Source organism: Pannonibacter carbonis, from assembly GCF_003012935.1.
Taxonomy (GTDB): Bacteria; Pseudomonadota; Alphaproteobacteria; order Rhizobiales; family Stappiaceae; genus Pannonibacter; species Pannonibacter carbonis.
The window spans coordinates 1-57,671 of the sequence record NZ_PUDR01000018.1 but is presented as its reverse complement, the minus strand read 5'-3'; the positions used below and the strand labels follow the sequence as shown (position 1 = coordinate 57,671).

The following is a 57,671-nucleotide window of genomic DNA, read 5'->3' as shown; positions in this document are numbered from 1 at the left end:
AGCAGGAATTCGCCGGCGTGAAGACGGAAGGAAATGCCGCTGAAGGCGTGCAGGTCCTGGTCGAGGTGATACATGTGGAAGCGCTTCGACAGGCCTTCCACGTCGAGAACCGGGGTCATACGAGCGTGATCCTTAGCTGTCAAAGTTTCGCGTGGACGAGCTGCTGGGTGTATTCGTGCTGCGGGTCCTGGAAGACCTGGTCGACCAGCCCCTGCTCGACCACCCGGCCGCGGCGCATGACCATGACCCGGTCGGCCATGGTGTGAATGACGCCAAGGTCATGCGAGACGATGACCATGGTGATGGAGCGGTCGCGCTGCAGCCGCTTCAGCGTGTCGAGGACGAGGGCCTGGACAGAGACGTCGAGCCCGGTGGTCGGCTCGTCGAGCAGCAGGAGCGCCGGTTCGAGCGCGATGGCCTTGGCGAGCTGCACGCGCTGCTGCATGCCGCCCGACAGCTCGATGGGCCGGGCATCCATGCGCTCCAGCGGGAACTCGGACGCGTCCAGCGCCTCGCGGGCCTTGTCGCGCAGCACCTTGAAGCTGCGCTCGCCGGCGATGAGCAGGCGTTCGGCCACGTTGCCGGAGGAGGAATGGCGCATCAGCAGGCCGAGATGCGGGTTCTGGTAGACGATGCCGATGTTGCGGGCGCAGAGCATGCGCCGCTCGAAACGGTCGAGGCCGAACAGGTTGCCGCCAAGGCCCGGCAGGTCCAGCTCGTAGGTGCCGGTGTCGGGCGTGTCCTCGAGGTTCATCATGCGCAGGAGCGTCGACTTGCCGGAGCCGCTCTCGCCGACGATGCCGAGCACCTCGCCCGGATAGACGGTGGCATCCACGTCCTCAAGCGCGGTGACCTTGCCGAAGCGGCGGGTGATGCCGCGCATGGTGAGAATCGGCGGCGTCGTCATCAACTGCGGCAGCTGGCGCGGAGCGGCCTCGCCGCGCGGCGCGGGGCTTTGGGCGGTCATGGCTGGAGCTCTCCGTTCTTGTACCAGGTGTCGATGGGGGCCAGGGCCTCGCCCTCGCTGCGGCGGATGGCCTTGATGCCGAAGTGGCTGTCGGAGACCTCGAAGCTGGACGAGCCGTCGTTCTGCGGGATCTCGTTCATGAAATAGCCGGTGAGGCCGGAGCGGTGGCAGGTGAGGTCGTGGTGTTCCTCGACCTTGTAGGGCACGTCGGAGAAGACCAGCGGCTCGACCCGGGTGTAGGGCGGCACGGCATAGAGGCGCTTCTCGCGGCCGGCCGAGAGGAAGGTGAGGTGCCTTGCCATATGCAGCTTCGGCACGTCCCAGCGCGGGATCGGCGAGGGCGTCATGACATGGCGGCCGTTGACGAGGCTCGGATAGGCCGCGCCCTGCATGATGCGGCCGGAGCGGACCATCTGCTCGTAGAGCGTCAGCCAGAGCCGGCCGTAGTCAGCATCGGCGTGCATCTGGCGGGCGACCGACATGTTGGGCTCGACAGGACGCAACGGTTCCGGGTTGGGCACCTGCAGCACGAGGATCTGATCCTCGCGCAGGACTTCCTCCGGCACCCGGTGGCGCGACTGCAGGATCGTCGCCTCGCCCGTGTCCCAGGTCTTGCCGGCGCCGGAGACGCGGGAGAGGAACTTGCGGATCGAGGCGGCGTTGACGCTGTCATCGGCGCCCTGGTCGATGACCTTGACCACGGAGGTGGGCTTCAGCAGCGTCAGGGTCACCTGCAGGCCGCCTGTGCCCCAGCCGCGCGCAATCGGCACCTCGCGGCTGGCATAGGGCATCTGGCAGCCGGGCACGGCGACCGCCTTCAGCATCTTGCGGCGCAGCTCGCGCTTGGCCGAGGCATCGAGGAAACCGTAGGAGAAGGCCTCCCAGGGCTTTGTCAGACTGGCAAGGCTGGTCATGCGGGAACCTCTTCGGTCACGGCCGGCTGGCGGGCAGGGGCGGACGCTGTGGACGCCGCGTCCGAGGCTGCGGCCTTCGCCTTGGCGTCGCGCAGGGCATCCAGCGCCGACTGGAAGGTGACATAGTGGGGGAGCTTGAAGTGGATGCAGAAGCCCGAGGCCTCGACCGGCTCGGTGTGGTAGAGGAAGAACTCCTCGTTGACCGGCGAGTTCTGCGGCGCATCCGGCGCGTTGAGATCGAGCGTGGCGCCGGCGATGACCTTGATCTCGTTCCAGCCGAAGGTGGCGCAGAAGCCGAGATCCAGCTGGCCGGAGCGGCCCTTGGACGTCACTTCTGCCTGCGAGACCTTGACCCGGCCGGCGCTGAACATGGTGCCGCGCGGATGGCGGACGACCACTTCGGCCTCAGCGAGGCGCAGCTCGTTGACGGTCGGATGGGCGTTGCCATAGCCGCGCATGGCGGAATAGCCGAGCGCCAGCACGCCGCCGGTGTCGGCGCGGGCGAGGCTCTGCAGCGTGTGGGCGCGCTTGGCCGGGAACAGCAGCGGCTCGCGCGTCAGGTCGGGAATGTCGTCGAGGGCGACATCCTCGCGCGCCGGATCGGCGACGAGGCCTTGCGCCTTCTGCCAGGCGGCCAGCGAGGGCTGCTCAGCCGGGGCGGGCGTGGTGGCCGGTTCGACCGCCGCGGGCACGAAGGGACGGCCCTCGAGCACGCCGGTGGCGAGCAGCCGGTGCGAATAGTCGAGCGTGGGCCCGAGGATCTGGCCGCCGGGGATGTCCTTGAAGGCGGCGGAGATGCGGCGGTGGGTGAAGAGCTTGTCCTGCGTCACCGGCTCCGCGATGGTGAGGCGCGGCTGGGTGGTGCGCCAGGCGCGCAGCAGCAGCACCGCCTCGTAGAGGTCGCCACCGGACTGGGCCAGCGCCAGCGCCGCCAGATCGGCCTCGTAGAGCGAGGCCTCGCCCATCACCCGGTCGATCAGCCAGGGCAGGGCGCGGCGGATTTCCGCAATACGCCCGGCATCGATGGTGCCCATGTCGGCGCGGTAGAGGCGCTCGGACTGGTCAATGGCTTTTTCCCCGCCACGGGTTGCGACATAGGCCATCAGAGCACCTCGATCAGGGTCGAGCGGGGCAGGCCGATGACATCGCTGCCATCGACGATGAAAAGGTCAAAGCCGAGCGGGTAGCGGCAGAGCCGGTCGCGCAGGGCGAAGAAACCCGCCGGCAGGCCGGCGACGGCGATCTCGCGGGTGGTCTCGATGCCCGGACCTGACAGGCTGAGGCGCTGGCCGTCGCCCTCGGCACGGCCAAGCCGGGCCTCGACGACCACGGTGGCCCCATCATCGGGATAGAGCGCGGAGCCGACCTTCAGAGTGTTGAGGCGGGCGATGTCGGCGCCCGGCTCCAGCGACAGGAAGACGTGGTCGGCGCCCGCCAGCGGCGTCAGGGTCGCGCCGGTCCAGGCGGCCAGCTCGCCGATGACCGCATCATCCGCATGGACGCGGCATTCGCGGTCGACGAGCGCGAGCAGGATCGTGCGGGGACCGGGTTCGGGCAGATGACGGATCTCACCAGGACGGCTCAGCGCCCAGAGGATCGCCTCGAAGGCCGTGTTGTCGCGGATCTCGTCCGCGCCGCGCAAGGGGGCGGTGATGAGGGCGTGGGAACTGGGGGGCAGGGCACCCATGAGCGGGTCTCCGTGACGAGGATGAGGATCAGAAGGTTTCCATGTCGACGCGGGTGGCCTCGACGGCGCACAGGCGCGCCCGGTCGCGGTCGGCATTGGCCGCCTCCAGCCCGGTCACGAAGGCGTCGATGGCCGCAGGCGCGAGGTCGGCCGTCGCGGCGGCATCAATCAGTGCCATGGCCATCGCCCATTCCAGATCGCGGCCCGTGACCATGCCGTAGCCGGTGGCGTCGTGGTCGGTGAGGCGGACCTCGGCTTCGGCGACGAGCACCTCGCCGAGGTGGAAATCGGTGCCTTTCACCGTGTCTCGGAACGGCAGCATGACTAGGCCGGTGCGGCTGCGCAGGACCTCGATGGCTCCCAGCTGCGGCAGCAGGCCTTCGGCGAAGCGCTTCACGCTTTCTGCATCGGCGTGGGAGAGGGCGGTGAGAAAGTCGCCGTGGTTGGCGACAGTCGTTGCGGCGTGAGCGGCGTCAGTCATCCTGGTCGGGGCTCCGGATTTCGTTTGCTTCAGGAAGATCGAAGGTGAACTGGACGCGGTCAGCCGCCCAGATGGCCTGGGAGTAGCCGATGGGGCGGCCGGACATGTCGACGTCCGTCTTGGTGACGACAAGGACCGGCTGGTCCGGGTGCTGTTTCAGCAGCCTGGCTTCCTCGACCGTCGGTCGGCGGGCATAGATGGTCGTGCTCTTGCGCAGATAGTCGGTAATGCCGTGGCTGCGGTAGATGTCGGTGACCGACCGACCCGACCGGCGCAGTTCCGCCATATCAGGGAACAGGGCGAAGGGATGGTAGGCAACGCCGAGGCTGACAGGGACGCCATCGGCCAGGCCCCGGCGCATGAGCCGGTGAACGCTCGTGCCCTCGGGAAGACTGAGGGCTTCTGCGACACGGCGCGGCGCCGCGATCACGTCATCGGTCACCTGTTCGCCCGCAGGCGTTACGCCCTGGCTCAAAAGGTTCTGGCGAAACCTCGTGCGCCGGCTGATCTGGTAGTTGATGAGAGGTGCGCTTTCGACAAAGGTGCCGCGGCCCTGCTCCACGCGCAGCTTGCCCTCGACCGCAAGGGCGGAGATGGCGCGGCGGACGGAATGACGGCCGGCGCCGAAACGGGTGCAGAGATCCGGCTCTGTCGGCAGCTGTGCGCCAGGGGCCAGCGCGCCAGACAGGATTTCAGCGGCCAGACGGTCGCGGATCGTCTGCCATGTTTCGCGCACCATATATTGCCTCCAATTCATTCGAATGACTTTGGAGGTCTTACCGGCTTTGCGTGACAGGCCCGTGACGTGACGGGGACTGTTGTTGCTGTGACGGCTCTGCGGTGCAGGATTTTGGAGGCTCAGATTGTCGGGCCGCGCTGTCCGGAGCAGACGGCGCGACCATGCTTCATTTCCAAAGAAATCAGTTGATGGACAGGACTATGCGTCCGTCGATGGCGCCCTGGCGCATCCGGTCGAAGATCGCGTTGATGTTCTCCAGCCGGTCCAGCGCGTAATGGGCACTTACCTTGCCCTCGGCGGCGAAAGCCAGGCTTTCCACCAGATCATTGCGCGTGCCGACGATGGAGCCGCGAATGGTCTTGGCGTTGAGCACCGTGTCGAAGATCGGCAGCGGGAAGTCTCCGGGCGGCAGGCCGACGAGGCTCATGGTGCCGCGCCGGGCCAGCATGCCGAAGCCCTGTGCAAAGGACTTGGTGGAAACGGCCGTAACCAGCACGCCCTCGGCCCCGCCCAGTTTCTGCATCTCGGCAATCGGGTCCGTGGTCAGGGCGTTGATGGTGTGGTCGGCACCCAGATTGCGGGCAAGGGTGAGCTTGTCGTCATGGATGTCGACGGCGACCACATGCAGGCCCATGGCCTTGGCATATTGCACGGCCATGTGGCCAAGCCCGCCGATGCCGATGATGGCAACGGTCTCGCCGGGGCGGGCTTCTGTTTCCTTCAGGCCTTTGTAGACGGTGACACCGGCGCAGAGCACGGGTGCAGCGGGCGCGAAATCGAGCCCGGCCGGCAGATGCCCGACATAGCCGGGGTCAGCCAGCACATACTCGGCAAAGCCGCCGTTGACGCTGTAGCCGGTGTTCTGCTGCTCGTTGCAGAGGGTTTCCCAGCCGCCGACGCAGTGCTTGCAATGGCCGCAGGCGGAGTGCAGCCACGGCATGCCGACCCGGTCGCCTTCCTTGATGCCCTTCACGCCGGCTCCGACCTCGCAGACGATGCCGACGCCTTCATGGCCGGGAATGAAGGGAGGATTGGGTTTCACCGGCCAGTCCCCATCGGCGGCGTGAAGGTCGGTGTGGCAGACGCCGCTGGCCATCACCTTGACGACGATCTTGCCGGGGAGGGCGACGGGACGGGCGACCTCGCAAACGTCGAGCGGCGCGCCGAAGGCGCGGACCACCGCAGCTTTCATGGTCGCAGTTTTGGGTGTCGCTGACATTTTGTCTTTCTTCCTTGGATTGAGGAAAGAGCGATGTCCTTTGGCCCTGGTGTTGCGCGCAAGGCTGGACAACCGGAACGCTAGCTTGAGCGACCGGCTGCAGCCTTGCGCCAGATCAACCCCTTTCACGATCTGCATGTCATGGTCGTGCCGATCCGGCCGGGCGGAGCTGGCGGCGGGCTGAACGACCGGCCCGTCGCGGCTCATCATTCCGCAGCAACGGTCTGGGGGGTATCATTGGCCCAGCGGCGCGCATGCTGCTGACGCATCTGGTTGAAGATGTTGATCCGCTGAATGTCGCTGGTTCCCCCGGCAATGCGCATGCCGACAGCATCGCGCAGGTGACGGCTGAGGTCATTGTTCATGTAGCCGAGATGGCCATGCAGCTGCACAAGGTGCTCGGCTGCTTCAAGCAGTTTCTCGCCAGCCAGGAACTTGCCGACCGAACAGACGATGGAGGCATCTTCGCTGCCGGCTGAGAGCTTCTCAAGGCCCGCATAGGTCAGCAGGCGGCAGACGACCGAAGCGATCTTCATGTCGGAAATCCGCCCTTGCACATACTGGTAGTCCGCCAGTGGCCGGTTGAAGGCCATGCGTGCCTCAACGCGCGCCATGGCCTTGGCAATCATGTTCTCGATCAGACCGGCTGCCATGATGCCATAGAGCGCCCGTTCGAAGGCGATGATGCGATAGAGGGCACTCAGGCCATCACCGGGCTTGCCGACGATGTTGATCGGGTCAAGCCTTGCCCCGTCGAAGCGGATGTTGGCGGTGGGGCTGGTCCTGATCCCGAGATTGTCCTCGGTCTCGCCGATCGTGATGCCCTCCTGGTCCAGATCAACGAAGAACAGCGTGATATCCCGCTTGGCGCCGAGGGAGGGGATGCGGCCGGCAATCATGCCGAGGGCCGCAATCGGCGCGTTGGTGATATGAACTTTTTCGCCATCAAGCCGCCAGCTTGATCCATCCGGCGTCGCGGCGACCCGCATGCGGGCGAGGTCCGAGCCGCCGGTCGCCTCCGTCATGGCGGTGACCCCGACATCGCCGCGCATGATCGGTTCGAGCCAGCGGGCCTGCTGGGCCGGAGTGCCGTCCTCTAGAATGATGCGAAGGGACCCGATGTGCCCAAGCATCGTGACCAGAAACCCGAGGTCTTCGGCCGTTGTGGCAACGCCCTCCATGGCCGTAGCACAGTCGGCCCAGGTGCCGCCCAGTCCGCCAAGTGCCACGGGAACTGGGATGCGCCAGAGCCCGGCGTCGGCGAGACGCTGCCAGGTGCCGCGGTCAAAACTGCCGGCGGCGTCGTGCTGACCGGCGCTGGCGGCTGCTTGGCGACCAAGTTCCGCGAACCGGTCGAACATCATCTGCTGCTGCGTGCTGAACTCGAACTGCATGGCCTGTCCCTTCCTTTGCGGAGTTGCGGCGGGGGCCGGCTGAAAGGCTCCCGATCCGATGGCCATGACGGTGTCCCAATCTTATCGGAGATAGAAATGAGTTCTCCTTCGCCTCTGCATAAGCCGCGTCAATGCCGGTTGGGCGCGGCTTGTCCCGGCCGGGGCATCGGCACATGGGCGATCTCGCCCGTGGTCAGTTCGACCTCGAACGCGCGCAACAGGTGCGACGCCAGCCTCAGCACCGTTGGCGTTGCCTGTGAGCTGACCTGGACAAGCAATTCCGAGTTCCGCAGCTCCGGCAGGCCGTCGTCTGGCCCGAGGGGGATCATAGTGTCCGGAATTGCGCGTGTCGGCAGCACGCCAATGGCCTGTTCGGCGAGGATTGCCGTCTTCAGCGTCGAGAAATTTGCCGAACAGTAGGCGATATGCCATCGCTTGCCGACCGCATCGAGCGCATCAAGCGCGTTGCGCCGCACGCCGCACCCTTCGGGAAACAGGGCCAGGGGAAGCGGATTGTCGGCGGCCAGCCGTGCCTGTGGTGCGCAGACCCAACTGAGCCGCTCCTCGAGCAGGCTGAGCCCGGCAATGCCGGCGTCCCGGGTCATGAAGGCAAGATCGAGGTGGCCGGTGTCAACAAGCGACCCGAGCCTTGTCGAGAGGTCGGTGATGATCTGCATCTCGATCTTTTCGTTTCGCCGCGCCAGTTCGGCGATCACCTTCGGCAGAAGCACATCCGCGTAATCATCCGGCATGCCGATCCGCATGACCGTCGGCTGGGAACCTGACTGGATCTCCTGGACCAGGGCGTCGTTCAGCCTGAGGATCTCGGCAGCGTATGACCGCACAAGCTCGCCGGTCTTGGTGAGGCGGATGTCCTTGCCACTGCCCCGGTCGAAAATCCGCTCTCCGACGATCTGCTCGAGGCGTTTGATCTGAAGGCTGATCGCGGATTGTGTCCGGTGCAGTTTCTCACCGGCTGACGTGAAGTTCCTCAAGTCCGCAACGACGAGCAGCGTGCGCAGAAGGTCTACGTCGACATTTACCAGGCCCATTTTCGATCCCCGATGACGGCCGCTCATCGCAGCGATGAATCGAACTCATTTCCGTTCCCCCGAACGAGGGCGCAACAATAATGCAACCTCAAGGGGGTAATTGATCGAATGGTACAATTCAGGATGGCTTGATGCAAGCCGTTGCCGCTACGGAACCGCGTTGCAGGGAGATGCGAGATGAAACCGAGCTTTCGAGTGTTGTCGACCGGGATCTGCCTTCCAGATCTAATCGTTTCCAATGAAGACATCCAGCAAAGGTACAATCCGGCCATTGATCCGGACTGGGTGGCCGACACCCTTGGGATCCGGCACCGCCATGTCGCCCGCGAGGGGATCCAGACCTCTGACCTGGCTGCCGCAGCTGTTGCATCGTCGCTTGATAAGGCGGGTGTCGATGCGGGAAGTGTCGATCTTCTCATCCTTGCCACGGCAAGTCCGGATCGCCGGGCACCGGCGACGGCCTGCTTTGCCCAGCAGAAGTCGGGTCTTGCCAATGCCGTGGCATTTGATGTCTCCGCCGTCTGTTCCGGGTTCCTGTTCGGGCTCACGGCCGCGGCCGCAATGCTGGCAACGGGGCCGTTCAAACGGGCGATGGTGGTCGGTGCCGACGTGTTTTCGCGTGCCACTGACTGGCAGCGCCGGGACTGAGTCTTCTTCGGAGATGGCGCGGGAGCCGTGCTGATCGAGGCGGCACCAGCCGGGCGGAATGCGGGGTTCGATGCCGAGCTGTTCACAGACGGACGGGATCGGGAGGCATTCACGATCAAGGGCCAGACCGACCGGTTCGAGATGGACGGCCCCGGCGTCTACAGGGCTGCCTCCGAAGCGGTACCGGCCTGCATCGGGCGTGTGCTCAGCCGGAACGGTCTTGAGCCGGGGGATGTCGACGTGGTCGTTCCGCACCAGCCCTCGCGCAGCCTGCTGGCGGATATCGCGAAACGGTCCGGGATCCCCTTCGACCGCTTCCAGCTGACCATGGACCGCTATGCCAACACCGTTGGCGCGACCATCCCGATCGCCCTGCACGAGGCGATCCGCCAGAACCGGCTGTCACGCGGGGACCGTGTGCTTTTTGCCGCTGCCGGGGCCGGATTTACCGCCGGTGCTGCCATCCACCATTGGAACTGAGGGAGGAAGTCATGACGCTATTGATGCCCATGGTCGGAGCAACCTATCCGGTTGCCCAGACTGCCAGCGGTCCCTTCATCCGGGATGCGCATGGCCGTGAATGGATTGACGGATCATCCGGTGCAATTGCCTGTTCGATCGGACACGGTCACCCGCATGTGATCGATGCGGTCCGGCGGCAAATGGAAACGGCGAGCTTCCTGTACCGCACCCAGTTCGCCAATGCGCCCGCCCTGCAGCTGGCGGACCGGCTTTGCGCAAAGCTTGGCTATGCGGCAGCGTTCTTCGTCAACAGCGGTTCGGAAGCTGTCGAGACGGCCATTCGCCTGGCACAGCAGTTCTGGCGGGAGGCCGGCCAGCCGTCCAAGACGCGCATTCTGAGCCGCAAGATTTCCTACCACGGGTCCACGACGGGTGCCCTGGCGCTGTCCGGCCATTGGCCGCGCCGCCGGGCCGGGGGCGCCTTGCCTGGCGAGCCGACCCTGCCGACGCCGTATCCGCTGCGGGCCGGTCCCGGTCAGGACGCAGAAGGGCATGGTCTTGCCTGCGCGCAGGCTGTCGAGGACGAGATTCTCCGCCTTGGGGCAAGCAATGTCGCAGCGGTCATCCTTGAACCCATCGTGGGCGCATCGGGCGGCGCAATCGTTCCTCCGGCCGGCTATTTTGCGGCCATGCGTGCCATCTGTGACCGGCACGATGTCCTTCTGATTGGCGATGAGGTCCTGACCGGCCTCGGACGGACAGGGCGCTGGCTTGGCATGGACCATGGCAGCGTGAAAGCGGACATCGTGTGCCTGGGAAAGGGCCTCAATGCCGGGTACCTGCCCATTTCAGGCATTCTTGCCAATGCGCGCATTGCAGGTGTCCTGACCTCGAAGCGGGCAAGCTTCGCCCTCGGACAGACCCACTCGAACCATCCGGTTGCCGCGGCCGCAGCCAATGCCGTCCTCGACGTGCTGGAGGACGAGGGGCTGGTGCCGAGGGCGGCAACGATGGGGGCTTATCTCGGCGAGCGGTTGCGCGAAATGGCCGAGGACTTGCCCTACGTCGCAGAGGTGCGGGGCCAAGGCATGCTGTGGGGGCTGGAACTGGTGCGTGATGACATTAGTTTTGATCCCTGGCCGGCCGAGACCCGGCTGGCGGATGCCGTCGTGCGCAGCGCCTTCGCCGAGGATCTCATCGTCTATCCGGTGTCCGGCTTCATCGCGGGCTCGCGGGGGGATGCCATCCTTGTTGCCCCCCCGTTCAACACGCCGAAGGCGGTGCTCGACGCGCTGGTCGAGCGACTTGCGCGCGCACTTGCGAACGCGATGTCCGGCTTGCAGCAGACCCATTCCGCAGAGGAGACGTACCATGTCGTTCGTGCCGCTTAAGTCGCGCAACAAAGGCGTTCTCGTCCATCAGGTGCAAGACAGCGATCTGGCAACGAACTGGCGCAACGATGTCCCGGTCCTGGCAACCCCCGTGCTGTTGTGGCTCGGGGAACTGGCCGCGATGCGTGCGATCGAGGGCACGTTGCAGGCCGGCCAGATGACGCTTGGCTACGGCCATGACATGCGCCACCTCGCCCCGACGCCAAAGGGCTGGAACGTGACGCTCGAAGCGGAGCTGATCCGCATCGAGGACAAGATCCTCACGTTCTCAATCGAGGCGAGGGACGGCGAGGGGGTCATTGCATCGGGAACACACACCCGGGCCATCGTTGACAAGGGGCGTTTTCTGGCCCGCTTCGAAGCCAAGCGAGACCGCCATGACCCCTTTGCCTAGACCCTGGACCGTGACCGCCGGCGTTTCCGGCGGCCCCACCTTGAGCGTGCCGCAAGCCTATGTGGTGCTTGCCGCAGGCGGGATCTGCCTGGGTCTGGCGCCTGTTGTGGTCAAAGCCCTGCCGCTTCCGGCCGATGTCTCGGCGTTCTATCGGGTGGCGATGGCTGCTCCGATCTTCACCGCCCTGATGCTGGCGACGGAGGCGGGTGGGGCGGCTGCCTCTCGGGTGCACGGCCAGCCGCGGCAAACGGCTGGCCGGCCGGCCCTGTGGCTTTACGCGCTGGCGGCTGGCTTCTTTGCGGCCGATCTGTTGGCGATGCATGCCGCCATCCGTCTGACCAACGCGTCTGTTGCGACGCTTTTCACGAACTGCGCGCCGTTCTTTATCGGTGTGTTCGGATTGCTTGGGCTGTCTGACCGCCCTGGAGCCAATTTCTGGTGGTCGCTGCCGGTTGCCCTGTCGGGAACTGTGCTTCTGGTCGGGCTATCGGTGATCTCGGAAGGGGGCAGCGTTGCCGGTGATGCGATCGCCTTGCTCGCAGGCCTTCTCTACGGCGCGTATCTGGTCACCGTCCGCCGCCTCAAGCAGGCGGGCGCATCGACCTTGCAGATCATGGTGGCCGTTACGGCCGGAAGCACGCTCTGCCTCGCGCCGACACTGCTGTGGCAGGCGCAGATCGTGCCACCCGATGCCCGCAGCATCGGCTTGCTTGTGGTGCTGGTGCTGGTCGGGCAGGTGCTGGGGCAGGGGCTGGTGACGGTTGCGCTGAAGACGCTGCCTGTGACCTCAAGCTCGATTGTCCTTCTGATCCAGCCGATTGTGGCCGCGCCGCTTGCCTATCTGCTGCTCGGGGAAGCGCTCTCGCCGGCACAGATCCTCGGCATCGCCCTTGTCCTTGCGTCCATCTGGATTGCCACGCGCCCGCCCCGCCCGGAGCGTCTGAGCGACGCCTGCCTGTGACCTCATGTCCTTATCAACCTGCACCGAAGGAGCTTTCCCATGCCGAAGCTGATTTTTGCCAATGTTGACAGCGAGCATCAGGTCGCTGACGTGTCCGGTTACTCCCGTCATGAGCAATCGGAGATCATTCTGTGCAACCAGCGGATGATGTGGTTGGCAGATCCTGGTGACGTGCTGGTTCTGCCATCCGCGCCGACGGAACAGCTCAAGGCCTACTGGGCCGAACTGAATGGCTGCCGCGCGGATGATCTCACGGTGCTGACGCCGAAAACGGGCGCTCCCCTTGCTTTCCTGCGGCAGGATATCCTGTTCGCGCCGGAGTTCATTGCAGCCTGCCGGGAGGTTGTTGCCGCACTGCCGGAAGGCCGCAAGCCAAGCAGTGTCCTCGCCTATTTTCCCGACAACTATGTCGCCGAGTTCGCTGAGGCCATCGGCGTCGAGGTCGAGGACGCTTTCTTGCAGGAGGGCGGCGCGACCCTGCTGAACGAGAAGACCACCTTCCGGAAGCTCGCAGCCGGACTTGGTGTGTCGCTGCCGGAGGGACGGGTCTGCGAAAACGAGACTGATCTCAAACGGGCAATGCGGCACTTTGTGTCCCAGGGAGCCGACTTCATCGTCAAGCTCAACCGTCACTCCGGCGGTTTTGGGAACCTGATCGTTCATGGACCTCGCAGCGGTGGAAAGAGGCTGGGTTCATCGACCGTGCTGCGCTATTCCACTGCACAGGATGCAGAGGCGATCCTTCAGACCGTCGCCAGCCGCATCCATGAGCCCGCTGTCGTCGAACGGTATGTCGACACAGACCATGTGCTTTACAGCGAGTATCTGATCGACGCGCAAGGGCGGTGTTTTCTGCTCAATGATGGCACCATGAACATGGAGCCGCTCTGGGTTGGATTTGAGATCCCCGGAGACTACGAAACCCATCACCGCATCCGGTTTCTTGACGAAAGTGCCCGCCTGGTGCGGCTCGCTGCCCAGATGGGGCATCGCGGGCGCATGAATGTCGATGGCCTCGTCGCAGAGGGGCAGATATTCGTCAATGAATTCAACGGTCGCTGCGGGGGATGCAGCCATGTCTTCGAGATCGCCAAGCGACTCTTCGGGAGCAGGTTTTGCATTCGAAGCACATCAAGACCTACAATCGGGGCAAGCTCGAGGAGGGCTGTGATCTGTTCGCGGTCCTGTCGGACGCAGGACTTCTGCTCCGGCCGGGGATGGCAACCGGCGCTATCCCGCTGACCATCGAGCCGGCGCTGGACCAGGCTTTCGAGTACATGGTGATTGCCGACTGTCTGGCGGAGGCGCGGCGCATCAGCGACGCGGTCCTGTCCCTGACCGCCCCCAAGAGGCTTGCTGCCTGACTGGAGCGTTTGGCCTGCCTGAAGGACACGTGGAGGCACAGTGGAATGGGAAAAGAACCATCTGACCTGTCAGCCCTGACGCCAGCGCTCTGGCGGCTGATCGGACTGCAGGGGCTAATGAACGCCTCGCATTTCATGGCCATGCCTCTGCTTGCCCTGCATTGCGCAACGACACTAGGCATGTCACCGACGGATGTCGGCGCGGTGCTCGCGCTGTACTTCCTTGCAGCCCGCGTCACGCCGGTGGTGGTCGCGCCACTGGCGGACCGGTTCGGCCTGTGGCCGGCTGTGGTTGGCGGACTGGTGCTTCGCGGTCTTGGGTTTCTCGGCCTTGCCTTTGCACCAAGCGCAACCGGGGCAATGGTTTTCTCGGCCGCGCTCGGGCTCGGGACCTCAGTCTACGAGGCCGGCGCCTACGGCATCATCGGCGCGCAGCCGGCTGCGCGGCGCGACCGGCTGATTGTCGTGAATGCACAGGCGCTTAACCTGGGGTGTGTCGCCGGTCCGCTCGCCGGGGCCGGGCTTGCGGTGCTTGATCTGTCGCTGCCGCTGGTGCTCAGTGGTCTGCTGTTCGTCGCGCTTGCGGGCGCGGCAGCGCTGGAGCGGGCTGAGGAGCTGCGCAATCATGCAAGGCAGGATGTGGCCGGGAGCTACCGGGCGGTCTTTGGTGATCGCGCCTTCCTCGTCCTGTGCCTGGCGCTCATGCCCTGGTGGGCACTGTTTGCGCAGCTGTTCGCCGCCTTTCCGCTTGAGGCGACCCTGCGCGGCGGTTCTGCGGGTTGGGCCGGGTCCGTGCTGGTGGTCAATGGCGCGCTTGGATTTCTGATCCTGTTCGCAGTCCCGCCCCTGATGCGCATTACGGGAGCGCTCGGACTGCTGGTGTTGTCGCTGGCCGTTGGCGGGGCTGCCATGGCACTGGTGGGGGTAATCCCGGGGCTGATTGCGTTGCTGGTACTTGTCGGCTTGTTCACCTGCGCGGAAATTGCCGTTCTGGCCGGGTCGGAAATCCTGGTCGGCCGTCACGCGGACGGGCGGGCGGTTGCGACCTATTTCGCGCTGTTCAACATGTCCTGGGGGTTTGGCGGGGCGTTGGGAGGGGCGATGGGGCCGCTGGTCGCCTCCGAAGCCAACTCCGGTACCGGATGGATGTTGCTTGGCGCGGGATGCGGGGCGGCAAGTCTGCTCGGGCTTGCCTTTTATGGTCATCTCATCCGGCGAGCCCCGCCCGCCGCCGCCGAGGCGCCGGCAGGTTAAGAGCTTGACAGTCCGGGACTGGTCGGAAACCTTACCCGATCATTTTGACCATCGTGCCCGAGACTGGAGCCTGTTGCCGTGACCCATGCCGCCGCCGAGAACCGCACGAAATCCTGGGCCGAAGTTGCCCCCCAACTTGTGGCGGTTGCGGCGGGCCGGGCGGCGGCGGATCTGGTGATCCGGGGAGGACGGCTCGTCAATGTGCAGAGCCGCGAGATCCTCGACGGCTGGCAGGTGGCGATTGCCGAGGGGCGCTTTGCCTATGTCGGGCCGGACGCCTCGCATTGCATCGGCGAGGGGACCAAGATTGTCGAGGCCGAGGGGCGCTACCTGATCCCCGGCCTGTGCGATGGCCACATGCACATCGAGAGCGGCATGCTGACACCGGCAGAATTCGCCGCCGCCGTCGCCCCGCATGGCACGACGACGATTTTCCATGACCCGCACGAGATTGCCAACGTGCTGGGGCTGGCGGGCGTGCGCATGATGCATGACGAGGCCCTGCTACAGCCGATCAACATCTACACCCAGATGCCCTCCTGCGCGCCGTCGGCTCCGGGGCTCGAGACGACCGGCTTTGCCGTGTCGGCTGCGGATGTGGCCGAAGCGATGGCCTGGCCCGGCATCATCGGCCTTGGCGAGATGATGAATTATCCGGGTGTCATCCACGGCGATCCCCAGATGCTGGCCGAGATGGCCGCGACGATGGCGGCGGGCAAGACGGTCGGCGGCCACTACGCCAGCCCTGACCGGGGCATCCCGTTCCACGCCTATGTTGCCGGCGGCCCGGCCGATGACCACGAGGGCACGGCGGAGAGCGATGCGGTGGCGCGCGTGCGCCAGGGCATGCGCTCGATGATGCGGCTGGGGTCGGCCTGGTATGACGTGGAAAGCCAGATCACGGCGGTGACGCAGAAGGGGCTCGATCCGCGCAACTTCATCCTGTGCACCGACGACTGCCATTCCGGCACGCTGGTGCAGGAGGGCCACATGAACCGGGTGGTCCGCCATGCCATTGCTTGTGGTTGCGACCCGGTGATCGCACTGCAGATGGCGACGATCAACACGGCAACGCATTTCGGGCTGGAGCGGGAACTGGGCTCCATCGCGCCGGGCCGCCGCGCCGACGTGATCCTGACCTCGAGCCTCACCGAGCTGCCGATCGAGGCGGTCTATGCGCGGGGGCAACTGGTGGCCGAACACGGCGAGATGCGCGTTGCCTGCCCGCATTATGACTGGCCGCAGTCCGCACGCGAGACAGTGCGCCTTGGCAAGGTACTGGCCGCGTCCGACTTTGCCATTGCCGCGCCGAAGGGCGCCAATGCGGTGAAGGCCAAGGTGATCGGCGTGGTCGAGAACCAGGCGCCGACCAAGGCGCTGACGGCGGAGCTGCCCGTGATCGGTGGGCTGGTGGAAGGCGAGAACGGTGTCTGCCAGATCGCGCTGGTCGAGCGGCACCAGGCGACCGGCAAGGTGGTGAACGGCTTCGTCTCCGGCTTCGGCTACCAGGGCGAGATGGCCATTGCCTCGACCGTTGCCCATGACAGCCACCACATGATCGTCGTCGGCACCAGCCGCGAGATGATGGCGAGGGCGGCCAATCGCCTCGGCGAGGTCGGCGGCGGCGTGACGGTGTGGAAGGACGGCAAGGAGCTGGCGCTGGTGGAGCTGCCGATTGCCGGACTGATGTCCGACCGGCCGGCCGCCGAGGTGGCGGCGAAGGCGGCGGCGATGGTGGAGGCGATGGCGGCCTGCGGCTGCAAGCTCAACAACGCCTACATGCAGCATTCGCTGCTGGCGCTGGTGGTGATCCCGGAGCTCAGGATTTCCGATCTGGGCCTGGTCGATGTAACCCGTTTTGAACTGACGGAGCTGTTCGAGCCGACGGCCTGAGCGGTTGGCAAGGGGAAAGCGGAGGTCAGAACAGGCTCTGGAGGCGCCGGATCACGAATTTCAGGTTCGAGAAGGCGATGGCCGTGACGAACTGGAGCCAGCTGATCCGGCCGTCCCGGTAGAGCCCGCGAAAGACCGACAGCTTGCCCTTCTCCATCTTCACCACGGCGGCGCTGAGGCCGGGGGTGGCCTCATGACCGCCGACGATGCCGGAGAGCGGCACCTCGAGAAGCATGAACGTCTGCTCGTCCGAGAGGATCTGGCACCAGAGCTTGAAGTCCTCGCAGTAGCGCATGTCTTCGGGAAAGCGGTAGTCGGGCGAGTTGCGCAGGATCACCGAGGACGTGATGATCCGGCTGCGATAGAGAAGGCTGCCGAGGGTCATGGTGACTGGCTGCAGCGCGGCCAGACGCGCGTCGGTTTGCAAATCCTGCACCGGGGCGAGGTCGACCTTGCGGGCGTGCGAGGAGCCGAAACAGCCAGTGCCCAGCATCACCCGCATCTGCGCTTCGAGCTTGCGGGGATGCCAGACATCATCCGAATCAAGGAAGGCGACATAGTCGCCGGCGGCCATGGACCAGCCGGCGTTGCGGGCCGGACTGGGGCCGCCGTTCCGTGCCATCCGGTGCAGCACAATGCGCGGGGCATCCGGCCTCTCAGCCGCCAGCCGGTCGGAATAGCGGGTGATGACTGCAACCGTGTCATCCTTGCTGCAATCATCGATGCAAAGCACCTCGAATGCAGCAAGCGTCTGATTGACAATGGAATCCAGGGCAGCCGTGATCGTTGCAGCGCAATTGTAGCAGGGGATGATGACGCTGACCCTGCCGTGCCCGTTGGTGCTCAAGCCGCCCGTTCCCCGTGTCTGATCGCATGCCGCATGCCGGCCAGGAAGAGGAGGCACATGACCGCCTCTGCACACACCATGGCCATGGCGGCTGCGCTCGCTCCATCGCTTGTCCCAGCGTTCGGGATCAATACCATACAGAGCGCGATATCGACAAACAGGGTGATCAGGACAATCCAGAGCCGCAGCTTGATGAAGCGGCCGACGAAGAGCACCGAGCCAAAACACAGGCTGAGCGAGCGCAGCGGGATCGACCACATCAGGATCAGCAGCGCGCTGGCGAGCGGGGCGGAATTTGCGCCAAAGAAAAACCGCGCGATGAGATCGGCGCTGAGCCAGAGCACGGCGATCCCCAGGGCAGACGTCAACAGAACCAGTCCGGCCGAGAGCCCAAGCACCTGTTTCAGCCGCGGCAGATCCTGATGGTACCAGCGGTGGATGCGCGGCACGAGGATCTTCTCGAAGGCCATGTTGGGCAGCAGCAGGAAGGCATTCATCACCATGAAAGCGATGGCGTAATAGGCTGCATCGGCGTCCGACCCGAGGTACTTGACCAGCACGACATTGAGCTGGGTGTAGACGAGATAGGCAAAGCCGCCGAGACCGAAGGGCATCGAGGCGCGGACCACATCGCCAAGGCGTGCCTGGAGCGGGGCGGACGACGCGGCCGACGGGCGCTCGCCGTGGCCCTTCAGCGCGAGTTGACCCGAGAGCCGTCGGCGCATGAGTGCAAAGCCGACAACAAGGATCGCTGCGGCGGCGAGGAAGAAGGCCGCAAGCGCACTGTGCAGGTCGGCGGCAAACACGGGCAGCAGCAGCAAAAGGGCGAGCAACCCGATGCGGATCGCATGGGGCAGCACCTGCCACAGCGCAAACGCCGAATAGTTCTCCTCCAGCTGGAACAGGACGCCTACCAGTTCCATCACGATCTGGCTGAGGACGAAGATCAGCAGCACCAGGATGACCAGCGTCGTGGTGCTGTCATGGGGGCCGTACAGCGCCCAGACGGCAAGGGCGGCAAGCACCAGCCCGGCTGACAGGCGGACATAGGTCAGCGATGCGCCCAGCCAGCGCTCGGCCTGCCAGCCCTCCTTGCCGAAGACGGACAGCCAGAAACTGCCGATGCCGAAACAGGCCAGCGGCGCCATGATCGTGACCAGGCTGAGGCCGGCGGAAAACCGGCCAAAGTCATCCGGGCCGAGGCTTCGCGCCAAAAGGGTCTGGGTCAGGAACGCCAGCAACGCAGCTCCACCCGAAGCCGCGCCGAGCTTCAGGAAGGGGGCCAGCTTGCCGAGGAGAAGCCTGAGGCTGCGGCTGTTGAGGGGAGATGACACGCGATTGCAGCCTTTGCCGGCCTGATCCTGGTTTGCGCAGCAGCCGGAAATCGACCGCTGCCTCTCAAGAGAAAGCCTAGCTAAAATTGCTTAAATCTTCCCGACACCGTTGGTTGGCAAGTCCGAAGGTTATTTGATGCCGGCGCGCATGAAGCTCTGGACGAACTGGCGTTGGAACAGGAGGAAGGCAATCAGCAGCGGACCGGAGGTCATCAGGGTCGCGGCATTAATCGTTGCCCATTCGACGCCGGAATCGATGGCTGAAAAGACGCTGAGACCAACGGTCACCGGGCGGGTGTTGACAGAGTTGGTGACGATCAGCGGCCAGAGGAAGTTGTTCCAGTGGTGCGATACGGAGACGAGGCCGAAGGCCAGATAGGTCGGCTTGGCGAGGGGCACGTACACCCGCCACAAGAGGCCGAGTACGCCGACGCCCTCGATCCTTGCGGCATCATCCAACTCGCGCGGGATGGTCATGAAGGTCTGGCGCAGCAGGAAGATGCCGAAGCCCGATGCGAGATAAGGCAGGGCGATGGCGGTGATCGTGTCGACGAGGCCCAGATGCCCCATTGTCTTGTAGTTCTCGACGATCAGGATGTCGGGCATCACCAGAAGCTGCAGCAGCACCAGGCTGAACAGGATCGAGCGCCCGGGAAAGGCGAAACGGGCGAAGGCAAAGGCGGCGAGCGTGCACAGGATCAACTGGCCAGTCAGGATCAGGGTGACAAGCACGAAGGTGTTGAGGAAATACCGGGCAAACGGGGCCGCACTCCAGGCCTTGGCAAAGTTCTCCAGGGTCAGCGGGGCGAACAGGTCGAAGCGGGCCTCATAGGCCGAGGGATGGAACGCCGTCCAGATGGCGTAGAGAAGTGGCAGCGCCCACATCACGGCCAGCGTCCAGGCGCCGAGCATGTTGAGGATCCGGTCCAGATCGAAGCCCGCTCTTGTCATTTGTAATGGATCCGGCGGTCGAGGAAGAAAAACTGGCCGATGGCAAGGAGTGCCATCATGAAGAGAAGCGCTACTGTCAGCGTCGCCCCGTACCCGGTCTCCCAGTATTTGAAGGCGGTCTCGTAGATGTAGAACAGCAGCACGGTGGAGGCGTAATCCGGTCCGCCATCGGTGAGGATGAAGATGTGATCGATCAGGCGGAAGGAATTGATCACCGCATTGATCGAGACGAACAGGGTCGTCGGCATCAGCAGCGGGAAGGTGATGCGCCAGAAGATCGTCCGCCGCGAGGCCCCTTCGATCAGGGCCGCCTCGCGCAGCGACACCGGGATCGACTGCAGCGCGGCGAGATAGAAGATCATGAAGAAGCCGGCTTCCTTCCAGATCGTGACGACGATGACCGCATTGAGCGCCGAGGCCGGGCTGCCGAGCATGTTGCTCTGCGGCCAGCCGAACAGCGCGCCGGTGATCTGGTCGAACAGGCCGAAACCGGGCGTGTAGAAGAACAGCCATATGTTGGCGACGGCAATCAGGGGCAGCACCGTCGGGGTGAAATAGGCCATGCGGACGAGGGAGCGACCTGCGAGCCTGTCGTTCACCCAGAGCGCCATTACCAGGGCGATGGCGACCGATGTCGGAATGGTTCCAAGGGCGAACCAGAGATTGTTGCCCAGAACTTTCCAGAACACCGGATCAGCGAGCATCTTCTCGTAATTTTCAATGCCAATGAAACGGGATGGGCGACGACCGCGCGGGGTCGAGAAAAAGCTGTGCCAGATCGTGGCAACGGCCGGGATGTGGGTGAAGGCGAACAGGAACACCAGGGCCGGCAGCACAAGCAGCCAGCCATGGATCCATTCGCGGGTCTGGGGCAAGCGCGCTGTCACCCTGTCATCCTGTCCTGAACATCCGATCGGGATCGAAATTGCTGGAGGCGGCGGCGGAGCGGTGGCCCCGCCGCCAATGTCCTTAGCGGTAGTCTGCGAGAACCGCGTCAGCCTGGGTCTGTGCGTCCTTCAGAGCGGTCGCGACTTCCTTCTGGCCAGTGATGGCAGCGGCCAGGGCATCGTTGAGGAAGCCGGTGACGCGCTGGTTCTGGTAGGTCGCCAGTTCAGCCACCGCATGGTTCAGCTGGTCGCGGGCAACGGTCACGGCCGGGAAGTCGGCGGCATAGGCCTGCATGGCAGCGGTTTCCCAGGCGTCGGCGCGCGGGGCGACGTAGCCGGTGGCGATCGTCCACTTGGCAGCCTGTTCCGGAGCCGAGATCCACTTCACGAAATCAACCGCAGCAGCCAGCTGCTCGTCGGAAGAACCCTTGAAGAGGTAGAAGTTGCCGCCGCCGGTCGGAGCGCCGCGACGCTTGTTGGCCGGCAGCATAGCGACGCCGAACTCGAACGGGGCGTTCTTGCGGACGTTGGTCAGGTTGCCGGTGGTGGTCCACATGATGGCAGCCTGGCGCTCGAAGAAGGCCTTCGGCGTTGCGCCCCATTCAACGATACCCGGCTCCATCACGCCATGCTTGGTCGACAGGTCGACGAGATACTGGGCTGCTTCGATGACCTTCGGGTCGTCGAAGTTGGTCTTGTTGCCGTCGCTGTTGGCGAGGATCACGTCGTTCTGGGTGGTCAGGCCCTGGAACAGCCAGTAGGGGAAGCCCGAGGTCGGAATGCGCACGCCCCACTGGGTAACGTTGCCGTTGGCATCCTTCTTGGTCAGCTTCTGGCCGAAGGAGACCATCTCTTCCCAGGTGGCCGGAGCAACTTCCGGATCGAGGCCAGCTTCCTTGAAGGCTTCCTTGTTCCAGTACATCACCGGGGTCGAGCGCTGGAAGGGGATGCCATAGGTCTTGCCGCCGGTCTGGCTGTTTTCCATGAAGGCGGGATAGAAGCCGTTCAGCCATGCCTTGTCGGCGTCGGTCTTGATGTAGTCGTCGAAGGGAACGATCAGTTCCTCGTCGATCAGGGTGAACATGTCGGCCGACAGGGCCACCGACAACTGCGGGGCATTGCCGCCGCGCGAGGCGGTGATCACCTTGGTGATGGTGTCCTGATACGAACCGGCATAGACGGCGTCGATCTTCACGCCCGGATTGGCCGCGACATACTCGTTGGTGAGATCCTGGATCACCTCGGCGGCGCCACCGCCAACGGCGACCGGAAAGTAGAACTGCAGTTCGACGGCCTGTGCCGAAGCCCAGGTGCTCATCGTGAGTGCCGCAGCGGCGACGGCTTTCAGAAGCGAAGTCTTGAACATGGCTGCCTTCCCTTGATTGAACCTGCCTGGCTGGTGCCGGGTCAGGAAGCCTCCCTGCGGAGACATGCGTCAGAGCCGCAGAAGCGGCCCGATTTCGTGAAGCCTGTGGTCCTGGCGCTGGCCGGTTGCTGCATCGAAGAGGTGCAGTTCATGCTGTGGCAGATGCAGGTCCAGCGGCTTGCCCCGGTCGACATCCGTGCCGCCGGCGAGCCGGAGCTGCAGGGTTTGCGTGCCGACCGTGCAATCAACCAGGGTGTCAGCACCCAGAAACTCGATTGCCGACACGGTGCCGCGCAGAGTCGCAGGCCGCTCGGTGCCGGCGCGTTCGACAGATTCCGGCCGGATGCCGAGCAGCAACCCCGTCGCCTTGCCATCGGTCAGGGGATCGAGGTCGAGGATGTTCATTGGCGGTGTGCCGATGAAGCGGGCAGCAAAGGGGCTGGCCGGCCGGGCATAAATCTCGCGCGGGCTGGCAACCTGCTCGATCCGGCCGCTGTTCATCAGCACGACCTGGTCAGCCATGGTGATCGCCTCGACCTGATCATGGGTGACATAGACCATGGTGAAGCCGAGTTGCTGCTGCAGGGCGCGGATCTCGACGCGCATCTCGTGCCGCAGCTTGGCGTCGAGGTTCGACAGCGGTTCGTCCATCAGGCAGATCGGGCGCTCGGCGATGATCGCGCGTCCAAGGGCCACCCGCTGCTGCTGGCCACCGGAGAGTTCCGAAGGCTTGCGGTGGATGAGGCCCGACAAGCCCAGGAGCGCGGCCACACGCTTCAGCCGCGCATCACGCTCGGAGCGGGACACGCGGCGCACCTTGAGGCCGAAGATGATGTTTTCGGCGACGCTCAGATGCGGGAACAGGGCGTAGGACTGAAACACCATCGAGATATCGCGTTGCGCGGCCGGCAGGCGCGTGACGTCCTTGTCCCCGAACATCAGTCGTCCGGATTCAATCGGCTCCAGTCCCGCGATCATGCGCAAGGTGGTGGACTTGCCGCAGCCGGACGGGCCGAGCAGGACGGTGAAGGACCCGGCAGGAACGTCGAGGTCGATATTGTCGACGGCCGTTGTGGCGCCCCAGGTCTTGGTGACGCCGGCAAGACGGATCGACTGGCCGCTGCTGGCCGTAGTGCCGAGGGGACGCGCTGCGGGAGTGGTCCCGGCTTCAGCAAGAGGCATCACTGCGGGCATGGTGCCTCCGATATCGGGCTGAGCATGACTGTGCTGCTCCCGGCAAGCAGGGCCTGAAGAGTGTCGGGAAGCGGCCTGTCAGAAACGATCGTGTGCGCCTGACGTAAGTGGCCGCCCCGGACATGGGCGCTGCGGCCGATCTTGCTGTGGTCAAGCACAAGGATGGGATGGCGGCAGTTCGCAATGATCGCCTGGCGGACGCCAGCTTCGTCTTCGCTGAAGTCGAGGACAGTTCCATCATCCTCGATGCCAGCCACCCCGAGAATGCCGAAATCGACCTTGTAGCTGGCGAAGAACTCCTCCGCTGCCGCCCCAAGCACGTCCCGATCGCCCGGCCGCAACCGTCCACCGGCGATCGAGACTTCGCAGCCAGTCATGTCTGTCGCGGCATAGGCAACATTGAGGTTGTTGGTGAAGACACGCAGTCCGGCATGACCGCCCAGCGCCTGCATGACGATCTCGGATGTTGTTCCGATTGAAAACGCCAGCGACGCGCCATCCGGCACAAGACCTGCCACGATGTTGGCAATTGCGCGCTTGGCCGGCAGGTTGAGAATGCGGCGGGCGCTGTAATGGGCATTGCCATTCACCACCGGCTGCTCGACACCGCCATGGGTCCGGCGCAGCAGGCCGAGCTTGCACAGGTGATTGATTTCGCGGCGAATAGTCTGGGCCGTGACGGCAAACTGCGTCGCGAGACGCTCGACCGGCACGAAGCCGTTCGCCCTGACGAGATCGACGATCTCGGCCTGCCGCCTTGTCACCTGTTGTTGCCCAAACATCCGTTCGCCATCGCTTGCATCTGAACGGTCCGACCGTGAGCGATCCGATCTGCCTGAAGGGAGAAACAGGGCAGCGGCGATGGCGGGTCAGGACCGATGCGGACGGTGTAGGATTTTCATATGAATTCTATTTGACCTTCATATGAACTTTGGATGACGCCTGAGATGCGGCCTTGCTGACGTGCAGCCGATGACGCGGCAATCCTTGCGAGAAGCAGCGGGTACATTGAGGGTTCAGGCCGGACCACGGGCCCGGACGGGCTTGAGGCCGGGGGCGGGCGGCAGCAGGTTGCGGATGTCGGCAAAGGGATAGGCGGGATCGAAGCGCAAGGCTTCCGCATGGCCTTCCGGCTGGCCGCATTGAGCGGACCGGAACCGCGACAGCAGCGTTGCCGAGGCAACGAACCGCTCCGGATCCTGTGACACGTGGCAGCGGATCGCGGCGCTTTTGGTATCAGCGAAGAATGAGGTGTCAATATAATGGGTCGGCTCGAACCCGGTGCCCATCATGGTGTCACAGACGATCACGGGCATTGAAAAGCTCGCCGCGGCCCGAACCGCTGTGGCCAGAGCGCGGTGATCGGCGTGATAGTCGTTCCCGGCATGGGTGACCACTAGGTCCGGTGCAAGATTGATCAGGATCGAGCGCAGATGCGCCACAAGGTCCATGTCGCTGGACAGGCCGCCATCGCCATGTCCGGCAAGGGTCAGCGACGCACCAAGGATATCTGCACCGGCACGCGCCTCGTCTACCCTTCGGCGCGCAAGGTCTGCCGGAGGAAGTTGTCCGCCCTTGGCCCCGTCGGTCGCGATGACGATGTGCACACGGGCTCCCATCTGGTGCCAGGCCAGGATGGTGCCACCGAGATAGATCTCCGCGTCATCGGGATGGGCCATGACCACGGCCACATGGAACAGCGATCTGGTGGTTGCGGGCAAGGGCGTCATGGCTGCGGCTCGGCCGACTTGAGGAATTCAAGGACCATGGCGGCAGTCCAGGTAAAGCGGCCACCACCGCAGGGTTCGCCGGTGTGGGGATCGTAGTATTCGGCAAAGCCGCCGGTGGTGATGAGGTCGATGGAGGCGCTGCGGATCGCGTTGGCGGTCTCCCACTCGCCGGCGCGGGTCAGGCCATCGGCGATCATGTAGTTGACGATCAGCCAGGTCGGGCCGCGCCAGTAGCGCTTGGCTGAAAACCGGGGGTCGGCCGGATCGTGGCTCGGGACCAGATACCGCGCGCTGGCGGCGAGCGCCTGGATCCGGGTCGCGATGGCCTTGGCCCGGGCCGGTGATATCGGGGCAAAGGCTGGCAACAGTCCCCCTACGGACGGGCTGTCGATCAGCGCCCCGGTGCGGCGGTCGCGGCACAAGTACTGGCCATGCCCGGCGCTCCAGAGGCTTTCGAGCGCGGCAAGACCCCTGGAGGCACGCTCCCGGTTCACGCGGGCGATCTCGGGCTCATCGAGCCAGTCGGCGAGCCAGGCAAGGTCGGCGCAGGAGCGGATCAGGATGGCATTGAAACCGGGGTCGACGACCTGGAAAGGCGAGGCGTCGTGCAGCTTCGTGTTGTCCCAGCCGAGCGACCGGAACCGCTCGACGAGCCAGAGATAGCGGTCGTACTGCGCATTGGTCGGGCGATGGTCCGGGTCCGCATGCTGGGTATCGCGGCGTGTGTAGGGGGCGATGCCGTCGCGGGGCACCCGCTCGAAGGCGTCGTCCCAGTCAATCGAGTTGTCGCGGCCTGACTCCCAGGGATGGATGATCGCCACCAGTCCTTCGCCAGCCGGGTCCCGCATCTCGTAGAACCAGGCATGCCAGCGATCAACGGCGCCGAGTAGGGCGCGTGCGCGCCGTTTGGCAGCCTCGCCGTCGGTTGCGGTCTCGAACAGCCGGCGCAGGGCAAATCCCGCGACTGGCGGCTGGGTGATGCCGGAGGTCGGGGTCGGCCGGCCGGTCGCCCAGACGTCAGGGCCGGGGAAATAGCCATCGTCATACACGTGGAAGACGATATGCGGCACCATGCCGTCCGGCCACTGATGGGCAAATAGCGTCTCGATTTCGGTCCAGGCCCGATCTTCGTCAAGCTGGGCGAGCCCGAGGGCTGTGAGGCAGCTGTCCCAATTCCACTGGAACGGATAGAGCCCCTTCGTCGGGACCGTGTAGGCGCCGCGGTCGTTCTCACGCAGGATTTCGGCAGCGGCGGAGCGGATGTCATTCGGGGTCATGGGAGCCTCAGGCGGACAGGGCGCGTTGGGTGGTGCGATCAAACCAGCGGGCGCGACCGGGGAGCGGGGCGAGCGACAGACGGTCGCCGGGGGCTGCCCGGGTCTCGTTGTCAAGGATGGCACGGAAGGCGTGACCGGCAACGTCGCAGGTGACCAGGACATGGGGACCAAGCGGTTCGACGACGCGCACTTCGGCCGGCAGCCCCGCGTCCGCCAGGCTCAGATCTTCCGGCCGGATGGCGAAGTCTGCTTCATCCGCGTCCGTCGATGGCCCGGACAGGGCCAGTCCGGCGACCTGCCAGTCGCCCGGTCCCACCCGCCGGGCGGGCAGGAAATTCATCGGCGGGTTGCCGATGAACGATCCGACAAAGCGGGCGGCCGGGTCCCGGTAGACCTCGATCGGGGACGCAGACTGGATGATGCGGCCCTGATGCATGACGGAGATGCGGTCGGCGAGGCTCATTGCCTCGACCTGGTCATGGGTGACATAGATGGTTGTGGTCTTGGAGGCGGCGAGAACCCCCTTCAGCTCTGCACGCATCTCCAGCCGCAAGAGCGCATCAAGGTTGGACAACGGCTCGTCCATCAGGATGACGTCCGGTTCCATGGCCAGCGCCCGGGCGACCGCAACGCGCTGGCGCTGGCCGCCGGACAGCTGCCCCGAGTAGCGTTTCAGCAGTTGCTCGATATGCATCAGTTCGGCCGTGCGGGTGACGCGGCGGTCCACCTCGGCCTGGGGCAGCTTCTTCATCCGCAGGCCGAAGGCGATGTTCTCGTAGACCGTCAGATGCGGAAACACGGCGTAGTTCTGGAACACCATGGCGATGCCGCGCTCGCGCGGCGGCAGGTGATCGACGCGGCGGCCGCCAATCCAGATTTCGCCCTCGCTCGGTGTTTCGAGGCCGGCGATCATGCGCAGCAAGGTGGTCTTGCCACAGCCCGAGGCGCCGAGCAGCACCATGAACTCGCGGTCTGCAATGGCCAGATCGACCGAGTGCAGCGCGGTGAAGCTGCCAAAGGACTTGGCGACGGATTTGATCTCGATGACGGCCATCGAATTGTACCCTTTTCTGGGGCCGGCCTCTCAGCCGGCGAAATCTCGCTCATTGGTTTCACGCGACCTGGGCCGCAAACGGCGTCCCGCTTTTGCCGGAACGGCTTCAGCGGTTGGCAATGCCCCACATGGCGAAGAGGTAGCGACGCACGGCGAAGATGAAGATGAGCGCCGGCAGCACCAGGACGAAGCCGCCTGCGAACTTCAGGGGCATCGGCGACACGTCGAGGGATTGCAGCAGGAAGGCGGTCAACGTCCGGTTCTGGATCGTCAGCACGGACGCGGCAAAGACCTCGTTCCAGGAGATGACGAAGGCGAAGATTGCAGACGCCGTGATCCCCGGCAGGACCAGTGGCAGGATCACCTTGCGAAACGCCTGCAGCCGGGTGCAGCCCAGCGTCCAGGCCGCCTCTTCCAGTTCGAGCGGGATGCCGGAGAACAGGGAATAGGTGATCAGGATCGCGAAGGGGAGTGCCAGCGACGTGTGCACGAGGGCGAGGCCAAGGATGCTGTCATCAAGGCCGGTGCGGATAAACAGCACCGCCAGCGGCAGCGCCAGCAGCGGCAGCGGGAACGCGCGTGTCATCAGCACCAGGAGGCGATAGGAACTCTTGCCCGGGAACTCGAAGCGCGACAGGGCATAGCCCGCCGGCGCGCCAAGGCCGATCGACAGCACCATGGTGAGGGCGGCGACCAGAACCGAGTTGAGCAGGGCCCGGGTCACGCCGGCAAAGCCCAGGAAGAAGCCGAGGCTGCCGGTGTCGAAGGAGGGGACGAAGCTCTTGGGGAACCCATTGACCTCGGCTGGCGAGGACAGCGAATTGACCACGAGCAGGTAGATCGGCACCAGAACCCAGGCGCCCAGAAGGATCACCAAAGCCATAGTCAGCTGCCGGGCGCGGCGGCGATGGGCCGGTTCGCGTGTCATGTGCGGGCCTCCTTGGGGACATGCAGGACGCGCAGGATGATCAGCGTGAACGCAATCGAGATGCCGAGGATCACCATGGCGTAGGCTGCGGCCACATGCCTGTCCTGCAGATCAAATTGCCAGACATAGGTCTCACTCATCAGCACCGGCAGGTTGGTGCCGCCGAGCGCCGAGACGACGGCAAAAACTTCCAGTGCGAGGATCGTGCGCAGGATCAGCGCGGTCTGCAGGCTGGGCCGCAGCAGAGGCAGGGTGACGCGGGTGAAGCGCTGCCACGGCGAGGCGCCAAAGACTTCGGCCGCTTCCTTGTACTCCTTCGGGATGAGGCCCATTCCGGCAACGAGGATCACCAGCATGATCGCCGTGGCGCGCCAAACCTCGGCGAGGACAACGGCGAGGAAGATCGTAGCCTTGTCCTGGTAGCCAAGCCAGATGCGCGGTCCATCCACAGCCCCGACGGCCTGCAGCATCGAATTGAGGAACCCGGTCTGTTCAAAGATCGCGAGCCAGATGATGCCGGCGGCGAGGTCCGAAATGCCAAGCGGGATGGTGAAGACATAGAGCGCCATGTCGCGGCCGCGCGTCATGCGGGTGACAAGCACGGCCATGGCAAGTGCCAGCCCGAGCTGGATCGGCACGACTACAGCTGCCAGCAACAGGGTGTTGGTCAGGGCGGTGCCGAATTTCCAGTGGCTGGCCATGGTCTGGAAATGGGCAAGCGTCGGGGTTCCGTCCCGGTTGAACGCCTCCCAGGCAACCAGCGCGAACGGATAGAGGAAGAACACCCCCAGGAACAGCACGGAGGGCAGCAACAGGAGATAGGGCAGGCGTGTCGAGCCCATGGTCAGGGTCCTTCACCGCAGGGGATTGTCAGCCGGACCGCATGGGTTTGCGGCCCGGCTGTAGACGGGGATGGAAGCCGGAGGAACCAGCCGACGTCGTCGATGTCTCAGTCGACCGGGCAGGCGCCTTCGGACGGCTTGTCCGGTGCCCAGCAGGGTGCACCGGTTTCCTTCATGATCGCCCGAAGCGCCTCGGCCTGGCTGTCCAGCACGGTCCGGACGTCCTGGTTGGCGAGGACAATCCGCTCGAACGTGTCGATATAGACCTGGTTGAACTTGCCACCGGCTTCGCCAAGCCCCATCGGCAGCAGGGCCGGCTTGGCGTCCGCCGCACCCGTCATGGCTGCGATGGCGGCACCGGAGGCCTTGACCGAGGCCGGCATGTCATCGGGAAGGGTCACGTCCACGACCGGGAAGAAGTTGGTGGCCCGGAGCGTTGCGATCTGTGTTTCCGGCTTCAGCATGTAGGCAACGAGGGCCTTGGCCTTTTCCATGTCCGGCGCTGTCGATGGGATGGCAATGCCGGCAACCACGGGCATGAAGCCGCGGCCGGCGGGACCGGCGGGCGCCGGGAAGGCGACGAAGTCATCCGGCTTCTGATTAAAGGCGTCGGCGAGCCGGGCCGTGTGGTCAAAGGCGATCCAGACTTCCTCCGTCAGGAGCTGTTCCTGCAGGAAGCCGTAGCCGGTCGAGGCGGGATTGGTGTAGCTCCACAGGTCCTTGAACTTGGTCCAGGCCTGTTCGGCTTCGGCCGAGCGGAACTTGGTCACGGTCGATTCGGCGAAGGAAGGCAGAAGGTAGCCCTGGAAGAAACGGTGCTTCAGGCCCTTCGGCCCAGCGGGGAAGCCGAATTTCGGGCCCCCGGTCGCCTCGGCAACGGCCTTGCTCCAGGCAATCAGCTGATCATAGGTCAGGGCATTCAGGTCAGCCCCCGCCGGCAGGTAGGGCAGGGCCTTCTTGTTGGCGGCCATGATGTAGGTCGCCTGCATCCACGGCAGGTATTTCTGTTCGCCTGAGCCGAGCTGGCCGAGAGCCATGAAGTTCGGGTTGACCGCTGCTCCGCCCAGATCGACGGCACCAAGGTCAGCAAGGTTCGCGCTGATCGAGGTGAAGTCACCGTGCAGACCGCCAAGAACCGCGATGGTGCCAGAGCCGGCCTGGGTCTCGGCCTGGATGCGGGTGAGCCAAGGCCCACCGTCGCTGGCCTGATAGTCAACCGTCTCGCCAAAGCCGGCGAGCACGTTGTCGCGCATCTTCTGGGTTTCCTCGACCGGCTTGGCCTGGGTCGACCAGAACAGGAGATCCGCCTTTGCGGGGCTTGTCGCCAGCGTCAATGCGGCTGTCAGCAAGAGATAGGTCTTCCACGTCCTCATGTTTTTCCTCCCGGTTCCATGAATTCGCAATGCCGTGTTCTTATTTTTGCGGCGCAGGGCCGTGACTGCCTCGCAGCACCAGGCTGGCGTTGCGCAGCAAGGTGGGCGGGGTTTTGGGACGGACCTCGATGAGATCCAGAAGCGTGGCGGCCGCGATGCGGCCGATGTCCCGGTTGCCCGGTTCGAAGGTGGTCAGGCCCGGGACCGCGTAGGCGGCGGCCGGCACGTTGTCGAAGCCGATCACCGACAGGTCGTCCGGGATCGACAGCCCGAGTTGCGAGGCGGCCTGCACCACTGCCAGCGCCAGTTCATCGAACAGGCCGATCACTGCCGTCGGGCGGTCCGGTCCCGTCAGAAGCCCGGCAATGCCGCTGCGATGCCCCTCCGCATCGAAGCGCGGCGCGGCGATGCTGGTCAGGCGCACGGATGGATCCCCGATTGCGGCCATTGCACGGGCAAGGCCTGCCTCGCGGTTGCGGGCGAAGGTCATCTGGTCGGTGATGGTGACCAGGCCAAAGTGGCGATGACCGAGACCGTAGAGAAGCTGGAAGGCTTCGCCGAACGCGTCCTCACCAGCCACATCGATCCAGGCATGGGGTTGCAAGGGCGCCAGTGTCCGGCCGAGCGCGACGAAGGGCAGGTTGCGCTCCTGCAGGAAGCGGATGCGGGCGTCGTCCTCGGCGATGCGGGTGAGGATGATGCCATCGACCCGTCCGGACTGGACCAGGCGCTGCAGGACTTCCAGCTCGTCCTGGCCCTCGGGGGCCGTGGCAATCATCAGGTCCGTGCCCTTGGCGACAAGCGCCTCGGAGAGCCCGGTCACGGTCGCGCCCAGATAGGCGTCGACGAAGTCCGGGCCGCGCACCTTCAGAACAAGACCGACAAAGCCGCTGCGGCCCGACACCAGCATGCGACCGGCAACATTGGGAACGTAGCCCATCTCGCGCGCCTTCTGCTGCACGCGCTCGCGGGTCTTCTCGGCAATGTCCTCATAGCCAGCCAGAGACCGGGACACGGTCGCAATCGACAGGTCCAGCGCGGATGCGATCTCTTTCAAGGTGCTGCGCCGACGCACGTCCGGTCCTCCCCAGGCTTGTGGACTTGTCGCTGCTCGAAACGTTTGCTCGATATGCAAACGTTTCAAAAGGCGAAGTGCAAACTTTAAAACGTTTTAGATTTTGATTTTCTGCGTGTCAAGAATGGTCTGTTCGATAGTTTACGCAGCGCCAGATGGGGCTGCTACCGAAAGGGTGCGCTGGCCAGGGCGGACGAGGGCAGTGCCTGACGATGCTCGTGCATCCGCTTTGTTCCGCCCCCCGCTGGCGCGGTGACTGCAACGGCTTTCCTGAAGGCGCACCATTCGTTTCGGGAGACACGGCGCTGGAAGGGTCTACCGTGCCGGGGTTTCCGGGCGCTCGAAGGACCCGGACCAGTCCATCAGGAAGCGCGCCCGCATCATGGGGTCGAGATCGGCCAGGAGGCTGGGGCCGAGGCGGATGGGAAACTGGGGGGGCTGCGCAGGAGTTCGACGACCCGTTCCGGCATGGCGGCGTTTTCAAGGGCCGTGATCGGCAACAGGTCGCTCTCTCAAAGGAATGCGGATCGAAGCATAACCAGGCCACAATCTTCACCGAGACCGCACGCCTCACCCTTTGTGGGAAGGATAAATTATTCAAATAAATGAAAAGTTTGGCTGGGAACCTGGAATCTCAGCCAATTGAGGCAAGCGCTTGATATCGAGCCATATTCAACCTCATCGGATGCCCGGTGAGGCCCATATCTGTGCCGCGGCTTCGGGGGGGGGCAGTCAAGCCTTAAGTCCGGAGAACTCGAGTTCTCGCGGGTCCACAAACTGGGAGTGCGTCACCAAACGTCAGAGCGAACTCAGTACCAGATAAAAGCTGGGGCAAGGTCACCGGGCGCGATGAGTTTCGTTTTGGGTGTGTTGAAGCATGAAGGCCGTTATTCTCGACTGGCCATCACTGACATCTGGTCGGAAGCAAACAGTGTTCGGTTAAAGGCAACGCCAAGTGACGCCCCTGACAGGGTCCTGCAGTCAAGACATAGACGTCTGGTGCATTCGTCGACCGACAGAGCATTTCGACGAGTTCCCCGTCCATCCACGCCCGTGGCGCCCCATTGAGATACGTGGGGCAGCGACAGTCCGCACGGCAGAGGGGATCATCGGCTAAAACATGCAACTTCTAATTTTGAGATCAGTTGATCTCTGCCGGTAGCAGTCTGCAAGTTACGCGAAGCTGGTCAGTATCCCGTGCCCTTGGTGAATTCGCGCCAGACGGTCTGGAACAGGATCTTGATGTCCTGCCGTGTGGACTGTGTGCGGATGTATTCCAGGTCATAGTTGACCCGCATGCGGGCGTGGTATTCCTCGGTGGTTTCACCACGGAAGCCATTGACCTGGGCAAGACCGGTGATACCCGGGCGGACCTGATGGCGATCCATATAGCGCGGGTCAAACTCTTCGTAAGGAACGCCTGCCGCCAACATGCCAGGTACATGGGGGCGCGGGCCGACCAGCGACATCTCGCCTTTCAGAACGTTCCACAACTGCGGCAGTTCATCGAAGTTGGAGCGGCGTAGGAAACGGCCGATCGGCGTGATGCGGGGATCGTTCTTGCGGGTCTGGGCAACGCCGGTGGCGTCCTGTGTCGCGACATACATCGAGCGGAACTTCAGGGCGTAGAACAACTCGCCATTGCGGCCATAGCGGGCCTGGCGGAAGATCACCGGACCCGGGCTGCCAAGCTTGATGGCGGCTGCGATGCCGACGAAAAGCGGGCTGAGCAAAAGGAGACCAGTGGCGCTACCAGCAATATCAAGAGTGCGTTTGAGGCCTGGGCGAAGCGCCTTGCGAAAGTTTGACGCTGCGTCAGTATCGAAGGTCGCGTCTGCGGCCGGAGCAATACTCGTAAAGGCCGAATGAGAAAAGGTCCCGCGAAGGTCCTGTGAGCTGGCCAGTGGAGCCTGTCGTCCAAGGCTCATTGGCCCAATATGCCGATCAGCGGCAAGGTTGCGCTCGGCGAGAGACCTGGAGAAAAAAGAAATGCGGCGAACACCGCGACGATTCGCGCGAGGTTCGCGCCCACGATCAAAATACTCGTGCACCATGACCAGCCCCGAAAAAATTTGGTTGCAACTCCGGGCCACGGGTAAAAAGCTTCGGTCCCGGTACGCAGCACGCCGAAAGAAGAAGTTTCAATTTTGTTTAGAATTTTACATTTTTAGTTAGGCATTTCCTAACACGGCGTATGTGGCACTGCAAACAGAAATGTGAGCAAATGATGTTCAAGAACGCTGCGGATTTCGCGGCTTAATGCGCTGAGGCAATCGCGGCTTGGTGCGCCCGGCGGGCGGCAATCAGCAATGCTGGTCTCTTGGTGGGGCGTTTAGCATACCAGTCAGGTTTCCGAGGGGCAGGGCGCCTTGAGCGCAATGCATCTGCGTCAAGCGGTTTCCCGAGCCTGGTCTTAATGGCTCGGGAATTTGACGGTCGCCTTACTCCGAGTAGTAGTCCGAATACGCCGAATAATACCCGATCTTGCCTTCCTGCTGGTTCAGCAGCGTCATGATGCGGCAATGCTCGGCTTTGGTCTGTGCAAGCCGCTGCAGGGAATGCACGCAAAGCCGCTGCGGGGTCTTTGCCCAGCGGATCACGAAAGTGATCACATCTGCATATTTTGCGAGATACAGGCCATCGACGACAGGTTCGATGGGTGGCGAGTCTAGGACCACATAATCAAACCGGCTGCGGGCCGTCTGCACGAGCCGAGTGAACCGCTCCTGGGTGATAAGTTGATCGGTCGGAACATCAGACCGGCGCGCGCCGACGATGGCGGTCAGCGATGTCTTCTCATCGGTCTTGACGATGCTCTGCAGCAGATCGTCAGAGGCGATGTCTCCGACCAGGAAATCAACCAGACCGCTGGACGGTTCAAGGTTCAGGTGCCTCTGGATGCTCGGCTTGCGGAAGTCGCAGTCGATGATCAGGGTACTCGCACCCGAGAGGGCCAGAGTTCGGGCCAGCGAAAGAGACATGGTCGACTTGCCCTCGCCCGGCAAGGCAGAGGACATCATGATCACAAAGCCAAGCCGCGGCCGCCCGTCGACGGGCGGCGGCATGTTGGCCTGCAATGTATTGTCGATGGTTGCACGCAAACGTCTTATTGATTCCGCATACATGGACAAGGGACTGTCGATCAGCGCATCGGAAACCGAGTGTTGGGCGGTGGTTGCCGAGTGGCGCGGGACGACTGTCGCCAGGGGCAGGCGTGTGATGGCCTGGACTTGCTCTTCGCTGGTGAAGCCACCGATGAAGTTCTCGAAGATGAAGGCAAGCGCGAAGCCGGCGCCGACTGCGAACAGACCGGCTACAGCAAGGATCAACATGACCTTTGGTGAACTCGGGCCAGTTGGCGGAAAGGCCGGCGAGACGACGCGGCTGTCGGCGATCTGCAGTGCGCTTTCGGTCTCAAGGGTCTGCGAGCGGGCGAGAAGCGCCTGGTACTGCGTGGCGGCGTTGCGTGCCATCTGCTGCAGGCGATAGATCTGCGCCAGTGTATCGGCCGGAAGATTGCTGCCAAGGATTGCGGTGTTGAGGTCGCGGCGCAGCGTGCTCGCCTGCTTGTCGTAGTCGCCGACCGAGGCCTGAAGCTCGCTCAGCGCGGTTTCTGCTTCGACGGCCAGATTGCGTTCGATCTTCTCCAGTTCCTGGCGCAGGTTGACCGCGCGCGCCGAGCCTGCGGCGGCCTCGCCAAGCGCCCGCTGCAGATCGGCCCGTTGCTTGCTCAGGGCGGCCACTGCCTCGTTCTCGAGTTCGGCCGCAAGCGTCTGGTAATCGTTGCCCTGAAGTTTTTGCCGCAAGTCCGCTACGCGGCTCTCTGTCGAACTGCGCTCAGAGGTCAACTCGTTGATCCGGTTGCGCAGATCGGCGAGATCGGAGCGTCCGGTGGCGGTGACAAAGGAATTCACATTGCCGAAGATATAGTCGTCAAAGGCTTTCTCGGCGAGGACAACCGCCTTTTCCGCATCGATCAGCTGGCGCTGGATAATGTCCCGGGATTCCCGCGTTGTCGAAATCTTGGAATCGATCTGGCTGCGGATGTAGGTCTCGGCAATTGCATTGGCGAGTTCGGCCGCGCGGGCGGCGTTTTCAGACCGGACGGTGACGGCGATCAAATAAGTGAGGCCGCGACGCGAAACCGTGATGTTGCTTTTGAAGCGTGACAGCACCACGCCGAGCGCATCCTGGCCAGTCGGCAAGGTCAGCTCCCGAATGCGCAGCGCTGCAAGAATCTTGGCTCTCAACCCGAGTTTGACGCCGAATTCAGGGTCGGTGATCAGGCCCTTTTCGGAAATCACCGAGAGCAGAACCGCGTCGGAATCGACAATCTCGACCTCGCTTTCGACGCGGGCGCTGTCGGTTGAAGAAGAGCCTGAGATATTGCTTGGATCCAGAAGATTCTTGCGGCTGGGGTCCACCAGAATGAGCGTTGTCCCGCTGTACATCGGCGTAATTGAAAAGACGGCGACGACTGCAATGGCAAGGACGAGAGCGATGGTCGCTACAATCAGCTTAATCTGCCGGCGCACAATTCCGAAAAGGTGCCGGAAATCGATTTCTGTCTCATCCATAAGCAAACAACTTTCCTAATGGATCCGCAGCAAAACACGCTACGACATCAACCTAAAATATTGAAGACTTTCATACAAAGCATGACATAGCTGAGCTTAGGGATTGCGTCCAGCGCCTGTCTGGAGAAACGCCATGGGGGAAGTGCCGGCCAGACGCAGGGCGGTCAGGACGCCGGTCGCATAGGCACCGGTGTCGATGGCGATGCGGTTCGGGCGTACCTCCGGTGTCTTAACGATGCTGTGGCCGTGGACGACCAGCACGCCGTGATCGGCGGTGCTGTCGAGAAAATCGGCCTTGATGCGGGTGAGGTCGAGATCGTTTTGTTCCCGCAGCGGAACGCCCGGCCGGATCCCGGCATGCACCAGCAGGAGCCCCGGATACAGGAGCCCGGTCACCAGGGTCTCGAGAAAAGTGACATGATCCTCGGGCACGTAGGATCGCAGCAGATTGACAGATTTTGCCGGGTGGCGCCGGATCTGCTCGATTTCCGGGGGTTGAAACCCGTAGGAATAGAGAGCCTCGATGCCGCCGAAGTCGAGCCAGGCGAGATTGGCTTTCGGGTTCTGCATGAACCCGAGCATCATCAGTTCATGATTTCCGGCCAGAAAATGCCGGGTCCAGCCTTCAGGTCCCGGCCCGGTTGCCCGGTCGAGCAGCTGCGCCGAAGCCGGGCCCCTGTCAACCAGATCCCCGAGATAGACCACTGTCGGCGGCAGACCTAGCCGGCGGGCGTCCGCATCGATCTGGCTCTCAAGGTCTTGCAGCAGATCCAGCCGACCGTGGACGTCGCCGATGACATAAAGGAGATCCGGACGCCTGTCTGCCGACCGTATCCGGTTGCGCGCAGCAGATTGGCCGGTCGTTCTCCGGAAAAGACTTTTAAAAAAGTCGCTCATTTTGTGGCTTGCCCGTTGCTTGACCCGGAGGATCTGCGGCCCTGTTTCTGAATGCCTTCATAGGCGGTCGCAAACCCGATTGCGAGGATCGTGACGAACAGGAAGGTCACCGCTTCAATCTCTAGGCTGAAGTCAACGAGCGAGTGGACGGCGGCGACCGCGATCACGGCCAAGGCGGCGCAGATTTCGACCTCCCGCAACCCGTAGACCCACAAGGCGCGTAGAAGAGTGACTGCGATGACCAGGACAAGGATCAACGGCAGGCTGCCGAAGACCAGCCCCAGTTCGCTCCAGTGGGTCAGATAGGTGGAATGTGCCTTGTCATAGGTGTAGGCACTGTTGCCCGGGTCCGTATCGTAAAGCGGGAATGCATACTCAAAGGACTGTGCCCCGAAGCCGAGCAGTGGCCGGTCGGAGATCATGGCCAGGGTGTCGCGATACAGCGAAAGGCGAGATTCAGAATCGCGCTCGACGGTGATTAGCCGTTCCAGAGTGCCGGCGCCATAGATGGCAACGAAGCCGACGCCAGCCACGGCGATCACGCCGAGACCGGTCAGACGCGACCGCCAGCCCGGCAGCCGGGCCAGCAAGGCGGTGGCAAGGCCGCAGAATGTGGCAAAAAGTCCCATACGGGAGCCGGTTGCAAGCAATGCGGCAAGCATGATCAGGAGCGCAACGCCGGCGAGGATATTGTCTGACGTGAGGGCGAGCGAAAATCCGCCGCGGCGGGACCGTTTGCGGGGAGCGTCTTGTGGTCCGTCAACCTCGGGCAGAGCCAGCAGCAGAGCCAGCACACAGCCGAAGCCCAGGTAGGTCGCCAGTGAATTGCGGTTGACGAAGGTGCCTGTCGCTTCCCCCAGATATTGCGTCTTCTCGACCAGAACGACCTGATCGGCCAGGTAAAGCATTGCAATAATCGCATAAGCCGCCTGGATCGCGACGAACAGCAGCAGGAACCATGTCAGGCGCCGGGCGCGCTGTTTGCGCACGCTGGCCTGCAGCGCCAGGAAAAACAGCACGCCATAGCTCAGCCAGCGCAACAGTGCGAGCAACGTGTCACCCGGGGTCAAGCTGATGCTGGAGAAGGCAAAGCTGGTTCCTGTGGTGGACCGGATATCCGGCAGCGGCAGGATCTTGCCGATGGGCAGCACCTGCAGGGCCATCCAGAATGAGACCAGTGTGAACAGGAATGTAAGCCCCTGAAACGCAGTGAAAGGGAGGCGAAGCCTTAGTCCCTTGCGGTAAAGTGCCGCACCATAGGCGATCAACAGAAGACCCAGAACCAGCGCCCAGAGGGACCAGAAAAACGGGCGGTTGCTGCCAAGCGGTACAGGCGCCAGAGCCAGGACAAGAAGGACTGCGCGGCCCGTCAGGTCATTGAGGCGGGAGGTGCTGCTGCGTCCGGAGGCCAGTAAATCGTCCTGCGAGGCCGGCGAGGATGACGTCATGTCGGGGTCTTTCTGAGAAGGAACAGCCGGGCGATCAGCGCAGACGGGTTGCAGCGCGGATTTCAGCAAGAACATTTGCTTTCGAGCGGTCTGGCAGGGTGTCGACCAGGCTCAGCAAGACCTCTGGTGATTTGTCCTTGCGCAGATAGAGGCGGGCCAGCCAGGCTGCACTGCGCCGGGACGACGCCAGCAAGGCGACATCGGCTGTAACGGCAGCCGCCGCGTCTGCCGGCAATTCCGGATAGATCGGGAGCCCGAGGCGCAGGCGTCCATCGGCGATCCAGCCTTCACCCGGAGACATGTGCCGCGACTGCACCAGGGATCGGGCCATAGCCTGGCTGTCACCGAGATACTGATAGGCATTGGCCTTGACGAGATATGCAAGCCCATCGGAGGGGCGGCGCTTCAAGACATCATCGGCGGCCTTTAGGCAGTTTTGCGCATAGGCGACCCGCGTTTCAGCCGGCTGCAGCTTGCCGAAGGTCGAGTTCAAGGCCTCATCGCAGTCCAGCATCAGGATCCGGTTGGAAAAGCCCGATAGCCCGGTCGCATAGGTGCCTGACAGCAACGGAGACAAGCGCTCGTTGCGCCCCCCGGCGCTTTTGAGGAAAATCGATGCCTCGGTATACAGGAGAATGCCGCCGAGTGCCGCGACAATCGCTCCAAGCAGGATCACGGTCAAGGAGAAGGCCCTCGCCACCTGTGGTCTCGCGGAATGAGTTTGGAAGTTTGATCCCAAAGGGCTGATCCCAAATTTATGGTGTGTTCCGCTTCGGAACGTCAACATGTGGCGCCACCAACCGGCCATGTCGGGGCAAACTTTTCATTGGGATCATCCGATGCCGGAAACCGGACGGAAACTCAAGCTGGCAAACGGGGAAGCAGAACACTTTTGCCTGATAGGGGGGGCCTGTGGCGTCGTTGCGACACGGTTGGAGCCGCAACGGCAATTTGCCCAAGCGGCTCGGTTAACGATATCCTTAAAAGGAAGTGACAAGCTTAGATGCATGTGGCATAGATTTGCGTGAGACCCTGCGGAAAGCTGCGGGAACTGGACTCATTGTTGTTCGATATATGAATTGCTGGAGAGTGTGATGAAGATTTTTGACATCGCCAAGGTCGCTGTCGCTGCAGTTGCCCTGTCAGTGGCAGTTCCCGCAGGCGTACAGGCACAGAACCTGAGCGTCGCGTCTGTCGTTGCTGCTTGCGCTGCAGGCACCCCCTGCGCTCCGCTGGTCACCGCCTATCTGGCGCGTGTTCCGGCTGCGCAGCGCGCTGCTGTCATTGCTGAACTGGCTGCCTCGCTGGCCGAAATTCGGGGCGCAGGTGCCAACATTGCTGCCGGTCTGCGTGCGGCGGCTGCTGCCTCCCCGGATGCAGCCCAGGCTGAACAGATTGCCGCCCTTGCCGACTCGATCGCTGGCGGTGGCGGTGCTGCCGACGTCGTGACGGCCGCAGCTGGCGATGATGCGCTGGACGGTCCGGACGCTGGCAGCGCGAACTGATCCTTGATCAGCGCGCAATAGAGCCAAGAATACAGAAAGCCCGCAGCTTGCGGGCTTTTTTGTTGCCAAACCCTGTCCTCACCGGTGTCGTCCGGGATGGTCGTCTGCTCGTTTCGGGGCCGGAGAGGCGAGATCGCGATCTCTCAATCCGTGTTTGCCGCCTTGGCCGTGGTTCTCAGGTACCGGATCACCGCTTCGCTCTTATCCGGGTTGATCACAGAGGCTTTATCGACAATCGGGGGCCGGACCTTTACGGGCTGAGGAGGCAGAAACAGATCTGCATCCAGCCTCTCGCGCATAGGGCTGGCCGGCTGTCGCGTAGGCGCCATGGCAGCGATGATGGCGACTTCCTCCGCAGAAGATTGAATAGCGTGCCCGAAGGCAGTCCGCCTTGATGCGCCGAACCGTTGCGCTGAACCATAGTGCCGGGCCGTTGTGCCAGCCCGGCCCGAACTGTCTAGACTGCTGGCTTCTGCGAAGGCAAGGGCCGCGTCCTCACGCGCCGGTCTTGGCCTTGATTACGTCCTGCAGCATCGGCAGCAAGTCGGCGGCCAGATCCGGCTGGTCGAGGCCGAAGGCGAGGTTGGCGGCGAGGAAGCCGATCTTCGAGCCGCAGTCATAGGAGCGGCCCTCGAAAGCAAGCGAGGTGAAGGGCTGGACGTCCATCAGCTTGATCATGCTGTCGGTCAGCTGGATCTCGCCGCCCGCGCCCTTGTCCTGGCGCGACAGCAGGCCGAAGATCTCAGGCTGCAGGATGTAGCGGCCGGTGATCATCAGGTTCGACGGCGCGGTGCCCGGGGCCGGCTTCTCGACCATGCCGGTGATCGGCATGGCGGCCTTGCGCGGGCCCTCGGCCAGCTTGACGATGCCATATTGGTGCGTCTGGTCTTCCGGCACTTCCTCGACGGCGATGATGTTGCCGCCGGTCTGGTTATAGACGTCGACCATCTGGGCAAGGCAGCTCTTCTCAGACTTGACGATGACGTCCGGCAAGAGGATCGCGAAGGGCTCGTCGCCGATGATATCGCGGGCGCACCAGATGGCATGGCCAAGACCAAGCGGCTCCTGCTGGCGCGTGAAGCTGGTGGCACCGGCATGCGGGCGCATGGAGTTGAGCAGCTCGAGGGCGGCGGTCTTGTTGCGGCGGCGCAGGGTGTCTTCCAGCTCATAGGCCATGTCGAAATGGTCTTCGATGACCTGCTTGTTGCGGCCGGTGACGAAGACAATGTGTTCGATGCCGGCTTCGCGCGCCTCATCCACCACATGCTGGATGATCGGGCGATCAACGATGGTCAGCATTTCTTTCGGCACCGCCTTGGTGGCGGGCAAGAACCGTGTCCCCAGACCTGCGACCGGCAGAATTGCCTTGCGGATTGGCCTGACCATAACTTCTGTCTCCTGGATTAAATGGTTCAAAAAAGGGCAGGCCGATGGCTTCGCCGTGCACGGCGCTGTATCGAGATATCTGCCCACATCTTTTGCGAAAAATGAAGCAACTGAACGGCTTGTAGCCGAATTGCCCATCAGGAGCATGACAGAAACCGCCTGCGTTTCGCAAGGCGCCTGACAGCCGAAAATCGCGGTAAGGAAGCGCCGGTCCGCAGCTCTTTGACCATACGGGCAGCTTGCAAGGTGCACGCCCCCGCGGCCAGCCTGGCCAGGCGCTGCCGCCGGTGTGACAACCGGTCTGGCCGGTCTGGTCACCGGAAAGGGCTTTCAGGACTGGGCTCGAGGCTGGCTGCGAGCACACCGGAGAGTGCGCAGGCCGGGGCGTCGCCCAAGGACCGTGCGGTCCCAGGCGGGAACGGCACGGCCGGAAGCAGGGCGGGGCGGCGTCAGGATCAGAGCTTCTTCCAGGCCGCCGGATTGGAGCTGGCCATGGCGATCCAGCGGTAGTCGGTCTGCTGCCGTGAGACGATGGTTTTCTTGATGTTGTCGAGAACCAGGTCGCCCTTGCTGGTCTTGACCACCAGAACGGCGTGTCCTTCGCCCTTGGAGGTGCGGACCACGGCCATGCGCAGGGATCCGGCCGGAACGCCGAGCTTGATCAGCTTGCTGCGCTTGGTCAGGGCGAAGTCCTCGCAGTCGCCGGTCTGGCCGCCAATGCGCCAGACGTCGCCTTGGTCACCGGTCCAGCGGATCGAGCGATTGACCTCGTTGTTGACGCGGTTGAGCTTGGCAACAAGCTGCGGGCTATAGGCCACCGTGTCGCTGCTCTGGGCCGGCCGGCATTCGCCCGGATTGCGCAGGCAGAAGATCATATAGGCGCGCGGGGCGCTTGTGGCCGTGAATGTCTCGGGGTTGCCGCGCGGCTTGTAAGTCTGCGGGCTGCGCGAGACCTCGGGCTGGAACAGCTCCGGCTCGCCAAGGGCGCGCGTATTGCCGAACCAGCCGGCGTTGGCATCGGTTGCAAGGCCACTGGCCAGCATCAAGGCACCGGTGGCAGCTGCGATCAAGAAGGTCTTCATAACCCCACTCCCTGTTGTCCAGGGTCTGATCCCGGCGCCGCGACCCCCTGCCGCCTTGCATCCCGGATCTTTCCCTCATCCTGGGATTGGTCTAGCAGCCCAACACCTGCAGCCCGTTTAAGTGGGAAAATACAATTTTACCGATCTGCGTTTTTGTTGCGGCGAGGGGGAGAGCGGGACGTGCTTACAGTCTTCTCGCCAAGCCGGGGCGGGGTGGATTCAGCTTGGGCTGCGCCCGCGAAAGTGCTATTGCTGCAATGCGTTTTTTGCCCATGTGCCTGCAATAACATGCAAGCCAAAGGAATATTTTTTTCGGAGATTGAGGATTTATGCGCAAGGCACTGGTTACCGGGTCGGCCGGCTTCATCGGCTATTATCTGTGCAAGCGGCTGATTGCGGACGGGTTCGAGGTGATCGGCCTTGATGCCATGACCGATTACTACGATGTGCGCCTAAAGGAACGGCGGCACCAGATGCTGCTGCAGAGCCCGAACTTCCGTGCGCTCAACGAACGGGTCGAGACGCCGGGCTATCTGGTGGATCTCCTCGCCCGCGAAAAGCCGGATGTGGTCATCCACCTGGCGGCGCAGGCCGGCGTGCGCTACTCGATCGAGGCGCCGCGCTCCTACCTCGACAGCAACATTGCCGGCACGTTCGAGCTGCTGGAAGCGGCGAGGGCCACCCCGCCGCAGCACCTCTTGATCGCCTCGACCTCGTCGGCCTATGGCGCCAACACGACGATGCCCTATGTCGAGACAGCCAAGGCCGACCACCAGATGTCCTTCTACGCGGCGACGAAGAAGGCCTGCGAGGTGATGAGCCATTCCTATGCCCATCTCTATGGCCTGCCGACGACGCTGTTCCGCTTCTTCACGGTTTATGGCCCCTGGGGCCGGCCGGACATGGCGCTGTTCAAGTTCACCAAGGCGATCCTCGCAGGCGAGCCGATCGACGTCTACAATCACGGCGACATGCGCCGCGACTTCACCTATGTCGAGGATCTGGTCCTGGGCATCCGGCTGCTGATCGACGCGCTGCCGCAGCGCCCCCTGGACGGGGAGGGCGTGCCGGAGGGCGACAGCCTGTCGCCGGTTGCGCCCTGGCGCATTGTCAACATCGGCAATTCGGCGCCGGTTCAGCTCACCGACTACATCGCCGCCATCGAGGCCGCCACGGGCCGCAAGGCGATCCGCAACCTGTTGCCGATGCAGCCGGGCGATGTTCCCGCCACCTGGGCCGACACCAGCCTCCTCGAACACCTCACCGGCTTCCGCCCGGCGACGACAGTAGAAGAGGGCGTGGCGCGGTTTGTGGAGTGGTACCGAGCATTCTATCCTACGTCAGCTTTTCCTGATGCCTAAAGAACAGTCAGCATGCCAACGGACTTCAATCTGTAAAGAATCTTATGCTATGTAACTTTATGGAAGATAGATATGAAACATCGCATTAGAGTCTCCTCGAGCATAACGACTGGAAAACTTATACTTTTGAAGCCTATTAATTCGCGTGGGGGTTACCGCGTTTGGCTAGCGCCCTGCGCCAAGTAGAAACGTAAGATGCCATTGTGCCTGCAGTTGAAAATTTCTCAATGATGTAGTTCCTCGCCTCCTCGCGACGACGTTTAGCGGCCTCCTCGCTCTCAGCTATCGCGAAGGATATGGCCGAGTGGATGCCATCCGCGTCTTGATAGTTGACGATGCGGCCGACGTCTTCGGAGTAGAGAAGTTCTTCAATCCCTTCAGTTCGCGAGGAAATAACGAAGCATCCGGCCAACATCGCCTCTTTCACGACATTCGGAAGCCTTTCGGATTTTTTGAACGAGAGAAACAGAAAGGCCCTTGAGGCTTGCATGGTACTGAAAAGTATTTCCCGCGGTATATAGCCGGTGAAGCATATTGATTCTTCAAGTCCGATTGAGGAAACATACGCCCTTAATCGCGGTTCGTCTGGACCTGAACCACATACTACAAGCCTCAAACGGGGCTCGACATTGTGGGCGCGGGCAAACGAATCGATTACGCCTATAACATTCTTGTCCTCGGTTAACGCAGACGCCGTGATAATCGTGAACGGGTCGCGTTTTGGAGGAACTGACTGATCGAGCAAAAGAGGAATGCCTCGGTACACTACATGGACTTCTGGTTTTGATTTTAGGTAAAAGAATTTTTTATTAGTTTCTGCATGCGTAAATAGAACGTCAGCAGTATTCAGGCCAAGGTCGACTAAGAAATCGTCGGCAACTAGATCATATGCCCCTGCAAAAGAAGATAATACGGGATACGTTCTATCCCCGCGTAGCCTTCGTAGATAAGCCAAGACGAGACTAGGGTGACGCCCCCAGAAACTATGGACAATATCAAATTTCTTATCTTCTATGTCGGTCGCAATTTCTACTACTCGCGGGACGCAGAAAAGGCATTCGATCGCAAGTTTTGGGTGATGTATGAAATTTCTAAATATTACACAAAGAACAGCGACGACTGCAGGGATACTATATAGCGCCTGAAAGACCGCTCGGATAGGCAACTTCCTCGACGGTCTAAGAACAGTAATAGAAGGAGAGACCGGTATGCTTTTCAGAGCCTCTACCGTTGCTTTGTCCAGGGGCTTTATACAATAGACAGTAACTGCGTGTCCGTTTGCGGCGAGTTCATTGATGTCAGAGGCAGCAAACGTCTGTGTTGCAACAGGAAATTGTGGAAAGATGTAGCTAATTCGAAGCGGACGTGCATCATTTACCATTCTGAAACCTCAATGGATAAACGCAGAAATGAATGGTAGATAATCGCTCTTCATCCTCACATTGCGTAGAGCTGAGAAGTCAAGGGTAGATCCCGAGTACCAGTCGTCAAGCAAAGATTGCAACGGTGCTTCCCATTGAGCGTGCGGCGGGACGCAATTCTGCTCCAGATTGATCTGACTATAAAATCTGGGTGTCTTCGTATGATGCGGAACCGAAACTACGAATTTTTCAAGGACAGAGCCGACAATGCCGACGTGCAGCTTCGTCGTAACGATGCCGTCGACGCTGCTGAGTAGGCTGATCAGGTTATCAACGTCGCCAGGATACTTATAAACGAGTGTCTTTGATTTATTCAGTGTCTCCATAAGGTCGCTTGGCCAAACCACGCGCGCCCTTCGTGGTCTGCTGTCGGTGCCGAGAATAAGCTGTACATCTCTCTTTCCGTCTGCCCACTTCGCGGCATAAGAAACAATCGCAAGTTCGCGCGCATCGGGGGTCGCCGTTGTGTGAACCAGCAACCGGCGAAAAGATGGGTCAGTCTTCGACAGCAAATTGCAAGACGCAAGGTCAAACCGCGACAGATCCATGCTCAAAGCGGCATCAGTCCGCACGAGTACATCACGCTTCAAACCCAAGTCGGTGAGGTATTGCCTCGATTGTTCGTCGCGAACGACCACGATCTTCGCATACTCGAAAAGTCGGACGACGCGAGCCTTGAGCAACTTGCCGTGAAGTGGCCCCACGCCGACACCGAGTAAAGCGATCGGCACGCCTCGCATCTGAAGAGCCTCTGCTAGCGCCAAGTGTCGCCAGAAGGCGCGAATCTGCCAGGCGCGGCTCGCGTTCGGTGCTGAGAAATAGCCCCCGCCGCAGAAAATCGCTCGGTCGGCTGATAGGGCGCGGAGAAAGCCACTCTTGTCACCGCCGATGTACTTTCGGTTCGCCGCGTCGGCCAAAGGAAGTATAACCTCGTCAACCCCGTCAACAGAGCGCGCCCAGTCAGAGAATATTCGACATAGTAGCGTGTCGCCAAAATTATACCCAAAGTAGGAACCGTGAACGACGACTTTCATTGAGAACCACCTTTTTTCTGAGTTAGGCGTCAAAGTGTACGGGCACTTCGGAATGCCGCCAAGACATACAAGGCGTAGACGAGTGTCATTCCAATGCTGTATGTACCAAGAACGTAGTAGGGGCTATATTCAAAATAGTTGGGCACGAAGATCGAGAGACAAACGATTAGTAGACGAATAATTTCAACCTTAATCTGGCCCGACATTCGATGGGCGATTATTTGGGCCTGGGACAAAGGTGCAGCGACAAGCTGCATGCAATACATGGGAGCAAGAATCTGGGCGGCTTCCCCAGCGGATCGCCAACTGGTTCCGAAAGTGAGGGAAAAAAAATCAGGAGCAAATATGATAGTAACTATCATTGTGATCCCGCCAATGGAACCCAATAAAAAAGTAATGCCTAAAATTCCCTTTGTCGCGTCATGTTTTTTCTTTAGTGAATTACCGAGGTATTGTTGAAAAAAGCTCGCAGCGACACGCCCGAAGAGTGCGGTGGGTAGTCCGATTACGCGTTGCGCGAGAATTACCAAGCCGGCAAATTCTGCGCCATACAAACCGAATAGGATCGGTACTGGTGCATGGACTGCCATTCTCGCAATCAATGATGCGGGAACCGCGTACACAGGGAAATGCCAAATTTTTAGGAATGTATTCCTCATGAGATCAATGGAAAGATCTATTCTGCGTAGGCGTTTCACCCACATTGTCCCGGCGTGGAACAAGCCACCCGCTGGTCCGAAAGTTAAACTTATCAATAGACCGATTGGGCCATTAACAAATAGAGGCGAAATTACTTGTATTGTTGCAGTTTGAATGCTTTGGAGTAAAAATATCTTTCCGACAGATCGGCTCTGTCTATGGTGTAATGACCATGCAATTAAGCAATTAGCTGGTCCAGAAACTAAAATTGAGAGCGGAATTACCCACCCATAATAAAGTATATCGGTTCTGTAAATCGTAAATACGCATGAATAAATTGAAAGAGCTATGATAAATAAAACTGAAAAAATTAAGCTGGAAAGCAAGCTAAACATTACGTATAGCGTAGCGTCGCGGTTTGACTGCGCACTTGGAATCGCTAACTCTAGGCGCATTGATGCCACAACTACTAGTACTCCCAGAACATTAGAATAGAGCCCATATGTGCCGAAGTCTTCAGGTGTGTACAGCCGGGCAAGTAGAGGCGATAGGACAACTAGGAGTAGTTGCCCGGCGGCGCTTCGCTTAAGCGCGCTAGTAATCGGTCGACCTGCCAGTGTTCTTAGCTTTAATCCTAAATTGCCGATCATCGAGCTAACCTACTTTGTTCGAGTGAGGCAAAACTTCCAACTAATTGTGAGAAGACCACCAATAAAGATTAGATTAAGGGCAGTTACTGCAAAACCATTTTTGAAAAGGGTTAGTGACTGCATGAGAATTAATGTGGCTAATGTCCTATGATACAAATTTAGTGATCGAGATAGTATGAAATGAATGCGAAACATTCCGTACCCAAGCAGTGATGCAAATAAAACAGAGCTGATTCCTTGCATGTAGTATAGTTCGCCGATCCAAAAGCTAGACGGATTCTCCATTAGAGCATAGTAATTCTGCAATGAACTGTCGAGATCGATTGGTTTGTTTGTCCACAAGGTCCGAGGAATAGGGGCTGCAATGATAAACTCGAATAGGTAAAATGGATTAATTCCGACGGAATCAACGTATTTTGATATTGTTAGTAGTGTAGGAAAGCCTGTTGCTGGACTTCCAAATACAACGTCCAGGATCGATCTGTGATCTATCGCGGAAAAATTCGTATTTCCTTCACTTGCCGCAGTAAGATTCACGCGTGTGTACCATAGGAGTGGTACCAGCGCGAGGCCGGTTGAAAGAAACAAAAATGCCTTAGCTCTCGCGCCGCGGGCACTTTTCGCCGCCAGAGACTTCCGCTCATCAAGGGAGGCAGACTTAAGCCCAAGCAAGGTACGTTCAACTAATATTGGTAGAAATGAAATGAATAGCAACATGGTCACAGCTTCTCGCCGCTGATGTGATGAGAAAACGGACACTGCGCAGATTGCTATTGAAAATAGACTGAGACTGCCAATGCGACCGTTGCGCCAATAAGCTAGAGCATACAGAACTGGGGGTATTGCTAAATAAAATAATTTGATATAGCCCGGCGCCTTTTCTGCATTCCTATCAACAATTGGAAGGAGGAACTTACTAATTGAGAATCCGGATAAATAGTAATAGTATATTGCCCCAAGAAGCCATATTGAAAAAAGCAGGATGTATGCAGTAGAAATACGTCTCTTGGAAACTGATTTAAAGCCGGCAATCATATGCGTCGGCGTGTCGTTAGTGGGGCTTGCGCGTTGACTTCTGTATTGAGCTAATGTGGCGCCAATCGTAAACAGCAATGACACAGCTACGCACAAGGCATATGCATATTCATTGATCTCTGATGAAGTTAGGATGTCACTAAAGCGCTCAAAATTGCGCCATGAGTACGAAATCATTATTCCGCCTTCAAGAAATAGCACCGCAGGGAAAATGAAAAATATTGAAGTCAAGAATGAAATGATTGCGGCGATGTTAGTTGGGTTTCTCAGAAAAAGAGTTGCGGCAAGAGTGGACTGAATGATTGCTAAAGCAATGATCAAGTCTGCCTCCATGGTTGTTATATTGCATCAAAATTTATAGTTGCCCGGGCGGAATGCTAACTATTCACCGAGATTTTGCCGGGTTCCAGACGGCAAATGTCTGGCCGCGCAAAGCGCGGAATACTCCGAGCAGTGTCGCGTAGAGCGCGATGACGATTTCCATGATCGAAGCGAGCGGGCCTTTCTCGGCTCGCAGTCCTAGGAGGATTAGCGCGAATGCCGTTCCGAGGCCTAAGGCCAGGAGAATGGGCGAGATGAGTGCGGCGGCCATTGCTGCAGACAGTGCTCCGATCGTCAGGAAAACGGCACCGAACCAGCGCACCATCTTGCGGGAGCCATATTTGAACTTGTCGAGCAGCGTCATCTGGCGCAACTGAGGCGATAGAAACAGATGGGTGTGGAAGGCACGGGCTGCGATACGTACTTTTCGGGCGAATTCCTCGCCACGCTTGGCAACCAGGCCCTCATAGGCAATCACGTCTTCTGCCTTGATCAGCCGATGTCCGGAGAAGACGGCTGCCATCGAAACGGTCAGGTCGTCGAGTACCGTGTCGGGAAAGCTCGGGTAGAGCTTGCGGCGCAGGGAGAAGATCGACCCATCTGCCCCCATGACATTTCCGGTGCGAGATTCTTCCTTCTTGAGATATTCCTCGAGCCGCCAATAAAGCGAACCCACTGCAGCCGTGGCCGAACTGTCTTCGCCCATGTAGTGGAGCGAGCCACACACACCTCCAACCTGCGGGTCAGCGTAATAAGCCATCAGCCGGTCGATCGCATCTTCCTTGAGAGTCACGTTCGCATCGGTGAAAATCATGATTTCACCCTGCGCCCTGGCAGCCAACAACTTCATACCATGGGCCTTGCCGTTGCGTCCTCCCCCCCGGACGACCGTGAGGAGTTCGGGATGCGCGGCTAGCTGGTCATACGTGCTGTCGGCCGAACCGTCATCGAAGGCAAGGACTTCGAGATCAGGATGCCGTGCCTTGAGCAATGCGATGTTGGCGATCTTGTCAGGCATTGCCTTCGCCTCGTTAAAGGCACAAAAGACAAGCGTGGCTGATACTTTATTCCCTTCGCTAGCGGCGACAGGACGCGTCTTTACTGACCGCAGAAGCACTGGGTAGATCAGATAGGGATAGATGACTAGTATCGCGCAAACCAATGTAATGGACAGTGACATTCCCAGCGCGAGCGACATGATGCGGACCTCCCGGCGAACACGACTTGAGAAACTCAAGCTTTATCGATGTATGCCACTGATGAAAAAATATTTTTAAGTTAGCTGCGCATCCTTTGAGTTTGTCGGATGCGCCGAAAATGGGCTCAGATAAACGCCCCGTCAGATCCAGTTGACCATCGCTCGAAGGCGGAGGGAAGGCGCCCAGGTGCTGACTTGCCTTCCGCCTCCAGCCAGTTCGGGACGATGTCCGTCGAGCGAACGAGTTTCATGACCCTGTCCGGGTGGATTCCAAGCCCGAGCATCGAAAAGGGGCGTAGCGCCTTGGCAGCGCCCAAAACCACCCAAAGAGGGATCATGAAAGTCCGGACCTTGGGAAAATGCTGAGACCTGAAGGTATCGACGATCTGTTCCAGCGTATAACGATCAGAGTAGCACCCGTTGAACAGCACGTAAGGCCGACCGAGGTCCTTAGCATATAGAAGTGAATCGACGAGGTCGTCGACATAGAAGCAAGCCTTGATGGTGTCCTTGCGTCCCGGATAGACGAAAAGCCCCTTCTTCATCAGTTTGGCGAGCCGGGTAAAGTTGCCGCCTTCGCCGGGGCCGAAAATCACCGCCGGGCGGCAGATGACGAGGCGTCGGTCCGACGCTTCGGCCAGCCAGTCTCGGTGAATGCCCTCGGCCAGCCATTTTGACCAGCCATAGGCTGATTCAGGTGCAGGAACAGAACTCTCGCTTTTTGTTTCCTCGCCTGGGCCATAGACAGAAATCGAACTGGTGAAGACGACCTCACGCACCCCCTTGCGCCGCGCAAATGCGGTGATCTGAGAGGCACCAGCGATGTTTGTCTCGAAGTACTCGTGTGTCGGATGCCCTGGCGTCGTATGAACGGCAGCCAGATTGTAGATCGTTGAGACAGGCCCAGAGACGTCGAATGCGCTGAGATCGCGTACATCGGCATCGATGTAAGTGACGTCGTTGATCCGGGTCTTCGGCGCACGTCGGTCAACGCTGACAATTTTGTCGGCGCCCCGTGCTTGTAGTGTCCGGATAAGGTGGCTGCCAATGAAACCGCTGCCTCCGAAAACGACAATTGTCGCGGAGGCGGATGTCGAGGTGTCTAGGGTGGCGCTTGTCTGCGTCATGCCACCCGTCCCACGCTCGCATAGGCAAACCCGTGCCGGGTGACGTCGCCGGCCTTGTAGACATTGCGCAGGTCGACGAGGACCGGGGCTTTCATCACGGTCTTGAGGCGCGGGAAGTCGAGGGCGCGGAAGGCATCCCACTCGGTGACGATGACGAGGGCATCCGCGCCCGAGGCGCAGTCATAGGCGTCCTTGGTGTAGGTCATGGTGTCGAGCAGGCCCTTCGCCGCCTCCATCCCCTCCGGATCATAGCCGCGCACGGTGGCACCGCCATCCAGCAAGGCCTGGATGATCGACAGCGAGGGGGCCTCGCGCATGTCGTCGGTGTTCGGCTTGAAGGTGAGGCCGAGAATGGCGATCGTCTTGCCGCGCAGGTCACCGCCGACAGCCGCCACCACCTTGCGCGCCATGGCGCGCTTGCGCTGGTCGTTGATCGCGACTGTCGTCTCGATCAGGCGCACAGGGCTGTCATGGTCCTGCGCGGTCTTGACGAGGGCCAGCGTGTCCTTCGGGAAGCACGAGCCGCCATAGCCGGGGCCTGCATGCAGGAACTTCGAGCCGATGCGGCCGTCAAGGCCGATGCCGCGCGCCACGTCCTGCACATCGGCGCCGACGCGCTCGCACAGGTCCGCCATCTCGTTGATGAAGGTGATCTTCATGGCGAGGAAGGCATTGCCGGCATATTTGATCAGCTCAGACGTGCGCCGGGCGGTGAAGAGCAGGGGGGCCTGGTTGAGATAGAGCGGGCGGTAAACCTCGGTCATCGGCTCGCGGGCGCGCTCGTCCTCGATGCCGATGACGATGCGGTCCGGACGCTTGAAATCGCCGATGGCCGCGCCCTCGCGCAGGAATTCCGGGTTGGAGACGACGACCACATCGGCATCCGGGTTGGTGTCGCGGATGATGCGCTCAACCTCGTCGCCGGTGCCGACCGGCACGGTCGACTTGGTGACGACGACGGTGAAGCCCTTCACGGCCGCCGCGATCTCGCGGGCGCAGCCATAGACATAGGACAGATCCGCATGGCCATCGCCGCGCCGCGACGGGGTGCCGACGGCGATGAACACCACATCGGCCTCGCCCACGGGGCCGGCGAGATCGGTGGTGAAGGACAGGCGCCCGGCCTTGACGTTGGTGGCGACCAGCTGGTCCAGGCCCGGCTCGAAGATCGGGATCTCGCCGCGCTTCAGCGCCTCGATCTTGTCAACGGCCTTGTCGACGCAACTCACCTCATGGCCGAAATCGGCAAGGCAGGCACCAGAAACCAGGCCCACATAACCGGAGCCGATCATCGCAATCTTCATGTCAAAATCCCGACCAGGCGAATAGAACTGTACAATAGCAATCGGTGTGTCAGGGACGATATCCTGCTACCAGCAGCCGGTACCAACCAATCTGCTGGCGCGACGAGGTGCCCTGTCAACATTCCGGATGATCTGCGCGCTTGTTTGCAGCGCAGCAGGCCACATGACTTGTTGTTACCCGAGTTTAATGTCGGTTTCAATTCGCCGTTGCCGCCGGGAGAGGCAAGGGCCGCTTAACGTGTCATCAAGGTTAAGCCATGGGCATGGTCACCAGGCCGGTGATGGTGTGCCGGGGCTAGTCCGGCCCATCGCAGGACGGGCCGGACCTCAGCATTTTCAGTGCGTTTCTGCGCTCAGCTGGCCGCGAATTTCAACAGGCGGATGGCGTTGAAATCGGCAATGCCGCCGCCGACGCGCATGGTGGCATAGAAGGTGATGTAGGGCTTGGCAGAATAGGGATCGCGCAGGATCTGGACGCCCTGGCGGTCAATGATGAGATAGGCCCGCTGGAAATCGGCAAAGGCGATTGCGGTGCTGCCCGGGCTGATTCCCGGCATGTCGTCGCATTCGACCAGCGGAAAGCCCATCAGCGTCTCTTCCAGCTTGTTGGACATCCGGGTCTGGTAGAGGTAGTCGCCGCTCTCCGTCTTCAGCCGCCGCACGGCGCTCAGCGTCATGCGGTTCATCAGGAAGGTACCGTTCTTGCGATAGACGGCCGGCAGCGAATGCACCAGATCCATCAGGCAATCGATCGGGGCATCCTGCTTGAAGCCACCATTTGCCCCGGTCACCAGCGTGCCGACTTCGCCAAAGCCCGCCGTTTCCGGGTTGACTTGCGGATAGGATAAAATTCCTTTCGGCTGTGATGTGCCATTGCCGGTGATAAAGGCGGTCGCCTCCTGGGCGCAAAAGGCCGAATAGAGCTCCACGGCCAGCCAGGCCTCGATGTCGATGATGCCGTCATCGAGCAGTTGCTTGGTCGCAACCGGACAGGCATACAGTTCATGCGTCGGGAAGTTCAGTTCAGCGATCTGCGGGCTGGATGTGGTCGGCCGGACCTGGGTTTCCGCCACCCAGCCGGCGCCTGCGCCACTGATCACGAAGGGGCGTTTGTACAGTCCCGTCGAAATGGTCAGCTGACTGGCCAAGGCACGGATTGGCGTGTCCTTGCGCAGCCGCGCAAACAGCGCCTTTTCCATGTCCGGATGGACGAGATAGCCACCATCGGCTTCCGATCCGACGGACATGCCGCGTGTCTCCAGCGCATGGAAGCCATCGGTACGGCCGCGGCGGACGTAATTGTCAATCGCACTTTTCAGCTCGATCTTGTCCGGGTCATCGTAAGGTTCGCCGCCGTGGAGGTGCATGCGCCGCACGGTCAAGGCCAGATCGTCCATGCGCCGTTCAACGCGCTTCAGCTTGTCTTCGGTGAGAACATCGGGGCCGCGCAGGGATTTCAGCTCCAGAAGCTGCTGGTCATTGGCCTGCTTGAACTCCTCGAAGCTGCGCCGGTGCTCGTCCAGCACCCGGGCCAGGCCTTCCACCTGCGGGTCGGGGCGGGCCTCAGCGAAGGCAGGCTGCATATAGGCCTTGGTTTCCAGAAAGGGCATGCCCGGCCTGCGATAGGGCGCGTGGTGGTCGTCCGCATCGGCTCGCAGTTCCAGTCCGCCGACGGGGGCACCATATTCGAGAAGGCCATCCTGTGGCGTGTTCGGTTCACTCATTCATGACACTCCTGTTGCCGTTCCCGGAAAACGGGAACAGCAAGAGTGTCTCACAGCACGGCAGACCGGGGATAAGTTTGCAGTCAGGGATTGTGATTGACGCGCTGCACAGGTTTCGCGCGACGGGGAATGCGCCGCTGAACTGCTGAACCGGTCCGAACGTCTGGACACATCCGGCAAGCGGGCTTTGGGTCGAGATCAGGCAGTGATCAGCCGGGGTTGGCTGACCAAGTGCTTGAAAGCCCTGGGCTCTCCGGTCCCGGGTCTTCGCTGCGCTGCGCCCGGGATGACGTCCGGGTGAGGGCGCGCATGCGGCATCGGGCCAGCTGTCAGGTACCCGCTCAAGTCCGCGCTTAGGCACCAGGTCTGCCACTCGCTCTGCCACTCGTGCCGGCATATCGTGCCTGCCGGACCGGGTGGGAGGATTGTCAGGCGCCTGTGGCGACGCGGACGGCGATCAGGCGGGCAGCGTCGCCCGAGAGCGGGCCCTTGCGGCAGCGGTCGCCTGAGGGGCCGCTGTCACACAGTGCCGTAACAGCGCGGATTGTGTCGCTGGTCAGCAGACCGCTCAGTGCGCCCTTGTAGAGCCCGCGCGTCTTCAGTTCGTCCTGCACCAGATAGACAAAGGCGTTGGCATTGGACCGGCGCAAAGTGGTCAGCAAGTTGATGCGGGCTGTTTGAGGCGCGGCCTTGAAGGCCTTGGCTAGGGCCTCGAACTCGGCGCGGGTGCGGGCCGATGTGCCGAGGAGCAACAGCTCTTCCTGGGTTCGTTGCGCCGGGCTCAGCAGCGGGGCATAGGCGGCAAGGGCTGCCCTCGCCTTGGCCGGACTGGCGCTGAGGGCCTTGCCGGCGCCACTGCGGTAGAGGCCGATCAGCCGGCGGGCGGCATCGGCATTGCCAGCCTTGGCCGCGGTCTCCAGGCTCGCGAGCGCCGCGCGGACATTTCGCGTCTGGCCCTTGCCGTACAGCGCCCAGTCGGCGAGGAGGACTGCTGCCCCAGAGCTGCCGAGTTCCTGCGCCTTGCGGGCATAGGCCAGAGCTTCCTTCTGACTGGACCTGCGTCCAAAGTCGCCATTCATATGGCCGCGTGCAAGGTCCAGAAACGCACCGTTGTTGCCGGCGGCTGCCGCCTTTTCATAGGCAGCCAGCGCCTTTTGTGGGTTCTTCGGCACGCCGGTACCAGACCTATAGGCTGACCCAAGGCGCAGAAGGGCGGTCACATTGCCCTTGTCAGCTGCCGCCTGGAGGAGGCGCAGACCTTCAGGCGCATCCGGCGCCACCAGTTCGCCGCGCAGCAGGACATCTGACAGGGACAGCATCGCCGATACATCACCTGCGTCTGCCGCCGCGCGCAGCAGGCCAAGACCCTTTTCGACATCCTGGGGCTCTCCAAAGCCCCAAAGAGCTGCTTCCGCCAGGCGCAGGCTGGCGCTTGAGGAGCCGGCGCTTTCGGCCTCACGGAAGTAGACGAGTGATTTGGCCGGATCGACCGGAACGCCGATGCCGTCACGGTGGATCTCGCCGAGGCGCGTATAGGCTCCACTGTTTCCGGCCTCGGCAGATTTCGTGAGATATTCGACGGCCTTGCCGCCGTCGACGGCAACAGGACCACCACGGGTGTAAAGGTCACCCAAGGTATAAAGTGCGCTGCGATCGCCAGAGTCGGCCAGTTCGGTCAAGAGAGCAATGCCTTGGTCCGGATTGGCGTCGGTGCCCTGACCACTGATTAGCGCGCGGGCGACATCGATCATGCTGCTTGTATGTCCGGCATCGGCGGCAGCCTGGAAAAAGGCGAAGGCCTTGGCAAGGTCCTTGTCGACACCAATGCCATCGCGGTAGATTTCACCAAGGCGGACGTAGCCGCTGGTGTTTCCGGCTTCTGCGGCCTTGGTGAGGAATTCGGTTGCCTTGGTGCCATCAACGGGGATTGGCCCACCACGGGTGTAGAGATTGCCAAGCGTGTAAAGTGCGCCCCGATCACCGGTCTCGGCGACTTCGGTCAGCAGGGTTATGCCCTGGTCAGGATTGGCCTCGGTGCCCAGTCCGCTGATCAGGGCGCGGGCGACGGCGATCTTGCCCGAGGTGTTGCCAGCCTCGGCGGCTGCCTGGAAATACTGGAAGGCCTTGGCGAGGTCCTTGTCGACGCCGATGCCGTCACGGTGGATCTCACCGAGACGGACGTTGCTCCAGACGTTGCCGGCTTCCACTGCCTTTGTCAGGAACTCGATTGCCGACTTCGGGTCCTGCGGCACGGCGTTGCCGCGTGAATAGAAGTCGCCCATCGCATGAAGCGCATCCTTGTCGCCGGCCTCGGCTCGGGCCTTGATCTGCGCCAGTGCGGACTGGATCGCGTCATCTGCGCCGCCGTCGCGGACAATCTGGCGCAACTCACTGATACTCGCCGGCTTCTGCGCCTCCTCTGCCGTTGCAATGCCAGGCGGGACAAGCAGCAGCGCGGTGGTGATGAGCAGGCTCCGGCTAAGGGCCAGGCTCAGACTGCGTGAGGCGCCTGACTGCGACTGCAGTTTTGGGAAAGGGGAGAGACGGGATGCAATCGTCATAGTCAATTCCTTCTTCAAAAATGACAGTTCAGCGTATCAAAGGTGAATTCGAATTCAGCTCATCCTAGCGCCTCAGATGACGAGGTCAACCCGCGACGCAACATTGGATGGTACTACTGTCCGATTGTGTCGGTGATCTGTCATGATCGAGGCGGCAGTATGGTTTCATGTTCAAATGGCCGCTATTCTTGACTTTCTCGAAGCCGTCATGCTGTTTTCAATTGGTGTCATTTCAACCGGCAGAAGTTCGAGGGCGTTCTGGCGCTGCCAACATGAAACCGTTGGACGTTCTGCTTGTGCTCTGACGCAAACGTCTTCGACGCCTGTAAGGCGGATGCAGAGCTATGCCCGATCGCCAATATATCAGCGGCGTTCTCAAGATTTATGGTTTGGTGGTGTTGGCGGAGCATGTGCGCCCGCATCGCAAGCGCAGATTTGCCTGCCTGCGTCCTGACCTGCCTGCGTATGGCCTGCCTGCGTACGGCCTGCCTGCGTCCGGGCCTGTCTAACTCCCGGCCTGCATGCGTCTGGCCAGAAAGCCTTGATACAGGCTCAACGGTAAGGATCCGCCTTGGGGGCAGGGTAAGCTACCCCCAGAAAATCGGACAGTGACGGAAGCTACGATCTGACGTCTGCTGGTCTCCAAGAACGAGGAGATCAGGACATGAAGAAACGCAGGAACCATGATGCTGGGTTCAAGGCCCGCGTGGCGCTGGAGGCCGT

General features: G+C 61.8%; 53 protein-coding genes (1 of these 53 running past the window's edge). 13 read left to right on the top strand and 40 right to left on the bottom strand.

Annotation, left to right across the window (positions count from 1 at the left end; genetic code table 11):
• The 10 genes from C8348_RS19595 to C8348_RS19550 form a co-directional block, all read right to left on the bottom strand.
• Positions 1-119 carry the beginning of a phosphonate C-P lyase system protein PhnL gene (locus tag C8348_RS19595; protein WP_106754997.1) on the bottom strand. 643 nt of this gene lie to the left of the window's left edge, so the window shows 119 of its 762 coding nt (coding positions 1-119); its start codon is at positions 117-119; the stop codon falls past the left edge of the window.
• A gap of 20 nt (positions 120-139) precedes the next feature.
• Positions 140-967: an ATP-binding cassette domain-containing protein gene (locus C8348_RS19590; protein ID WP_106754996.1), complete on the bottom strand. Its 828-nt coding sequence runs from the start codon at positions 965-967 to the stop codon at positions 140-142.
• Positions 964-1,881: an alpha-D-ribose 1-methylphosphonate 5-phosphate C-P-lyase PhnJ gene (locus tag C8348_RS19585; RefSeq protein WP_106754995.1), complete on the bottom strand. Its 918-nt coding sequence runs from the start codon at positions 1,879-1,881 to the stop codon at positions 964-966. The genes C8348_RS19590 and C8348_RS19585 overlap by 4 nt, the downstream gene beginning before the upstream one ends.
• Complete coding sequence (locus tag C8348_RS19580) at positions 1,878-2,984, bottom strand: carbon-phosphorus lyase complex subunit PhnI (protein WP_106754994.1); 1,107 nt, start codon at positions 2,982-2,984, stop codon at positions 1,878-1,880. The genes C8348_RS19585 and C8348_RS19580 overlap by 4 nt, the downstream gene beginning before the upstream one ends.
• Positions 2,984-3,568 carry a phosphonate C-P lyase system protein PhnH gene (phnH, locus tag C8348_RS19575; RefSeq protein ID WP_106754993.1) on the bottom strand — a complete coding sequence of 195 codons (585 nt, stop codon included), beginning with the start codon at positions 3,566-3,568 and terminating at the stop codon, positions 2,984-2,986. The genes C8348_RS19580 and phnH overlap by 1 nt, the downstream gene beginning before the upstream one ends.
• A 28-nt stretch (positions 3,569-3,596) precedes the next feature.
• Complete coding sequence (gene phnG, locus C8348_RS19570; protein ID WP_106754992.1) at positions 3,597-4,049, bottom strand: phosphonate C-P lyase system protein PhnG; 453 nt, start codon at positions 4,047-4,049, stop codon at positions 3,597-3,599.
• Positions 4,042-4,788, bottom strand: a complete 747-nt coding sequence (gene phnF / locus C8348_RS19565) for a phosphonate metabolism transcriptional regulator PhnF (protein ID WP_106754991.1) — start codon at positions 4,786-4,788, stop codon at positions 4,042-4,044. Before phnF ends, phnG begins: the two co-directional genes overlap by 8 nt.
• A 181-nt stretch (positions 4,789-4,969) precedes the next feature.
• Entirely contained in the window at positions 4,970-6,007 is a 1,038-nt protein-coding gene (locus tag C8348_RS19560; protein ID WP_106755015.1) for a zinc-dependent alcohol dehydrogenase, read from the bottom strand.
• 206 nt (positions 6,008-6,213) lie between these two features.
• The gene (locus C8348_RS19555) at positions 6,214-7,401 is read right to left on the bottom strand and encodes an acyl-CoA dehydrogenase family protein (protein WP_198647153.1); all 1,188 of its coding nucleotides are present in this window, start codon (positions 7,399-7,401) and stop codon (positions 6,214-6,216) included.
• Positions 7,402-7,529: 128 nt separating this feature from the next.
• Entirely contained in the window at positions 7,530-8,453 is a 924-nt protein-coding gene (locus C8348_RS19550) for a LysR substrate-binding domain-containing protein (protein WP_106754989.1), read from the bottom strand.
• Between the two features lie 177 nt (positions 8,454-8,630).
• Here C8348_RS19550 and C8348_RS19545 point away from each other — a divergent pair, with 177 nt between their 5' ends.
• The 9 genes from C8348_RS19545 (at position 8,631) to C8348_RS19510 (ending at position 16,820) form a co-directional block, all read left to right on the top strand.
• A complete protein-coding gene (locus tag C8348_RS19545) occupies positions 8,631-9,101 on the top strand; it encodes a thiolase family protein (RefSeq protein ID WP_106754988.1) in 471 nt (156 codons plus the stop codon).
• A gap of 27 nt (positions 9,102-9,128) precedes the next feature.
• On the top strand, positions 9,129-9,581 hold the full coding sequence (locus tag C8348_RS19540) for a 3-oxoacyl-ACP synthase III family protein (protein ID WP_106754987.1): 453 nt from the start codon (positions 9,129-9,131) through the stop codon (positions 9,579-9,581).
• 11 nt (positions 9,582-9,592) lie between these two features.
• Positions 9,593-10,954, top strand: a complete 1,362-nt coding sequence (locus C8348_RS19535; RefSeq protein ID WP_106754986.1) for an aminotransferase family protein — start codon at positions 9,593-9,595, stop codon at positions 10,952-10,954.
• Positions 10,935-11,348, top strand: a complete 414-nt coding sequence (locus C8348_RS19530; protein WP_106754985.1) for a thioesterase family protein — start codon at positions 10,935-10,937, stop codon at positions 11,346-11,348. Before C8348_RS19535 ends, C8348_RS19530 begins: the two co-directional genes overlap by 20 nt.
• Positions 11,332-12,309 (top strand): DMT family transporter, encoded by a 978-nt coding sequence (locus C8348_RS19525; RefSeq protein WP_106754984.1) that lies wholly within the window; start codon positions 11,332-11,334, stop codon positions 12,307-12,309. Before C8348_RS19530 ends, C8348_RS19525 begins: the two co-directional genes overlap by 17 nt.
• A gap of 39 nt (positions 12,310-12,348) precedes the next feature.
• A complete protein-coding gene (locus tag C8348_RS19520; RefSeq protein ID WP_106754983.1) occupies positions 12,349-13,551 on the top strand; it encodes a preATP grasp domain-containing protein in 1,203 nt (400 codons plus the stop codon).
• On the top strand, positions 13,527-13,673 hold the full coding sequence (locus C8348_RS22205; protein ID WP_198647157.1) for a hypothetical protein: 147 nt from the start codon (positions 13,527-13,529) through the stop codon (positions 13,671-13,673). Before C8348_RS19520 ends, C8348_RS22205 begins: the two co-directional genes overlap by 25 nt.
• Before the next feature lie 45 nt (positions 13,674-13,718).
• Positions 13,719-14,927 carry an MFS transporter gene (locus C8348_RS19515; RefSeq protein ID WP_106754982.1) on the top strand — a complete coding sequence of 403 codons (1,209 nt, stop codon included), beginning with the start codon at positions 13,719-13,721 and terminating at the stop codon, positions 14,925-14,927.
• 78 nt (positions 14,928-15,005) lie between these two features.
• Positions 15,006-16,820, top strand: a complete 1,815-nt coding sequence (locus C8348_RS19510; protein ID WP_106754981.1) for an adenine deaminase — start codon at positions 15,006-15,008, stop codon at positions 16,818-16,820.
• Between the two features lie 25 nt (positions 16,821-16,845).
• On the opposite strand, the gene C8348_RS19505 is transcribed toward C8348_RS19510, so the two are convergent.
• From C8348_RS19505 to C8348_RS19415, 19 genes are all read right to left on the bottom strand, one after another.
• Positions 16,846-17,667 (bottom strand): glycosyltransferase family 2 protein, encoded by an 822-nt coding sequence (locus C8348_RS19505; RefSeq protein WP_157950480.1) that lies wholly within the window; start codon positions 17,665-17,667, stop codon positions 16,846-16,848.
• Entirely contained in the window at positions 17,664-19,001 is a 1,338-nt protein-coding gene (locus C8348_RS19500) for an oligosaccharide flippase family protein (RefSeq protein ID WP_108724199.1), read from the bottom strand. The genes C8348_RS19505 and C8348_RS19500 overlap by 4 nt, the downstream gene beginning before the upstream one ends.
• A gap of 129 nt (positions 19,002-19,130) precedes the next feature.
• Positions 19,131-19,952, bottom strand: a complete 822-nt coding sequence (locus C8348_RS19495) for a carbohydrate ABC transporter permease (RefSeq protein WP_106754979.1) — start codon at positions 19,950-19,952, stop codon at positions 19,131-19,133.
• Positions 19,949-20,839, bottom strand: coding sequence for a carbohydrate ABC transporter permease (locus tag C8348_RS19490; protein WP_208983830.1), 891 nt, complete (start codon positions 20,837-20,839; stop codon positions 19,949-19,951). Before C8348_RS19490 ends, C8348_RS19495 begins: the two co-directional genes overlap by 4 nt.
• A gap of 82 nt (positions 20,840-20,921) precedes the next feature.
• Positions 20,922-22,205: an ABC transporter substrate-binding protein gene (locus C8348_RS19485; protein WP_106754978.1), complete on the bottom strand. Its 1,284-nt coding sequence runs from the start codon at positions 22,203-22,205 to the stop codon at positions 20,922-20,924.
• 69 nt (positions 22,206-22,274) lie between these two features.
• Complete coding sequence (locus C8348_RS19480; RefSeq protein WP_244294071.1) at positions 22,275-23,399, bottom strand: ABC transporter ATP-binding protein; 1,125 nt, start codon at positions 23,397-23,399, stop codon at positions 22,275-22,277.
• On the bottom strand, positions 23,387-24,163 hold the full coding sequence (locus tag C8348_RS19475) for a DeoR/GlpR family DNA-binding transcription regulator (RefSeq protein WP_244294070.1): 777 nt from the start codon (positions 24,161-24,163) through the stop codon (positions 23,387-23,389). Before C8348_RS19475 ends, C8348_RS19480 begins: the two co-directional genes overlap by 13 nt.
• Positions 24,164-24,415: 252 nt before the next feature.
• Positions 24,416-25,129, bottom strand: a complete 714-nt coding sequence (locus C8348_RS19470) for a PIG-L deacetylase family protein (protein ID WP_106754976.1) — start codon at positions 25,127-25,129, stop codon at positions 24,416-24,418.
• Complete coding sequence (locus C8348_RS19465; RefSeq protein WP_106754975.1) at positions 25,126-26,406, bottom strand: amylo-alpha-1,6-glucosidase; 1,281 nt, start codon at positions 26,404-26,406, stop codon at positions 25,126-25,128. Before C8348_RS19465 ends, C8348_RS19470 begins: the two co-directional genes overlap by 4 nt.
• Positions 26,407-26,413: 7 nt before the next feature.
• Positions 26,414-27,460 carry an ABC transporter ATP-binding protein gene (locus C8348_RS19460; RefSeq protein ID WP_106754974.1) on the bottom strand — a complete coding sequence of 349 codons (1,047 nt, stop codon included), beginning with the start codon at positions 27,458-27,460 and terminating at the stop codon, positions 26,414-26,416.
• 106 nt (positions 27,461-27,566) lie between these two features.
• Positions 27,567-28,388 (bottom strand): carbohydrate ABC transporter permease, encoded by an 822-nt coding sequence (locus C8348_RS19455; RefSeq protein ID WP_106754973.1) that lies wholly within the window; start codon positions 28,386-28,388, stop codon positions 27,567-27,569.
• A complete protein-coding gene (locus C8348_RS19450) occupies positions 28,385-29,230 on the bottom strand; it encodes a carbohydrate ABC transporter permease (RefSeq protein ID WP_106754972.1) in 846 nt (281 codons plus the stop codon). Before C8348_RS19450 ends, C8348_RS19455 begins: the two co-directional genes overlap by 4 nt.
• Positions 29,231-29,337: 107 nt before the next feature.
• Positions 29,338-30,603: an ABC transporter substrate-binding protein gene (locus C8348_RS19445; protein WP_106754971.1), complete on the bottom strand. Its 1,266-nt coding sequence runs from the start codon at positions 30,601-30,603 to the stop codon at positions 29,338-29,340.
• A gap of 40 nt (positions 30,604-30,643) precedes the next feature.
• Positions 30,644-31,678, bottom strand: a complete 1,035-nt coding sequence (locus tag C8348_RS19440; protein ID WP_106754970.1) for a LacI family DNA-binding transcriptional regulator — start codon at positions 31,676-31,678, stop codon at positions 30,644-30,646.
• A 1,187-nt stretch (positions 31,679-32,865) separates the two neighbouring features.
• Entirely contained in the window at positions 32,866-33,528 is a 663-nt protein-coding gene (locus C8348_RS19435) for a sugar transferase (RefSeq protein ID WP_425270837.1), read from the bottom strand.
• Between the two features lie 591 nt (positions 33,529-34,119).
• Positions 34,120-36,255 (bottom strand): GumC family protein, encoded by a 2,136-nt coding sequence (locus C8348_RS19430; RefSeq protein ID WP_106754968.1) that lies wholly within the window; start codon positions 36,253-36,255, stop codon positions 34,120-34,122.
• A gap of 96 nt (positions 36,256-36,351) precedes the next feature.
• Complete coding sequence (locus C8348_RS19425) at positions 36,352-37,152, bottom strand: metallophosphoesterase (protein ID WP_106754967.1); 801 nt, start codon at positions 37,150-37,152, stop codon at positions 36,352-36,354.
• Positions 37,149-38,600 carry an O-antigen ligase family protein gene (locus C8348_RS19420; RefSeq protein ID WP_157950479.1) on the bottom strand — a complete coding sequence of 484 codons (1,452 nt, stop codon included), beginning with the start codon at positions 38,598-38,600 and terminating at the stop codon, positions 37,149-37,151. Before C8348_RS19420 ends, C8348_RS19425 begins: the two co-directional genes overlap by 4 nt.
• A 34-nt stretch (positions 38,601-38,634) precedes the next feature.
• A complete protein-coding gene (locus C8348_RS19415; protein ID WP_157950478.1) occupies positions 38,635-39,282 on the bottom strand; it encodes a hypothetical protein in 648 nt (215 codons plus the stop codon).
• Between the two features lie 412 nt (positions 39,283-39,694).
• Here C8348_RS19415 and C8348_RS19410 point away from each other — a divergent pair, with 412 nt between their 5' ends.
• On the top strand, positions 39,695-40,105 hold the full coding sequence (locus tag C8348_RS19410) for a hypothetical protein (RefSeq protein ID WP_106754964.1): 411 nt from the start codon (positions 39,695-39,697) through the stop codon (positions 40,103-40,105).
• A gap of 495 nt (positions 40,106-40,600) precedes the next feature.
• Here C8348_RS19410 and galU read toward each other — a convergent pair whose 3' ends face one another.
• A complete protein-coding gene (gene galU / locus C8348_RS19400) occupies positions 40,601-41,491 on the bottom strand; it encodes a UTP--glucose-1-phosphate uridylyltransferase GalU (RefSeq protein ID WP_106754962.1) in 891 nt (296 codons plus the stop codon).
• Between galU and C8348_RS22200 the strand changes: the two genes are divergently transcribed.
• Positions 41,394-41,672, top strand: a complete 279-nt coding sequence (locus tag C8348_RS22200; protein ID WP_198647156.1) for a hypothetical protein — start codon at positions 41,394-41,396, stop codon at positions 41,670-41,672. The two genes, galU and C8348_RS22200, sit on opposite strands and share 98 nt — an antisense overlap.
• Positions 41,673-41,946: 274 nt before the next feature.
• On the opposite strand, the gene C8348_RS19395 is transcribed toward C8348_RS22200, so the two are convergent.
• Positions 41,947-42,573: a transglutaminase-like cysteine peptidase gene (locus C8348_RS19395; RefSeq protein ID WP_106754961.1), complete on the bottom strand. Its 627-nt coding sequence runs from the start codon at positions 42,571-42,573 to the stop codon at positions 41,947-41,949.
• 329 nt (positions 42,574-42,902) lie between these two features.
• Here C8348_RS19395 and C8348_RS19390 point away from each other — a divergent pair, with 329 nt between their 5' ends.
• Positions 42,903-43,934 carry an NAD-dependent epimerase/dehydratase family protein gene (locus C8348_RS19390; protein WP_106754960.1) on the top strand — a complete coding sequence of 344 codons (1,032 nt, stop codon included), beginning with the start codon at positions 42,903-42,905 and terminating at the stop codon, positions 43,932-43,934.
• A 136-nt stretch (positions 43,935-44,070) separates the two neighbouring features.
• Here C8348_RS19390 and C8348_RS19385 read toward each other — a convergent pair whose 3' ends face one another.
• From C8348_RS19385 to C8348_RS19350, 9 genes are all read right to left on the bottom strand, one after another.
• Positions 44,071-45,315 carry a glycosyltransferase family 4 protein gene (locus C8348_RS19385; RefSeq protein ID WP_106754959.1) on the bottom strand — a complete coding sequence of 415 codons (1,245 nt, stop codon included), beginning with the start codon at positions 45,313-45,315 and terminating at the stop codon, positions 44,071-44,073.
• Between the two features lie 9 nt (positions 45,316-45,324).
• Positions 45,325-46,389 carry a polysaccharide pyruvyl transferase family protein gene (locus tag C8348_RS19380; protein WP_106754958.1) on the bottom strand — a complete coding sequence of 355 codons (1,065 nt, stop codon included), beginning with the start codon at positions 46,387-46,389 and terminating at the stop codon, positions 45,325-45,327.
• Between the two features lie 29 nt (positions 46,390-46,418).
• Positions 46,419-47,678 carry a lipopolysaccharide biosynthesis protein gene (locus C8348_RS19375; RefSeq protein ID WP_106754957.1) on the bottom strand — a complete coding sequence of 420 codons (1,260 nt, stop codon included), beginning with the start codon at positions 47,676-47,678 and terminating at the stop codon, positions 46,419-46,421.
• Between the two features lie 9 nt (positions 47,679-47,687).
• Positions 47,688-49,034, bottom strand: coding sequence for a hypothetical protein (locus C8348_RS22060; RefSeq protein WP_157950477.1), 1,347 nt, complete (start codon positions 49,032-49,034; stop codon positions 47,688-47,690).
• A 64-nt stretch (positions 49,035-49,098) separates the two neighbouring features.
• Complete coding sequence (locus C8348_RS19370) at positions 49,099-50,232, bottom strand: glycosyltransferase (RefSeq protein ID WP_198647152.1); 1,134 nt, start codon at positions 50,230-50,232, stop codon at positions 49,099-49,101.
• A 125-nt stretch (positions 50,233-50,357) separates the two neighbouring features.
• The gene (locus C8348_RS19365; protein ID WP_106754956.1) at positions 50,358-51,359 is read right to left on the bottom strand and encodes an NAD-dependent epimerase/dehydratase family protein; all 1,002 of its coding nucleotides are present in this window, start codon (positions 51,357-51,359) and stop codon (positions 50,358-50,360) included.
• On the bottom strand, positions 51,356-52,663 hold the full coding sequence (locus C8348_RS19360; protein ID WP_106754955.1) for a UDP-glucose dehydrogenase family protein: 1,308 nt from the start codon (positions 52,661-52,663) through the stop codon (positions 51,356-51,358). The genes C8348_RS19365 and C8348_RS19360 overlap by 4 nt, the downstream gene beginning before the upstream one ends.
• 353 nt (positions 52,664-53,016) lie before the next feature.
• Positions 53,017-54,387 (bottom strand): phage major capsid protein, encoded by a 1,371-nt coding sequence (locus C8348_RS19355; RefSeq protein WP_106754954.1) that lies wholly within the window; start codon positions 54,385-54,387, stop codon positions 53,017-53,019.
• Between the two features lie 428 nt (positions 54,388-54,815).
• Positions 54,816-56,948: a tetratricopeptide repeat protein gene (locus C8348_RS19350; protein ID WP_106754953.1), complete on the bottom strand. Its 2,133-nt coding sequence runs from the start codon at positions 56,946-56,948 to the stop codon at positions 54,816-54,818.
• A gap of 142 nt (positions 56,949-57,090) precedes the next feature.
• Here C8348_RS19350 and C8348_RS22055 point away from each other — a divergent pair, with 142 nt between their 5' ends.
• Entirely contained in the window at positions 57,091-57,402 is a 312-nt protein-coding gene (locus C8348_RS22055; protein ID WP_157950476.1) for a hypothetical protein, read from the top strand.
• Positions 57,403-57,671: the final 269 nt, after the last annotated feature.

Coding starts and splice junctions, on each gene's coding strand:
- C8348_RS19485 (WP_106754978.1), bottom strand. CDS start 22,205: ATGTTCAAGACTTCGCTTCTGAAAGCCGTCGCCGCTGCGGCACTCACG.
- C8348_RS19555 (WP_198647153.1), bottom strand. CDS start 7,401: ATGCAGTTCGAGTTCAGCACGCAGCAGCAGATGATGTTCGACCGGTTC.
- C8348_RS19545 (WP_106754988.1), top strand. CDS start 8,631: ATGAAACCGAGCTTTCGAGTGTTGTCGACCGGGATCTGCCTTCCAGAT.
- C8348_RS19385 (WP_106754959.1), bottom strand. CDS start 45,315: ATGGTAAATGATGCACGTCCGCTTCGAATTAGCTACATCTTTCCACAA.
- C8348_RS19470 (WP_106754976.1), bottom strand. CDS start 25,129: ATGACGCCCTTGCCCGCAACCACCAGATCGCTGTTCCATGTGGCCGTG.
- C8348_RS19375 (WP_106754957.1), bottom strand. CDS start 47,678: ATGATCGGCAATTTAGGATTAAAGCTAAGAACACTGGCAGGTCGACCG.
- galU (WP_106754962.1), bottom strand. CDS start 41,491: ATGGTCAGGCCAATCCGCAAGGCAATTCTGCCGGTCGCAGGTCTGGGG.
- C8348_RS19425 (WP_106754967.1), bottom strand. CDS start 37,152: ATGAGCGACTTTTTTAAAAGTCTTTTCCGGAGAACGACCGGCCAATCT.
- C8348_RS19590 (WP_106754996.1), bottom strand. CDS start 967: ATGACCGCCCAAAGCCCCGCGCCGCGCGGCGAGGCCGCTCCGCGCCAG.
- phnF (WP_106754991.1), bottom strand. CDS start 4,788: ATGGTGCGCGAAACATGGCAGACGATCCGCGACCGTCTGGCCGCTGAA.
- C8348_RS19465 (WP_106754975.1), bottom strand. CDS start 26,406: ATGACCCCGAATGACATCCGCTCCGCCGCTGCCGAAATCCTGCGTGAG.
- C8348_RS19535 (WP_106754986.1), top strand. CDS start 9,593: ATGACGCTATTGATGCCCATGGTCGGAGCAACCTATCCGGTTGCCCAG.
- C8348_RS19445 (WP_106754971.1), bottom strand. CDS start 30,603: ATGAGGACGTGGAAGACCTATCTCTTGCTGACAGCCGCATTGACGCTG.
- C8348_RS19355 (WP_106754954.1), bottom strand. CDS start 54,387: ATGAGTGAACCGAACACGCCACAGGATGGCCTTCTCGAATATGGTGCC.
- C8348_RS22205 (WP_198647157.1), top strand. CDS start 13,527: ATGGCAACCGGCGCTATCCCGCTGACCATCGAGCCGGCGCTGGACCAG.
- C8348_RS19520 (WP_106754983.1), top strand. CDS start 12,349: ATGCCGAAGCTGATTTTTGCCAATGTTGACAGCGAGCATCAGGTCGCT.
- C8348_RS19495 (WP_106754979.1), bottom strand. CDS start 19,952: ATGACAAGAGCGGGCTTCGATCTGGACCGGATCCTCAACATGCTCGGC.
- C8348_RS19515 (WP_106754982.1), top strand. CDS start 13,719: ATGGGAAAAGAACCATCTGACCTGTCAGCCCTGACGCCAGCGCTCTGG.
- C8348_RS19350 (WP_106754953.1), bottom strand. CDS start 56,948: ATGACGATTGCATCCCGTCTCTCCCCTTTCCCAAAACTGCAGTCGCAG.
- C8348_RS19430 (WP_106754968.1), bottom strand. CDS start 36,255: ATGGATGAGACAGAAATCGATTTCCGGCACCTTTTCGGAATTGTGCGC.
- C8348_RS19395 (WP_106754961.1), bottom strand. CDS start 42,573: ATGAAGACCTTCTTGATCGCAGCTGCCACCGGTGCCTTGATGCTGGCC.
- C8348_RS22200 (WP_198647156.1), top strand. CDS start 41,394: ATGGTCAGCATTTCTTTCGGCACCGCCTTGGTGGCGGGCAAGAACCGT.
- phnG (WP_106754992.1), bottom strand. CDS start 4,049: ATGACTGACGCCGCTCACGCCGCAACGACTGTCGCCAACCACGGCGAC.
- C8348_RS19585 (WP_106754995.1), bottom strand. CDS start 1,881: ATGACCAGCCTTGCCAGTCTGACAAAGCCCTGGGAGGCCTTCTCCTAC.
- C8348_RS19560 (WP_106755015.1), bottom strand. CDS start 6,007: ATGTCAGCGACACCCAAAACTGCGACCATGAAAGCTGCGGTGGTCCGC.
- C8348_RS19530 (WP_106754985.1), top strand. CDS start 10,935: ATGTCGTTCGTGCCGCTTAAGTCGCGCAACAAAGGCGTTCTCGTCCAT.
- C8348_RS19365 (WP_106754956.1), bottom strand. CDS start 51,359: ATGACGCAGACAAGCGCCACCCTAGACACCTCGACATCCGCCTCCGCG.
- C8348_RS19580 (WP_106754994.1), bottom strand. CDS start 2,984: ATGGCCTATGTCGCAACCCGTGGCGGGGAAAAAGCCATTGACCAGTCC.
- C8348_RS19420 (WP_157950479.1), bottom strand. CDS start 38,600: ATGACGTCATCCTCGCCGGCCTCGCAGGACGATTTACTGGCCTCCGGA.
- C8348_RS19410 (WP_106754964.1), top strand. CDS start 39,695: ATGAAGATTTTTGACATCGCCAAGGTCGCTGTCGCTGCAGTTGCCCTG.
- C8348_RS22055 (WP_157950476.1), top strand. CDS start 57,091: ATGATCGAGGCGGCAGTATGGTTTCATGTTCAAATGGCCGCTATTCTT.
- C8348_RS19525 (WP_106754984.1), top strand. CDS start 11,332: ATGACCCCTTTGCCTAGACCCTGGACCGTGACCGCCGGCGTTTCCGGC.
- C8348_RS19360 (WP_106754955.1), bottom strand. CDS start 52,663: ATGAAGATTGCGATGATCGGCTCCGGTTATGTGGGCCTGGTTTCTGGT.
- C8348_RS19455 (WP_106754973.1), bottom strand. CDS start 28,388: ATGACACGCGAACCGGCCCATCGCCGCCGCGCCCGGCAGCTGACTATG.
- C8348_RS19550 (WP_106754989.1), bottom strand. CDS start 8,453: ATGGGCCTGGTAAATGTCGACGTAGACCTTCTGCGCACGCTGCTCGTC.
- C8348_RS19380 (WP_106754958.1), bottom strand. CDS start 46,389: ATGAAAGTCGTCGTTCACGGTTCCTACTTTGGGTATAATTTTGGCGAC.
- C8348_RS19450 (WP_106754972.1), bottom strand. CDS start 29,230: ATGGGCTCGACACGCCTGCCCTATCTCCTGTTGCTGCCCTCCGTGCTG.
- C8348_RS19460 (WP_106754974.1), bottom strand. CDS start 27,460: ATGGCCGTCATCGAGATCAAATCCGTCGCCAAGTCCTTTGGCAGCTTC.
- C8348_RS19480 (WP_244294071.1), bottom strand. CDS start 23,399: ATGCCCGCAGTGATGCCTCTTGCTGAAGCCGGGACCACTCCCGCAGCG.
- C8348_RS19370 (WP_198647152.1), bottom strand. CDS start 50,232: ATGTCGCTCGCGCTGGGAATGTCACTGTCCATTACATTGGTTTGCGCG.
- phnH (WP_106754993.1), bottom strand. CDS start 3,568: ATGGGTGCCCTGCCCCCCAGTTCCCACGCCCTCATCACCGCCCCCTTG.
- C8348_RS19390 (WP_106754960.1), top strand. CDS start 42,903: ATGCGCAAGGCACTGGTTACCGGGTCGGCCGGCTTCATCGGCTATTAT.